Source organism: Methanolobus vulcani, from assembly GCF_006546655.1.
Lineage (GTDB): Archaea > Halobacteriota > Methanosarcinia > Methanosarcinales > Methanosarcinaceae > Methanolobus > Methanolobus vulcani_A.
Genome location: NZ_VIAQ01000007.1, coordinates 1 through 55562 on the forward strand (window position 1 = coordinate 1; position 55562 = coordinate 55562).

The 55562-nt window shown below is 36.2% G+C and carries 53 protein-coding genes, 1 tRNA gene and 2 pseudogenes; 35 read left to right on the forward strand and 21 right to left on the reverse strand.

Annotated features, from left to right (window positions below; all coding sequences use genetic code 11):
• Positions 1-708: RNA-guided endonuclease TnpB family protein (locus FKV42_RS02240; protein WP_154808624.1), on the forward strand; the 708-nt coding region annotated here is incomplete at its 5' end.
• Positions 709-799: 91 nt separating this feature from the next.
• Here FKV42_RS02240 and pncB read toward each other — a convergent pair.
• Complete coding sequence (gene pncB / locus FKV42_RS02245) at positions 800-2008, reverse strand: nicotinate phosphoribosyltransferase (RefSeq protein WP_154808625.1); 1209 nt, start codon at positions 2006-2008, stop codon at positions 800-802.
• 192 nt (positions 2009-2200) lie between these two features.
• Here pncB and FKV42_RS02250 point away from each other — a divergent pair, with 192 nt between their 5' ends.
• The gene (locus FKV42_RS02250) at positions 2201-2998 is read left to right on the forward strand and encodes a winged helix-turn-helix domain-containing protein (protein WP_154808626.1); all 798 of its coding nucleotides are present in this window, start codon (positions 2201-2203) and stop codon (positions 2996-2998) included.
• Positions 2999-3079: 81 nt separating this feature from the next.
• Here FKV42_RS02250 and FKV42_RS02255 read toward each other — a convergent pair whose 3' ends face one another.
• The 3 genes from FKV42_RS02255 to FKV42_RS02265 are packed head-to-tail and all read right to left on the reverse strand — an operon-like array spanning position 3080 to position 7485.
• Positions 3080-3421 carry a hypothetical protein gene (locus FKV42_RS02255; RefSeq protein ID WP_154808627.1) on the reverse strand — a complete coding sequence of 114 codons (342 nt, stop codon included), beginning with the start codon at positions 3419-3421 and terminating at the stop codon, positions 3080-3082.
• 42 nt (positions 3422-3463) lie between these two features.
• Positions 3464-5917: a U32 family peptidase gene (locus FKV42_RS02260; RefSeq protein ID WP_230375415.1), complete on the reverse strand. Its 2454-nt coding sequence runs from the start codon at positions 5915-5917 to the stop codon at positions 3464-3466.
• A 41-nt stretch (positions 5918-5958) separates the two neighbouring features.
• Positions 5959-7485 (reverse strand): small ribosomal subunit Rsm22 family protein, encoded by a 1527-nt coding sequence (locus FKV42_RS02265; protein WP_230375417.1) that lies wholly within the window; start codon positions 7483-7485, stop codon positions 5959-5961.
• A 251-nt stretch (positions 7486-7736) separates the two neighbouring features.
• Between FKV42_RS02265 and FKV42_RS02270 the strand changes: the two genes are divergently transcribed.
• From FKV42_RS02270 to FKV42_RS02310, 9 genes are all read left to right on the forward strand, one after another.
• Positions 7737-8054, forward strand: coding sequence for a cobalamin B12-binding domain-containing protein (locus tag FKV42_RS02270; RefSeq protein WP_196214016.1), 318 nt, complete (start codon positions 7737-7739; stop codon positions 8052-8054).
• Positions 8055-8127: 73 nt separating this feature from the next.
• Positions 8128-8529, forward strand: a complete 402-nt coding sequence (locus FKV42_RS02275) for a tetratricopeptide repeat protein (protein ID WP_154808630.1) — start codon at positions 8128-8130, stop codon at positions 8527-8529.
• Positions 8530-8573: 44 nt separating this feature from the next.
• Entirely contained in the window at positions 8574-9668 is a 1095-nt protein-coding gene (locus FKV42_RS02280) for a DUF7544 domain-containing protein (protein ID WP_154808631.1), read from the forward strand.
• An 85-nt stretch (positions 9669-9753) separates the two neighbouring features.
• A complete protein-coding gene (locus tag FKV42_RS02285) occupies positions 9754-10356 on the forward strand; it encodes a Maf family nucleotide pyrophosphatase (protein ID WP_154808632.1) in 603 nt (200 codons plus the stop codon).
• A gap of 98 nt (positions 10357-10454) precedes the next feature.
• Positions 10455-11483: a methylcobamide:CoM methyltransferase MtaA gene (gene mtaA / locus FKV42_RS02290; RefSeq protein ID WP_154808633.1), complete on the forward strand. Its 1029-nt coding sequence runs from the start codon at positions 10455-10457 to the stop codon at positions 11481-11483.
• Positions 11484-11618: 135 nt separating this feature from the next.
• Complete coding sequence (locus FKV42_RS02295; protein WP_154808634.1) at positions 11619-12530, forward strand: ATP-grasp domain-containing protein; 912 nt, start codon at positions 11619-11621, stop codon at positions 12528-12530.
• Positions 12531-12880: 350 nt separating this feature from the next.
• The gene (locus FKV42_RS02300) at positions 12881-14935 is read left to right on the forward strand and encodes a methyl-accepting chemotaxis protein (RefSeq protein WP_154808635.1); all 2055 of its coding nucleotides are present in this window, start codon (positions 12881-12883) and stop codon (positions 14933-14935) included.
• A 288-nt stretch (positions 14936-15223) separates the two neighbouring features.
• Complete coding sequence (locus tag FKV42_RS02305; RefSeq protein ID WP_154808636.1) at positions 15224-17287, forward strand: methyl-accepting chemotaxis protein; 2064 nt, start codon at positions 15224-15226, stop codon at positions 17285-17287.
• A 309-nt stretch (positions 17288-17596) separates the two neighbouring features.
• The gene (locus FKV42_RS02310; RefSeq protein ID WP_154808637.1) at positions 17597-18139 is read left to right on the forward strand and encodes a DJ-1/PfpI/YhbO family deglycase/protease; all 543 of its coding nucleotides are present in this window, start codon (positions 17597-17599) and stop codon (positions 18137-18139) included.
• 46 nt (positions 18140-18185) lie between these two features.
• On the opposite strand, the pseudogene tnpA reads toward FKV42_RS02310, so the two are convergent.
• Positions 18186-18578 (reverse strand): annotated as a pseudogene (tnpA, locus tag FKV42_RS02315) (IS200/IS605 family transposase).
• A gap of 55 nt (positions 18579-18633) precedes the next feature.
• Here tnpA and tnpB point away from each other — a divergent pair.
• Positions 18634-19755 (forward strand): IS200/IS605 family element RNA-guided endonuclease TnpB, encoded by a 1122-nt coding sequence (gene tnpB / locus FKV42_RS02320; RefSeq protein ID WP_154808638.1) that lies wholly within the window; start codon positions 18634-18636, stop codon positions 19753-19755.
• A 171-nt stretch (positions 19756-19926) separates the two neighbouring features.
• Here tnpB and FKV42_RS02325 read toward each other — a convergent pair whose 3' ends face one another.
• On the reverse strand, positions 19927-20694 hold the full coding sequence (locus tag FKV42_RS02325) for an MBL fold metallo-hydrolase (protein ID WP_154808639.1): 768 nt from the start codon (positions 20692-20694) through the stop codon (positions 19927-19929).
• A gap of 86 nt (positions 20695-20780) precedes the next feature.
• On the opposite strand from FKV42_RS02325, the gene FKV42_RS02330 reads away from it, so the two are divergent.
• Together FKV42_RS02330 and FKV42_RS02335 are read left to right on the forward strand one after the other, a co-directional pair.
• A tRNA-Leu gene (locus FKV42_RS02330) sits at positions 20781-20864 on the forward strand.
• A gap of 140 nt (positions 20865-21004) precedes the next feature.
• Complete coding sequence (locus FKV42_RS02335) at positions 21005-24628, forward strand: PIN domain-containing protein (protein ID WP_154808640.1); 3624 nt, start codon at positions 21005-21007, stop codon at positions 24626-24628.
• Between the two features lie 80 nt (positions 24629-24708).
• On the opposite strand, the gene FKV42_RS02340 is transcribed toward FKV42_RS02335, so the two are convergent.
• Genes FKV42_RS02340 through FKV42_RS13965 form a run of 4 tightly spaced genes read right to left on the reverse strand, consistent with a single transcriptional unit; the run spans position 24709 to position 28458 of the window.
• The gene (locus FKV42_RS02340) at positions 24709-27342 is read right to left on the reverse strand and encodes a DNA polymerase (protein WP_154808641.1); all 2634 of its coding nucleotides are present in this window, start codon (positions 27340-27342) and stop codon (positions 24709-24711) included.
• A complete protein-coding gene (locus tag FKV42_RS02345) occupies positions 27335-27667 on the reverse strand; it encodes an HNH endonuclease signature motif containing protein (protein ID WP_154808642.1) in 333 nt (110 codons plus the stop codon). The genes FKV42_RS02340 and FKV42_RS02345 overlap by 8 nt, the downstream gene beginning before the upstream one ends.
• A gap of 12 nt (positions 27668-27679) precedes the next feature.
• Positions 27680-28321 (reverse strand): hypothetical protein, encoded by a 642-nt coding sequence (locus FKV42_RS02350; protein WP_154808643.1) that lies wholly within the window; start codon positions 28319-28321, stop codon positions 27680-27682.
• Complete coding sequence (locus FKV42_RS13965) at positions 28318-28458, reverse strand: hypothetical protein (protein WP_196214017.1); 141 nt, start codon at positions 28456-28458, stop codon at positions 28318-28320. The genes FKV42_RS02350 and FKV42_RS13965 overlap by 4 nt, the downstream gene beginning before the upstream one ends.
• A gap of 94 nt (positions 28459-28552) precedes the next feature.
• Here FKV42_RS13965 and FKV42_RS02355 point away from each other — a divergent pair, with 94 nt between their 5' ends.
• The 4 genes from FKV42_RS02355 (at position 28553) to FKV42_RS02370 (ending at position 31165) form a co-directional block, all read left to right on the forward strand.
• On the forward strand, positions 28553-28801 hold the full coding sequence (locus FKV42_RS02355) for a hypothetical protein (protein WP_154808644.1): 249 nt from the start codon (positions 28553-28555) through the stop codon (positions 28799-28801).
• Positions 28802-28913: 112 nt separating this feature from the next.
• Positions 28914-29450 (forward strand): hypothetical protein, encoded by a 537-nt coding sequence (locus FKV42_RS02360; RefSeq protein ID WP_196214018.1) that lies wholly within the window; start codon positions 28914-28916, stop codon positions 29448-29450.
• On the forward strand, positions 29447-30649 hold the full coding sequence (gene cas1 / locus FKV42_RS02365; RefSeq protein ID WP_154808646.1) for a CRISPR-associated endonuclease Cas1: 1203 nt from the start codon (positions 29447-29449) through the stop codon (positions 30647-30649). The genes FKV42_RS02360 and cas1 (FKV42_RS02365) overlap by 4 nt, the downstream gene beginning before the upstream one ends.
• A gap of 24 nt (positions 30650-30673) precedes the next feature.
• Positions 30674-31165 carry a BglII/BstYI family type II restriction endonuclease gene (locus FKV42_RS02370; RefSeq protein ID WP_196214019.1) on the forward strand — a complete coding sequence of 164 codons (492 nt, stop codon included), beginning with the start codon at positions 30674-30676 and terminating at the stop codon, positions 31163-31165.
• A 220-nt stretch (positions 31166-31385) separates the two neighbouring features.
• Here FKV42_RS02370 and FKV42_RS02380 read toward each other — a convergent pair whose 3' ends face one another.
• Complete coding sequence (locus FKV42_RS02380) at positions 31386-31850, reverse strand: hypothetical protein (protein ID WP_154808648.1); 465 nt, start codon at positions 31848-31850, stop codon at positions 31386-31388.
• Positions 31851-32013: 163 nt separating this feature from the next.
• A complete protein-coding gene (locus FKV42_RS02385; RefSeq protein ID WP_154808649.1) occupies positions 32014-33279 on the reverse strand; it encodes a hypothetical protein in 1266 nt (421 codons plus the stop codon).
• A 339-nt stretch (positions 33280-33618) separates the two neighbouring features.
• Between FKV42_RS02385 and FKV42_RS02390 the strand changes: the two genes are divergently transcribed.
• Complete coding sequence (locus FKV42_RS02390; RefSeq protein ID WP_154808650.1) at positions 33619-34629, forward strand: competence protein CoiA; 1011 nt, start codon at positions 33619-33621, stop codon at positions 34627-34629.
• 5 nt (positions 34630-34634) lie between these two features.
• On the opposite strand, the gene FKV42_RS02395 is transcribed toward FKV42_RS02390, so the two are convergent.
• From FKV42_RS02395 to cas1 (FKV42_RS02405), 3 genes are all read right to left on the reverse strand, one after another.
• Positions 34635-34904, reverse strand: a complete 270-nt coding sequence (locus FKV42_RS02395) for a hypothetical protein (RefSeq protein WP_154808651.1) — start codon at positions 34902-34904, stop codon at positions 34635-34637.
• Between the two features lie 34 nt (positions 34905-34938).
• The gene (locus tag FKV42_RS02400; RefSeq protein WP_154808652.1) at positions 34939-35805 is read right to left on the reverse strand and encodes a hypothetical protein; all 867 of its coding nucleotides are present in this window, start codon (positions 35803-35805) and stop codon (positions 34939-34941) included.
• A 103-nt stretch (positions 35806-35908) separates the two neighbouring features.
• On the reverse strand, positions 35909-36814 hold the full coding sequence (cas1, locus tag FKV42_RS02405) for a CRISPR-associated endonuclease Cas1 (RefSeq protein ID WP_196214021.1): 906 nt from the start codon (positions 36812-36814) through the stop codon (positions 35909-35911).
• A gap of 312 nt (positions 36815-37126) precedes the next feature.
• Here cas1 (FKV42_RS02405) and FKV42_RS02410 point away from each other — a divergent pair, with 312 nt between their 5' ends.
• The 11 genes and pseudogenes from FKV42_RS02410 (at position 37127) to FKV42_RS02450 (ending at position 45204) form a co-directional block, all read left to right on the forward strand.
• Positions 37127-37318, forward strand: a complete 192-nt coding sequence (locus FKV42_RS02410) for a TRAM domain-containing protein (protein WP_154808654.1) — start codon at positions 37127-37129, stop codon at positions 37316-37318.
• 1286 nt (positions 37319-38604) lie between these two features.
• Complete coding sequence (locus FKV42_RS02415; RefSeq protein ID WP_154808655.1) at positions 38605-38919, forward strand: EthD family reductase; 315 nt, start codon at positions 38605-38607, stop codon at positions 38917-38919.
• Positions 38920-39005: 86 nt separating this feature from the next.
• Positions 39006-39131 carry a hypothetical protein gene (locus FKV42_RS14185; protein ID WP_268865961.1) on the forward strand — a complete coding sequence of 42 codons (126 nt, stop codon included), beginning with the start codon at positions 39006-39008 and terminating at the stop codon, positions 39129-39131.
• Complete coding sequence (locus FKV42_RS02420; protein WP_154808656.1) at positions 39092-39631, forward strand: cysteine hydrolase family protein; 540 nt, start codon at positions 39092-39094, stop codon at positions 39629-39631. The genes FKV42_RS14185 and FKV42_RS02420 overlap by 40 nt, the downstream gene beginning before the upstream one ends.
• Before the next feature lie 265 nt (positions 39632-39896).
• Positions 39897-40820: a hypothetical protein gene (locus tag FKV42_RS02425; protein WP_154808657.1), complete on the forward strand. Its 924-nt coding sequence runs from the start codon at positions 39897-39899 to the stop codon at positions 40818-40820.
• Between the two features lie 38 nt (positions 40821-40858).
• Entirely contained in the window at positions 40859-41314 is a 456-nt protein-coding gene (locus FKV42_RS02430) for a hypothetical protein (RefSeq protein ID WP_154808658.1), read from the forward strand.
• A gap of 121 nt (positions 41315-41435) precedes the next feature.
• A complete protein-coding gene (locus tag FKV42_RS02435) occupies positions 41436-41969 on the forward strand; it encodes an FKBP-type peptidyl-prolyl cis-trans isomerase (RefSeq protein ID WP_154808659.1) in 534 nt (177 codons plus the stop codon).
• A 427-nt stretch (positions 41970-42396) separates the two neighbouring features.
• A complete protein-coding gene (locus FKV42_RS02440) occupies positions 42397-42867 on the forward strand; it encodes a DUF2798 domain-containing protein (protein ID WP_154808660.1) in 471 nt (156 codons plus the stop codon).
• Positions 42868-42956: 89 nt separating this feature from the next.
• Positions 42957-43049 (forward strand): annotated as a pseudogene (locus FKV42_RS14325) (IS1 family transposase); the annotation flags it as partial.
• A gap of 267 nt (positions 43050-43316) precedes the next feature.
• Positions 43317-44048 carry a hypothetical protein gene (locus FKV42_RS02445; RefSeq protein ID WP_154808661.1) on the forward strand — a complete coding sequence of 244 codons (732 nt, stop codon included), beginning with the start codon at positions 43317-43319 and terminating at the stop codon, positions 44046-44048.
• A 547-nt stretch (positions 44049-44595) separates the two neighbouring features.
• Positions 44596-45204, forward strand: a complete 609-nt coding sequence (locus FKV42_RS02450; RefSeq protein WP_154808662.1) for a YkgJ family cysteine cluster protein — start codon at positions 44596-44598, stop codon at positions 45202-45204.
• Positions 45205-45663: 459 nt separating this feature from the next.
• On the opposite strand, the gene FKV42_RS02455 is transcribed toward FKV42_RS02450, so the two are convergent.
• Entirely contained in the window at positions 45664-45945 is a 282-nt protein-coding gene (locus FKV42_RS02455) for a hypothetical protein (protein WP_230375424.1), read from the reverse strand.
• A 200-nt stretch (positions 45946-46145) separates the two neighbouring features.
• On the opposite strand from FKV42_RS02455, the gene FKV42_RS02460 reads away from it, so the two are divergent.
• Positions 46146-46454: a (2Fe-2S) ferredoxin domain-containing protein gene (locus FKV42_RS02460; protein ID WP_154808663.1), complete on the forward strand. Its 309-nt coding sequence runs from the start codon at positions 46146-46148 to the stop codon at positions 46452-46454.
• 344 nt (positions 46455-46798) lie between these two features.
• Entirely contained in the window at positions 46799-48247 is a 1449-nt protein-coding gene (locus tag FKV42_RS02465) for a saccharopine dehydrogenase C-terminal domain-containing protein (RefSeq protein WP_154808664.1), read from the forward strand.
• A 147-nt stretch (positions 48248-48394) separates the two neighbouring features.
• Here the strand turns inward: FKV42_RS02465 and FKV42_RS02470 are convergent, their stop codons facing one another.
• On the reverse strand, positions 48395-48589 hold the full coding sequence (locus FKV42_RS02470; protein WP_154808665.1) for a hypothetical protein: 195 nt from the start codon (positions 48587-48589) through the stop codon (positions 48395-48397).
• A 208-nt stretch (positions 48590-48797) separates the two neighbouring features.
• Between FKV42_RS02470 and FKV42_RS02475 the strand changes: the two genes are divergently transcribed.
• A complete protein-coding gene (locus FKV42_RS02475; RefSeq protein ID WP_154808666.1) occupies positions 48798-49559 on the forward strand; it encodes a formylglycine-generating enzyme family protein in 762 nt (253 codons plus the stop codon).
• 569 nt (positions 49560-50128) lie between these two features.
• Here FKV42_RS02475 and FKV42_RS02480 read toward each other — a convergent pair.
• Entirely contained in the window at positions 50129-50659 is a 531-nt protein-coding gene (locus FKV42_RS02480) for a hypothetical protein (RefSeq protein ID WP_154808667.1), read from the reverse strand.
• A gap of 314 nt (positions 50660-50973) precedes the next feature.
• On the opposite strand from FKV42_RS02480, the gene FKV42_RS02485 reads away from it, so the two are divergent.
• Positions 50974-51579 (forward strand): hypothetical protein, encoded by a 606-nt coding sequence (locus FKV42_RS02485; protein WP_154808668.1) that lies wholly within the window; start codon positions 50974-50976, stop codon positions 51577-51579.
• Between the two features lie 78 nt (positions 51580-51657).
• On the opposite strand, the gene FKV42_RS02490 is transcribed toward FKV42_RS02485, so the two are convergent.
• Genes FKV42_RS02490 through FKV42_RS02500 form a run of 3 tightly spaced genes read right to left on the reverse strand, consistent with a single transcriptional unit; the run spans position 51658 to position 54396 of the window.
• A complete protein-coding gene (locus FKV42_RS02490) occupies positions 51658-52437 on the reverse strand; it encodes an alpha/beta fold hydrolase (protein ID WP_154808669.1) in 780 nt (259 codons plus the stop codon).
• Complete coding sequence (locus FKV42_RS02495; RefSeq protein WP_230375428.1) at positions 52415-53686, reverse strand: radical SAM/SPASM domain-containing protein; 1272 nt, start codon at positions 53684-53686, stop codon at positions 52415-52417. The genes FKV42_RS02490 and FKV42_RS02495 overlap by 23 nt, the downstream gene beginning before the upstream one ends.
• A 26-nt stretch (positions 53687-53712) precedes the next feature.
• Entirely contained in the window at positions 53713-54396 is a 684-nt protein-coding gene (locus FKV42_RS02500; RefSeq protein WP_230375426.1) for a hypothetical protein, read from the reverse strand.
• Between the two features lie 274 nt (positions 54397-54670).
• Here FKV42_RS02500 and FKV42_RS02505 point away from each other — a divergent pair, with 274 nt between their 5' ends.
• Complete coding sequence (locus FKV42_RS02505; protein WP_154808671.1) at positions 54671-55276, forward strand: methyltransferase family protein; 606 nt, start codon at positions 54671-54673, stop codon at positions 55274-55276.
• Positions 55277-55562 lie beyond the last annotated feature (286 nt).

The window sequence follows — 55562 nt, forward strand, 5'->3', positions numbered from 1 at the left end:
TTACATAGGAAGTTTGAAGGGAAACTTAAAACTGCAACTGTTTCTAAAACTGCAACTGGAAAATTCTATATCAGTATCCTTGTCGATGATGGAAAAGAAAAACCCGATACACAATATTTCGATGATAATTCTACAATCGGAATAGATGTAGGTATCAAAGATTTTGCCATCACTTCCGATGGTGAAAAAATAGACAATCCTAAATATCTAAGAAACAGTATGCAACGCCTTAAAGTTCTTCAAAAAAGATTATCAAAGAAACAAAAAGGTTCTAAGAACAGGGTAAAGGCACGATTAGCCGTTTCAAAACTTCATGAAAAAATAAGCAACCAAAGAGCAGATTTTTTGCACAAAACATCTTCTAAAATCATTAGCGAGAACCAAGCCATAGCAGTAGAATCTCTCAATGTTTCAGGTATGCTTAAAAATCATTGTCTAGCTCAATCTATAAGTGATGTTTCATGGAGTATGTTCTTCAATCAAATCGAATATAAAGCCGATTGGAACGGAAAAACAATTCTCCGCATCGGAAGATTCGAGCCAAGTACGAAAATTTGTAATGTTTGTGGTTTTCATAATAAAGAAATCACTCTTAAAGATCGAGAATGGCAATGTCCTTCATGCAAAACCCATCATGATAGAGACATAAACGCCGCTATCAACATTAAGAAATTCGCATTACAAAATCAAAATTTGATAATCACATAGACACCTTCGGAATGAGGGGAAGAGCCTGTGGACTTGTTTCCGATAGGAAGGAGAATGAAGCAGGAAGCTCCATGCGTAAGCGTGGAGTAGTTCACTCATCAAGTCCTTTGCGGCCAAAGATATAGTTTGCAACCCTTAAGGCATCCTTATCTCCGGTTTCTTTTCGTTCATCGTCACTTAGTTTAACCACAGGTATATTGTCTACACTGTGTAGTTTGATTACCATATTCAAAGGCGGACTTGATCTGAAAAAATCATAATTGTTTGTAAGGCTGGTACCAATTCCGAAAGTGCAGTTTATACGCCCGTCACATTTCTTTTTGATTTCAATAGCATCGGCAGCTGAAAGAGAATCACTGAACACCACTACCTTTGATAGAGGATCAATTCCCATCATCTTATAGTGATCTATAACCCTGTCCGCAAAGGCAAGAGGGTCTCCACTATCATGGCGCACACCATCGTAAAGTTTGGACAATTTCAGGTTGAAATTCCTGAAGAACGGTTCCGAGCCAAAAGTATCAGAAAGAGCGATGCCTAGATTTCCCTTGTAAACACTTATCCAGTTCTCTAATGCAAAAAGATTAGCGTTTCTCATTCCTATAAGTGCAGAATTGCCCATTATCCATTCATGACCTATTGTACCTATGGGTGTTACGTCATATTTTTTTGCAAGATATACGTTGCTTGTACCTGAAAATGTTTTATATTTATGCAATACTTTTACAGCAATGTCCTGTATCTTAAAACTTCGTCTTCTGCGGGTTCCAAACTCTGAAAAACCGCAGTTGTTTTGTTTAAGTTCTCTGCCGATGTTCTCCATAAGTTTTGCGTAATCCTGCAAAAGTTCATCATAATCTCTGCCGGTATCTGAGTCGGTATTTTTCCAGTCCGTTTCTACCATATCAAAATACAGTTCGGAAATTGTTGCCATCAGAACAATCTCCCAGAGAATACTGCTATGCCAGGGTCCTTTTACCACAAGATCAAGGTTGTTATTTTCAGTCAGGGACACAGATACTTCTGAAGGATCAAAACGGTAGTTTCTGAGATATTCAACATAACTGGGTTTAAAATAAGGACATTCAGCTTTCAGCCATTTGTATTCATCATCTGTCAGGCGGAATAATGGTATTTCTTCCCTGATAAGTCTTTTAAGCTCTTCCACAAATTCTGCTGTGAAGCGCTGTTCTCCCCTGTTGGTGAAACGATATTCTGCAGACGCCTGTGGGAACAGCTCAAGAACTGCCATCTGCATGGTTAGTTTGTAAAGATCGTTGTCCAGTATTGAGCAAATCAAATTGATTCATCCCTTCTAATCTGTAATAAATACTTGCTGTAAAGCTTCTTACATGCCTACACTCTTCATCTATATATCATGTTTGATTGTGTTACTTTTGAATCTGCAATTTTTTTCCATGGATTTTAAATTGGTATACATTAATATAGTTTTGTAACATCATAATGTACTACTAATGAGGGAAGGATTATTTTGAGTAGCAATGCAAACGCTGATGATAATGTATCAAATAGCATGACGGAGAATCTTTATCTTGAAGAATTCAGGAACCTCAGGTCTGAGATAAAGTCTCTGAAGAAAGATGTCAATAAGGCACTGGAGATTTCCGGTCACAGACATTCGGATGCCCTGCTCATGGAAATGAAAGGAGGTCTTTCCAGACCGGTTATCCAATACATGCTGGCAGACACAAAAGCGAATCTTGCGACTGGATTTGATGCTAACTGTAAACATGTTTCCTCCTGTAATTCTGCATTTTCCGGTCTGCTTCAGGAAATGGCATTACTTTTGCTTGAAGACAGGGTAAATGAAACATCTCTAACCGAATTCCGACAGAGATTCGAAAAACTCAAAGAAATGGCGGTTTTTGAGAATTGTGATAATTGTCTGGAAATAACTTCCAGAATATTTGAAAAACAGATGGAACTCATCAGGTCATTCAATATGTCTCCAGATGAAGACCAGTCTTCAATGGTTTCCATGAATATCGAAGAGATCTCAGATGAGATTGTAAGCCAGATATGTGAACCACTTGCCAACAAGCAAAGGCTTTGTATTCTCCGCCTTCTGAATTCCTCTGCCAGAAGCTTTTCTGATATATCCAAAAGCACGGGCCTTAGGGGTGGTAATCTTCTGTTCCATATACAGAAGCTTCTTGATACTGGCATGATACTTCAGAGAAGCGAGCGTGGTGATTATATGATCACAAGAAAAGGTCATATGACATTAAAAGGAATGGCCGAGCTTTTTGAAAAGCTCAGCAAAGTATGATTTTTCCCATATGTATGTTAATTTTTATAATGGGATATACAATGTTTACAATAAAAAAGAAAAACGACCGTGATATTTCAATCAGCACTCGTTCCACATTGAATATATGTTCATGACTTCCTGTGCTTTTTCTTTTCCCATTTTTTCGGCTATTATTTCAAGAAAAATGGTCATATAATGTGGCTGCACACATCCAAGACTCTCTTCACCCGTTTTAATGAGTGAAAGGAGATATTCAAGATCATCAGTATCAAGAGCTGATATCCTGTTTTTGAAATCGTCCTCATTTTTTGCATAGTGATTTGAAAGGGGAGGGAGTATTGATTTGTATGGTGCTTTTGAGCCTGCACATTCAAGTCCTTCACATTCAGGAGCTAGCTTTTTCAATACTGCAATGTCTCTGGGGGAAAGTTCTCTAGCCATGGTAATACCTACTATATTATTAGATTATCATGTGATAATAACTTAAAGAACACCTTTGAAGTAATGACCTTCATCATATTCTTCATCCCTTGTGTTCTTGAGTTTGATCTGTTTTCCATCAAGTGCTTTCCTGAAATTACGAGTGATGTCCTTTACGTCATCCCTATCGTAAAGTGAGAGGTCAAGTCTCAATACATCCGCACCGGTTCCAGATAATTCATCCAGTTTTTCCAGCATATTAAGGACAGTGGAATTATAGATTAATGTTCGTTCATCCTTTCTCATTACAGGGAACGAACCCTTGGTGCTGTCTATCAATAAGACCTCGCTATTTTCATTAATTGTTCCATCCTGAATAAGGGGTTTAAGTAAATCGTTCTTCGTAACAAGCAAAAGTTCACGTCCGTAAGCCAGAACTTCTACCTGAACATCAGGATTTGTTTTCCTGCAGACAGCCTTTATTTCTTCAAGGTTCAGTTCGGTTGAAATGGTAATACGATATGCTCCGGAACTTCTAAATGCATTGGCTGTCCAGGCATTAAAGGGATTGAACTCTTTCTGCGCTACAAATTTAGCTCCAAGTTCATTTGCAAGCTGAACTGTTCCATAGTTGGAACATGCAAGTTTAAATCCGGCATCAATGACCTGTTGCATGACTTGTTTCAGTTCAGGCATTTCTTCTTCAAAAGAGATAGCAGGTGTAATGAGGACCAGTTCAACGTTCTTTTCTTTCAGTCCTGTTGTCCTGAGGATATTTTCCTCATTCATCATTTCACTGAAAAGAGAGATTGGTGCATAGATTATGTCAGCTCCTGATTTTGATGCAACTATTACAGAGTCAATATCAGAAACCTCGACACTCAGTAGTGGTCCAGTATTCTTTTTACTTTTTTGCTTCCGATTAAACCCTGTAGAAACATCAGGGCAAGGACGGTTGCGTCCATGTATATCAAAGCGTGATTCAAAAAGCTTGTCTACTGCTTCCCTTCTTGTGCCGGATAATGCTCCAAGTGGAATGAATATGTTATCGTCAACATCCAGAATTATATCTTCTGCATGGAATGTAGTATCTCCAAGTTTCCCAAGTGCATTTATTATCTGCTCCTTGCTTGTTGGAGCTTTCTTTGCTTCTTCTACAACATAATCTCCAATAGCTTCAGTTTCTAGATTGCGGCTTTTGACTTTGATCTTCAGTTTTTCCCCTTTGCGTGCATGAATGGTTATGGTCAGAGGTGTTGTCATTAAATCCATATTCTGCAACCTTTCAAGCATCTGCGGGTCCATGGACACATATACTTCATCATGTTTCCTGACCGACTTGCTAGTTTTAGGACTTATCAGCAGGGTTGCAGTTTCGCCTTTGTGCGCAATCTCAACAGGTTTATCGTCAACCAGAATGCCATCAATACGACAGCCAATTATCCTTATTTTTGTGTTAATGCTGATGCCATCATTGACCTTGATGTCTTGTTCAGGTACAATAGTCAGCTTTCCTTCTTTCTCTGACTTGGCAATGTTTGCAACTTTTCCAAGGTAAGCACCGTAGTTTGCACTATACTTGCGCTGGGTTACGTCTTCCTCACCAAGCACAAATCCCCTTGTAAAACCACGGTAGAATAATTTCGCAAGCTCTGTTTCCATCTCTTCGAGTTCTTCATTTGTGAAGTTCTCTCCGGTTTTGCAAACCTTCTCTGCAACTGCCTTGTAGGTTCTTGCACTGGCTGTTACGTATTCAGGTTTCTTCATCCTGCCTTCGATCTTAAGACTTTTAACACCTGTCTTTATTATATCTGCAAGCCCGGGGAAGGTACAGAGTTCAGCACAGCTTATTGGATAATCGCCCACAATATTGCTGTCAATTATCTTTCCATCAGCAGACATCTTGTATTGTCGCCTGCATGGCTGGAAACATGCTCCACGGTTTGCACTTCTGTCTGTAATTGCAGTACTGAAAAGGCATCTTCCTGAAAATGAGTAACAAAGAGCACCGTGGACAAAAAGTTCGATCTCAATCTTCGTTTTGTCAATGATGCTTTTGACCTGTTCGGTTGTCAGTTCCCTTGAAAGAATAACCCTTGAAGCTCCTGCATTGCCAATAAACTCAACACCCTGTGGGTTATGGATGGTCATCTGGGTGCTTGCATGTAACGGAAGATCAGGGAAGTGCTCTTTTAGCAGGAAGAAAAGACCGAGGTCTTCAAGAATTATGGCATCGATCTTGTAAGAATAAGCTTTATGCACAACATTGATGGCTTCCTGCATCTCATGTTGTTTAAGCGGGATATTAAGGGCTAGGAAAACTTTGACACCGTAGGAATGTGCAAGGTCGATATTATCTCTTAAATCTTCAATTGCAAAGTTCTTTGCACCCTGGCGTGCATTGAATTCTCCCACTCCAAGATAAACGGCATCTGCTCCTCCTTTTATGGCCGCTCTTAAAGCTTCAGGGTCACCGGCAGGAGCCAGTACTTCAGGTGGGGTGCAGACTGAATTCATTGAATTATAATTAGTATGCATGCAAATCAGTTAAATCAGTTTTAATCGTCAGTTTCGTTCTCGTCAACGTATTGTGATTCTATAACAGTACCTTTTCCAACAAGCAGGTTATATGAATCATTTGCTTCATTGTATTTGACAAGAACATTGAATATTTTGATGATGCTGCCATATGGCACTTTTGTAAGAACTTCGTTATCTTCAGAAAGGTTATGGGAAGGAATTACAGCATAAACAGCCTTTTTTGAAGTACCGTCACATATGCGGAAAAGTCTGTATTTCTCATCCCCGAGGTCTCCTGACATAACAGAACAGACAACATTGATACGCTTTTTGTTGTGTTTCTCGATTTGTGACAGGCGGGCAAACTTTGATTTTGCAGATAGATCAATGAAGTGTTTTGCAAGTTTGTCCTTTCTGAGTATTGCATAAGAGTATTTAATATCAGTATTGATGTAGCGATAAGGTTCATCACACTCAGCAAGCTTTTCCATAAGTCTTGTGGTTTTGATATCCTTTTTCTGCTCAAAGCTCCAGCAATTTTCAAGGCTGCATTCTCCTGACCACAGGAATGTGCAGGGACTGTATATCCTAACACCAAGTTTCTTTAGCATAATAGTAAGCCTGCGAAGTTCGGTTGAATTCGTCTTGTCAGCAGGTTCGATGATTATGATATTTCCATCCTGTGAGAGCTTTTCTGCCATACTCTTAACAAGATCAGCTTTTTCTTCCAGACTCATATCCTTCATTTCATTCAGAACATTGGAAAATATCATCAGATCAATATTATCAGGTAGTTTTTCGACATCAAGTTTTGATACATCTGTCCTGATGGGGTCTTTGACTGCGACATTTGACTTGATGGCCGCGTATTGTGGCACCAGGAAATTGTAAGCTTCTACATTCTCATCGAAAAGTTCAACGGAATAGATCTCAGCCTTGTGGTCATCCAGACGATTGTACATATCAACAACGGCTAATGAAATTGTTCCGGGTCCGCTTCCGACATCAAGTATTTTCATACGGGTCTTTAATAGTCCGTCCTTTGCCATTTCATAGAGCAGGTACTGGAATTGTATGAAATAAACCGGAAACTGGTATGCCAGATAGCCAAGTACACTGTAGCCTTTTTCATAGCTTATGTTCCTTGAGCTGCTTTCATTCCAGTAGCTTGCTTTCTGCATGCGTATGGCTTTTCTGATCTTCTCCAGCATCTGCGGATCATCCCAGCTTTTGCCTGTCTTTTTCTCGATGTACTGTTCAATAAGACGCTCAAGCTTTCTGGAAACAGCAGCAGATCCAAAGAATTGGTCATTCTTTTTTATTTCGTCTTCGTTGAGTTTTATCTGCTTAACGGGGGATGCACGGACAATGCGAAAATTATCATTTTCAGGGATAATATCTACACCAAGATCAAAAAGAAGGGGCTTAAGTACCTCGTGTATTTGTTGAAGGGATGAGTCTTCTTTCAGATAATCCCTTAATTCTGATAACATAAATTCCGGTTTCATACGTGAAACATATTTGAAAGTGGATATGATCTCCCTGTCTGACATTAATGGATTCATAGCTTGTTCCCAGTGATAAATATGGTGATGGAAATGTAAGAGATACCGTTGATTTTATCAATATGTTATCTTGTTTACTATTATACATTAGGGCAAAGCGAGACATTTATATAGGATATGGTTGTACACAAATTTGGTTGTCTTAAAACAAGTAAATTGGATATATTCCAAAAATCATGGCAACAAGTACCAACTAAATGCATATATCTTCCCTTTGGACGAGGGATAAATCATTTAAAAGGACTATAAACATGGAATCTGAAAAACCATTGTTCCAGAAAATACTACATAAAGCACGGGACTCCATTCTTAATTTCGACAGCAATGAAGCCGAATCTGCTGTAAGGGAAGCAGTAGATGCAGGCATGGACCCTGTCGATCTTATTGAACTTGGATTCATTGAGGGAATGAAAGAAATAGGAGATAGATATGAGAAGGGCGATGTGCCTCTTTTGCATATATTCGCTGCCTCCAGAATTATGGAAAAAGGCCTGGCTCTTCTCAAATCTTGTGCAAACGAGAACAAACTTGATCTCAAAATGTTCGGTAATATTGCCATGAATGCATAAAGCAGAATCTATACTGCTTTATGCCTTTTTTTAACTGTAATCTTTATTAGTGATAAGTTCCCAATTTTTAATTATGGGAAGTCTTTCCATTGATGAAAACGTCCTGATGCGACGATCAGACATACTTATCGCAGATGGAAACTATGAGGATGCCATATCCTGCCTTGATATGATCCTTGAAGAAAAACCGGATGATGAAGAAGCCCTTTCCATGAAAGGACTTGCTTATTGTCTCAAAGGTGAGATTGAAAAGGGAATTGATATTCTGGAAGAAGCCCTTTCAATAGACCCTTTTTCAAAAAAAGTCCTTATTACTTTTGCAGATGCCTGTCTTCATTCTTCGATGCCAGAGAAATCCCTGGAAATACTTGACAGGGCAATAAGCTACTATCCTGATGACGATGGGTTCCTTATGCTCAAAGCCATCATAATCGGTACTTTGGGAAATAATGCAAGGAATTCTTATCTTAATTAATTCATATCATTAACTATTTGTGCAAATATTTTATATTTATTTATATGAGCTGGTATGTGATAGATGTAATTGACAAGGCTGTGGAAAGGACACGTATCTTCCTTTTTGAGCCATTTGACATTACAAAATGGTTTAAACTTGCATTAATAGTCTTTTTCATCGGTGGTTCAGGAGGCTTCAATAACGGTGGAAATGCGGGATCATATGATACTTCCGCAGGTGAACCAGATATTTCCTGGATTCCCGATAGCTTTACTGATTTTATAAGTAGTTTATCTCATCATATATCGACATTTTCTGAAACAACAATGTTAATAGCAGTGGTTTTGTTTTTGTTGCTGATTTTTTTAGTAGTTATTATTTTCGGGTATATAGGCAGCACAATGGAATTCGTGCTAGTGGAATCACTTGTAAGTAATGATGTCAGGGCACGTGAGTATTTTAAGAAGTATATGGGTAAAGGTCTCTCACTCTATATTCTGCGTATGATATTGTTGTTGGTGTTTATTCTAATTATAGCTATAATGTCACTACCTTTTATATTCCTGATATCTGAAAGTAATTCAGGTCCTTCAGGAATATTAGAAATTATCGGACTGTTCTTTGTTAGTATTGGTATAATTATGGTACTAGCTATTGTTTTCGGAATTATCGGTTCATTTATAAATATGGCCATTCCCATTTCCATGTATCAGGATTCAGGTCTGTTATCTGCAATAGGGAGTGTATTCAGCCAATTCAAAGCTGATTGGAAACAAATAATAATTTACTGGATAGGACGCGTTATTCTGGGAATTACTGTTGCCATTATGGCAGGTATTATAGGTCTGATAATACTCGTAATTCTGTTATTGATCTTAGGATTTATCGATCTGGCATTATACTTTATTCTCAATATGATATTATCTGCAACGGTATTGTGGTCACTGCTAATATCAATAGTGATTGTAGAGTTGTTGGTTCTGAGTTTCGTATCGGCTATAATCAGGATGCCATTTTCGGTATTCATGAAATATCACATGCTGAGTTTCCTGGAATTATGGTACCAGATCAGGATACCAATGTTTGATGAGCATTACCCTATTTCAGTCAGCGGTTCAAATCAGTCGATTGAAGAAGCTATGGTTCCTGAAGAATAAGTTGCAATTATGGTAACTCTGTTTACCACCTTTTTCCTTATTCTCTACCGGATAACTGATATTCTCTGCCTGCTTTAATCCTGATATGAAAAAAGTGATACTTGCCTCTTCTTCTCCAAGAAGGAGCGAACTGCTTTCCACTCTTATTGGTCAGGATTTTGAAGTTATTGTCAGTTCTTATGATGAGAAAGCAGTTGAAGGTCTGTCTCCAGTTGATCTGGTAATGCATCATTCAAGAGAAAAAGCATTTGCTGTTGCAGAAAAACTGGCCGAAGGAATCATTATCTCTGCTGACACTGTTGTTGTATGTGATGGAGAAATTCTGGGCAAACCTGATAATTCAGATGACGCTGAAAGGATGCTTAAGAAAATGAGTGGTACAAAGATACAGGTAATCTCAGGAATAACTGTAATGGATGTGGTTTCCGGTTCAGAGTTCACAGAACATGAAATTACAGATGTGTGGATGCGTCAGATGTCAGAATCCATTATCAGGAAATATGTCAACACTGGGGAAGCCGAAGGGAAAGCAGGTGCATTTGCAATTCAGGGAAAGGGTGCGATACTTGTTGAAAGGATCGAGGGTGATTTTTTCAATGTGGTCGGACTTCCGCTTTATAGGCTGTCTCAGGTCCTTGAAAAGTCTGGAATTGATGTTTTTGGTAAAGTTCCGGAAAACGAAAACTAATAGTATAATTTGAGTAATAAAACAATAGTAATAATACAATATTACTTTCTTATGCACTCCATAATATTTATGTAAACAGCAACAAAGAGAGATTATATATGTCCGGTTACACTGCAAAAGAACGGTTCATTCGGTCCCTTGAAGGAAAAGATGTGGATAAGGTCCCTGTTTGTTCTGTTACACAAACAGGAATTGTAGAGCTAATGGAACTTACAGGCGCAAAGTGGCCGCAGGCTCACTATGATCCTGAAATGATGGCAACCCTTTCAATAGCCGGTCATGAGGTCATCGGACTTGAGGCTGTAAGATTTCCTTTTTGCAATACGGTGATAGCTGAGACTCTTGGTTGCATTTTCAATGAAGGCTCAATTGACACACAGCCTTATCAGCTTGATTTCCCATGCAAAAACAAAGAAGATGTTGAGAATATCTCAATTCCTGCTGACCTGGCTGAAAGCAGAAGGGTCAAAATAATGCTTCAGGCTGCAGAAGTTATTAAAAACAGGATTTCAGATGACATTCCACTCATAGCCGGAATGATAGGGCCGGCTGCAATCGCATTTTATCTATCAGGTGCAAATAATTACTTGCGCTGGTGTATCACTGAACCGGAAATTTTGAAACGTCTTATGAAAATGGGAACTGAGTTCTGTATAGAATATTCAAATTTGCTCTTTGAAAAAGGAGTAGATGCAGTAGTAATAATAGATTCAGAGGCAGGACCTGATCTTTTCCCACCACCACTGTTCACTGAACTTGTACTTCCAGAATATCATTTGCTGACTGCTGGAATGAAAGGGCACAAAATTCTGCATATATGTGGTGATGCCACAGATATTCTGGATGGTATGGCGGATTCAGGATTTGAAGGTCTAAGTATTGAGGAAAGGACTGACCTTTCATATGCAAAGAGCATTGTTGGGGATAAGGCCTGTTTAATTGGTAATGTGTCACCGGCAGCTACTCTTTTATCGAAGTCAACAGAAATGATAAAAAAGGAAGCAAAACAATGCATAGAGGATGGAGTTGGCATACTTGCACCTGGTTGTGGTATAGCTCCTCGTACGCCTGTTGCGAACATTAAGGCTTTTGTAGCTGCCAGGGATGAATATTATCAGGAACAGTAATATAGTCTGAATATGCCTATTTTGCTTTTTCTTAAAATCATTTTTTCCCCAATTTTTTTAATTTTGGATTTCTGATCAGGATACCATTTTATTTTATTATTGCATATTATATGCAGTTTTCAGAGGTTTTATTGATTGAAAGGATGGATACTGTACAAAACAACTCAGAATTCCCTGAGCCCGGAAGCATATGAAATTCATCGTTTAATAGAAACTGCCGGCAAAAAAGGCATTGATATTGAGGTTGTATCACCTGACCAGTTCGATCTTCTTGTAACAAGGGAAGACCGCAAAAGCATATTGCTTAATGGTGAAGTAGTGCCGCTACCGGATTTCCTTTTACCGCGCATGGGTGCCGGGACTTCTTATTTTGGAATGGCCGTTATACGTCATCTGGAAAAACTTGGTGTTTATATTGTAAACTCTGCACAGTCTATTGAAACTGTAAAGGACAAACTTTATTCCCAGCAGATACTTGCAGGTAATAATATTCCCGTGCCGCGTACAATGCTTGGTAAATATCCAATTGATGATGCCCTTGTGGAAAAATACCTGAAATTTCCTCTTGTTGTAAAGACAATTTCAGGCTCTATGGGGAAAGGAATTTTTCTCTGCGACAATAAATCACAGTTCAATGATCTGATGGGACTTATACACGTGACTAATCCCAAACTGAACATAATCCTTCAGGAATTCATCAAAAGCAGTCATGGAAAGGATCTCAGGGTCTTTGTTGTCGGTGGAAGACCTATTGCCTGCATTGAACGGACTTCAAGTGACAATAATTTTAAGGCCAATTATTCCAGGGGAGGACAGGTTGCCAGATTCACAATGACTCCTGAAGTAAAGTGGCTTGCAACAGAGACTGCAAGATTGTTCGGACTTGATATAGCAGGTATTGACCTTCTTTTTGATGGAAAACATTTCAGGGTTTGTGAGGCAAATTCATCTCCGGGTTTTAAAGGCATAGAGAGTTGTTGTGATATCGATATTGCCGATGAGATATATAGTTTCATAAAGATCAGGTTAGGAAAATATGATGATTAATCAGGAACGACCAAGTCTTCTGTAATATATGATATACAAATATGCCCTGTGTATGTACAACATGAAAGTTATGAATCAGAGTAATTTATAACGTTTATATTTATGGTCGTTTTTTTATAAATTTTAACAATGTAAACATATACATTAATTTTAGCAGTATAAATTGGATATTATCTCTCAGACTGATGTTTTATAATTCTTATTGTCAACCAGGACAACACATTTATATATTTAAATTATCTATATAATTCTGTAGTATATGTGCAACAACTACACACATACACAGATGATTTCATTCACGATTGTTATTATAAATTTATAGTGTATATACATCAACAGGAAGTGGACATTTGAAACTGAATTTGAAAAACATTACAATAAGTAAAAAGATCATTGCACTTGCTTTGATCCTTACTATTTTGCCCGTGACTGCAGTCGGAATATTTGCTTACGAGCAGACTTCTACTGCTATCAGGGAACAACTTCATGAAAGACTTGATGAGCAGGTGTTCATGGAAGAAAAATACGTAGCAACTGTATTTGAGGTTGCAGATGAAACACTTGAATCTAATATAGGTGTTGCAAGGATCAATTTATACAATTATGGAACCCCTTCAATATCAGATAATAATCTTGTCTTTGGGGACACTGTTGTTAATGGAAATAATGAACTTGCAGATCTTATAAAAGAAGAGACAGGTTCTGATTCAACAATTTTCCAGGTATCTGGTAGTTCAGCAGTCCGCATTGCTACAACCATATTAGATGAAAGTGGAAACCGTGCTCTTGGAACAGCTGTTTCTCAGGAAGTTTATCAAACAGTTGTACAGAGAGGGCAGGCCTATATGGGTCAGGCAACTGTGCTTGGTGAACCTTTCCTTACAAGATACGAACCTATCCAGGATAGTTCAGGAAAGACCATAGGTATTATTTCTGTAGCAATTCCTCAAGAACACTATCGTCAGATAATCAAGGAACAGATGGAATCCATCACCTTTGGTGAAACAGGTTACATGTATGTAATAGACACCGATGGTGACGTTATTATTCACCCAACCAGTGAAGGTGAAAACCTTCTTTCAAACGATTTCGTTAAGACAATGGTTTCAGAAAAGGAAGGAAGGCTCAATTATGACTGGGAAGGTCGTGAAAAGGCTATTAGTTTTGCATACTATCCAGAGAATGACTGGATTATTGCATCCGGTACATACGTTGATGAGTTTGAGGCTCCAGTAAGGGCTATCAGGAATGGTCTTATTGCTGCTATCCTTGTATTCATCGTGCTTGGTTCCGCAGCAGGAATTTTCATAAGCAGAACAATCTCAAAGAGCGTTGAAGGAATCGTCACAGACTTCAAGAAAATATCTGATGATGCAATGGAAGGCAGGATTAATTCCAGAGCAGAAACCGATGTAGATATTGACTTTACAGCAATTCCGCTGGGTCTTAATGATATTCTTCAAACTTTAACTGGTGTCATTGATGTTGTAAGTAAGAGTGCAGATAATGTTGCTTCAACCTCACAGGAAATGTCTGCAGCAATAGAGGAAACAACAGCTGCAACTACTCAGGTTGCTGATACTGTAAATGAGATTGCAAGAGGTTCACAGGAGCAATCCGCAAGATCAGAAGATGTTGCAAGAACAATGAATGACATGACTGTTGGTGTGCAGGACATTGCAAGCAATGCGCAACTGGCAGCAGAAGCAGCAAACGCTTCAAGAGACTTCATCACGGAAGTCGGCAATCAGTCAAGAGATATGCTTGTTCAGATGGATGCTATTCAGAACGCTACAAACGACTCTGCAAATGTTATCAGAGATCTTGAGGGCAAATCAAACCAGATAGGCGAAATCGTACAGCTTATTACAAGTATAGCTGACCAGACAAACCTGCTTGCTCTTAATGCTGCTATTGAAGCTGCAAGAGCAGGAGAACATGGACGTGGATTTGCTGTTGTAGCAGACGAAGTAAGAAAACTTGCTGAAGATTCTGGAGCTGCAGCTTCACAGATTTCTGAGCTTATTGCAGAGATTCAGGACGGAACACATGCAGCAGTCGATTCAATGGACTCCGGTACTAAAACAGTGACAGAAGGTGTGACCGCACTTTCAGGTACTGTAGAAGCTGTCCAGAAGATCGTAGAGGAAAGTAACAGGGTTGCTCAGATGGCAGAGAATATTGCTGCTGCTGCTGAAGAGCAATCTGCTTCCATCGAAGAAGTCACTGCAACTGTTGATGAAGTCGCTTCTATCTCACAGCAAGCAGCAGCCGGTACGGAGGAAACTTCCGCAGCAGTTGAGCAGCAGAATGCATCCATGCATGAGCTTGCAAAGAGTTCACAGGAACTTGCTCAAATGGCTGCTGAGATGCAGGAATTTGTTGCAAAATACCAAACAGAGTAATCTCAAGAAGGGTTTTTCCTTCTTCACTCTTTTTTTAGTTAACCTATTTTCTTTTTAATATTATTTTCTTCTCTATTTTTTGTGTTTATTATATAAAAAGATATTAAGTTAGTACTAAATTTTTATTTGCATTGCGTTACAGCATAGCGAAAAACTGCAATTTCCCTCACTAGTTTTATATATTTGAGCTGTAGTATATATCACTGTTCAACTAATACACAAAAACGAATTAAGGACATTTTACATCTGTTCATAATTCTTTTTAAAATTATAACATGGTGATTTAAATTGAAAAAATCTTCCTTCAATCTGAAAAATATATCTATTAACAAAAAGATCATTGCTCTTGCATTGATACTTAGTATTTTACCGGTAACTGCTCTTGGAATATTCGCTTATGAAAAGGCTTCAACTGCCATAGAAGAACAGTTATATGAAAGACTTGATGAACAAGTATGGATGGAAGAACAGTATATAGAAGCTGTTTTTTCAGTCGGCCAGGAAAGTCTGGATTCAAATTTGGGTGTGGCACGCAATAGTTTCTATTCATTAGGTAACCCTATGATATCAGATGGGAATCTATTATTTGGTGATTATGTTGTCAATAGTAACTATGATGTCATTGACGAAATAAAAACAGAGACTGGTGGAGATCTTACTATATTCCAGGTAAAGGATGGTTCAGCTGTTCGTGTCTCAACTACTATCAAGAGTAGTAGTGGAAATCGTGTAGTAGGTACCAGTGTATCCAATGCTGTCTATCAGACAGTTGTGCAGGGAAGCCAGACCTATTCAGGAAGAGCTGATGTGCTTGGTGAATGGTACATGGGTACCTATGAACCTATAAAGGACACCTCAGGAAAGATAATTGGTATTCTCTTTGTTGGTCTTCCTGAAGAGCATTATACACAGGAAATCAGAGAACAGATGTTAGATATCACAGTTGGTGAAACTGGATATATGTATGCGATGGATTCCGAGGGTAACCTTTTGATTCACCCTACCGACGAAGGCGAGAATATGTATCAGGACGCTTTCATACAGGAAATGATTGCAAATAAAGAAGGTAGGATTAGTTATGTTCTGGATGGTCGCCAGAAAGTAATGAGTTATACCTACTATGATGATAAGGACTGGATTGTTGCAACCGGTACATATGTCGATGAGTTCGAAGCTCCTGTAAGAGCTATCAGGAACGGTATTATAGCAGCTGTACTTGTGTTTGCTATTCTTGGCTCTGTAGCAGGTGTTCTTATCAGCCGATCAATATCCAAAGGTGTAGAGGGAATCGTCTCAGACTTCAAGAAAATCTCCGATGATGCAATAGAAGGTAAGATCAATTCCAGAGCAGAAACCGATGTAGATATTGACTTTGTAGATATACCACACGGTCTTAATGAGATTCTTGCTACACTGACAAATGTAATTGGTGTAGTTAGCAAGAGTGCAGAGGGTCTTGCTTCAACATCACAGGAAATGTCTGCAGCAATAGAGGAAACAACAGCTGCAACTACTCAGGTCGCTGACACTGTAAATGAGATTGCAAGAGGTTCACAGGAGCAGTCTGCAAGATCAGAAGATGTTTCAAGAACAATGAATGACATGACTGTTGGTGTGCAGGACATTGCAAGCAATGCGCAACTGGCAGCAGAAGCAGCAAATGCTTCAAGAGACTTCATTACGGAAGTCGGCAATCAGTCAAGAGATATGCTTGTGCAGATGGATGCTATACAACATGCTACCAACGATTCTGCAAATGTAATCAGAGAGCTTGAGGGTAAATCAAACCAGATCGGTGAGATCGTACAACTTATTACCAGTATTGCGGACCAGACAAACCTGCTTGCTCTTAACGCTGCTATTGAAGCTGCAAGGGCAGGAGAGCATGGACGTGGTTTTGCTGTTGTAGCAGATGAGGTAAGAAAACTTGCTGAAGACTCTGGAACTGCAGCATCACAGATTTCCGGACTTATCGCAGAGATACAGGATGGAACTCATGCAGCTGTAGACTCAATGGAAGCTGGTACCAGAACAGTAACACAAGGTGTAAGTGAACTTACAGGTACTGTAGAAGCTGTCCAGAAAATCGTAGAGGAAAGTAACAGGGTTGCTCAGATGGCAGGTAATATTGCTGCTGCTGCTGAAGAGCAATCTGCTTCCATCGAAGAAGTCACTGCAACTGTTGATGAAGTCGCTTCTATCTCACAGCAAGCAGCAGCTGGTACGGAGGAAACTTCCGCAGCAGTTGAGCAGCAGAATGCATCCATGCATGAGCTTGCAAAGAGTTCACAGGAACTTGCCCAGATGGCTGCTGAGATGCAGGAATTTGTTGCAAAATACCAAACAGAGTAAGCAAATAGAGTAAGGAGTGAGTTTTCACTCCTAACTTTTATTTTTTTATTCTTTTTGTTTCATCTTTAACTGATATTGACTATTGTTTGTCATATTTTCTAATTTAAAGCTTTGATTTTACGGGCAGTTGCCAATGTTTTTATATCATAGTTCTATTTCTTCGTAACTGCGTTTAAAATGCGTCAGATATAAGTATTTGAAATGAAAAATATCTCATTATCTGTATAAAAAAGAAGGGTCCTGTGGGATCTGAATTATAAGCCCGAAAGTTGAAAAAAGATATGGGGAAGTTGATAATAAAGTGATAATATGCCAGGATCAGATCTAGATAGCAAAAAAGTTTTAATGGTTGTCGCACAGGAAGGTTTCAGGGATGAGGAGTTCTTTGAGCCAAGAGAAGTTTTTGAGGATGCAGGTGTAACTATTACCATTGCAAGTAAAACTACAAATGAGGCTTCCGGTGTTCTGGGAAGGTCTGTAAAACCTGATGTTGCAATTGCTAACGTAAACATTGCAGAGTACGATGCCATAGTCATATCCGGAGGTCCGGGTTCCAGGAAGTATCTGTGGCCAGATAAAGACCTCAGAGAACTGGTTGCAGATGCATTTGAGCAGGAGAAGATTGTTGCTGCTATTTGCATTTCTCCTGTGGTCCTTGCAAGGGCAGGTGTCCTTGAGGATAGAAAAGCTACTGTGTTTAAGGACCCTGAATCTATAAAGGAGCTTAAGAAGGGTGGTGCTATCTATGAAGACGAAGGCGTGATCATTACAGATAATGTTGTCACCGGAAGAGACCCCGCCAGTGCAGAGGCTTTTGGTGAGGCTGTTCTTGAAGCTCTGGAGAATTTATAAATGGGGCGTAAAACCCCCATGTCTTTAGCATAGGGAATGTAAGCGTCTAATACCCTTGATTCCGTATTATTCTATTACCGCTTCCTTGCAATGTTTGCAATGGTGCTACAAAAATACCCATCGTTCCATAAAGTGTGTTCTTCCCAATAATATTGTTTTAAATGTAACTCATTTTGTTCTCATAAACGATATGTCGATTCCTGTTTTAAACGCCTAATGATAGAATCCTATATTTCGGCTCACTCTTGACGAGTAAATGAATATGGTCTTTGTCTGTCTTCATTTCCACAATTTCAAAATTAGATTTTGTAGCAATCTTTGACAATGAATTTTTTAACTCATTTTCACTACCAATCGAAACATTCTGTCTATATTTACAGACAAAAATAACATGGTACAATAACAAAAACTTACTATGGTTTTTCCTTTTATACTCCACAATATCATCTCATTAACATAAAGTATAAATAACGTTAACTCTAGTATATGTTTGTATGTTAAGAGCTTACAAGTATAGGATGTATCCTACAAAAGAGCAAGAAGAGATGTTCTTTCAACATTTCGGAGCATGTAGATACATCTATAATTGGGCTTTAGAACAGAAAATTAAGACATACGAACAGAACGGTAAATCAATATCAAGATTTGACCTGAATAAAGGAATATCAATGTTAAAAAGAGATGGAGAACACGAATGGCTCAAAGATGTTAATTCGCAGTCATTACAGGGTGCTACTCTTAATCTCGATAATGCTTTTACAAGATTTTTCCGTGAAAAGAAGGGATTCCCGAAATTTAAATCTCGAAAAAATCCAGTACAGGCGTTCAATGTTCCTCAAAATTATAAGGCTGATATTGAAAATAACAGGATATATCTCCCGAAAATAGATTACATCAAAACTATTTTTCATCGACCTTTAGGAGATGGAGACTTAAGAACCGCTACAGTAACACGTACACCCACTGGAAAATATTACATTAGTATTCTTGTAGATGATGGTGCGGAAATTCCGAAAAAACCGAAATTTTCCGTAAACGATACTGTGGGAATAGATGTAGGTATCAAGGATTTCGCTATCACTTCAAATGCTGATAAAATCAACAATCCAAGACACCTTAAAAACTCCATGAAGAGACTTAAAGTTCTATCAAAACGCCTATCTAAAAAACAGAAATGCTCAAAGAACAGAAATAAAGCTCGTCAACAAGTAGCTAAGCTCCACGGAAAAATAAGCAATCAGAGACACGATTTCCAACATAAAGTTTCAACAAAGCTTGTTAGCGAGAACCAAGCAATAGCAGTAGAAACCCTTAATGTGTCTGGTATGCTTAAAAATCACTGTCTAGCTCAACACATAGCTGACGCATCGTGGACTTCCTTCATAACAAAACTCGAATATAAAGCCGAATGGTACGGAAAGACAATTCTCCGTATTGGAAGATTCGAGCCGAGTACAAAAATCTGTAATGTCTGTGGCTACTACAACAGTTCCATAACATTAGCAGATAGAGAATGGGAATGCCCGGATTGTAATACTCATCACGATAGAGACATAAATGCCGCTATCAACATTAAGAAATTTGCTCTCCAAGAGCAGAACTTGATAGGAATATAATTGTCACCGTAGGAACTACGGGAAGAGCCTGTGGACTTGCTTCCGTTGGGAAGGGGAATGAAGCAGGAAGCCACGAAGTCTTTAGCTTCGGGGTAGTTCACAAGCTATAAGCCGGATTCCCAGCTTATTTCTCAAATCTGTTCTATCTAAAACTGATTTTACTTATTATATTCAAACTTCAACTACCATGAGGTCTTTTGCGATTATGACCTCGCCTTTGTAGTATTTTTTTATGTGGTCTGTTGCTTCGCCATAATGTCCCTGCATATGTGGATAAAGGTGTGTAAGATAGAGTTTTTTTGCGGTTAAAGGATATTTTTCCATCATGAGAGTAAGCATGTCAGGTGTGGTGTGGTTGGTCATGGGGAATTCCAGCGGGAAGGAGCATTCGTGTATGAGTACATCCACGTCCTCTGCCAGTTCCATGACATCGTTGCAGGGTTCAGTATCTCCAGTGTAGACCACAGTACTGCTGTTGCTCTTGATACGATAGGCAAGGGAATTGTCGGTGTGTACCGTCTTAGCACATCTGATGGTACAGTTGCAATCCCCGTTAGTGCTCTGTGGTGTGAATTCATCCCCTGGCGAGAGTTCTGTGATCTCTACTGTGAATTTGTCCTTGAGATAGTCATAGACGTTAAGGGTCTTCTCAAACCATTCACGTGTTCCCTTTGGCCCGTATAACCGCATGTCTGTCCTTCCTACAAGCCAGTTGGCCTTGATGAGTGCCAGTACATCTCCTACGTGGTCAAGGTGCAGATGTGTGAGTATTATGGCATCAATGTCTTTATGATCATGCCCGCTCTCGTAAATTCTTCCAAGAACACCGCAGCCGCAGTCAAAAAGCAGGAGATTCTTCTCTGTATCCAGCAGTATTCCGGATTGCACCCTTCCATCCTGTGGTATGCCAGTACCTGTGCCAAGAAACGTTATTTCCATACCTGCTATAATAAGACTTAAGTAACTTAATTGTTATTATCTGGTGTTCAAAACCACATGACCGGCATTCCACTACTATTCTAACTGCGAGGGTTGCCCAGCTGGTCAAAGGCGCCGGACTTAAGATCCGGTATCGAAGGATTTCGAGGGTTCAAATCCCTCCCCTCGCATCGCTTCTAAGGGATATAGGTAACTCAGAAAAATGCAACTTTTAAAAATAAATTGGTGCTAAGTGACTATCTGTGCGAAGTATAAGAATTCTTTAACAAAAGAAAAATTATATCAGCTTTGAAGAAAGTATAGCTGTTTGATGGCAGATAACGATGAGTTTAATGTTTCTACCGATAACGAGGATAGAGCACAATTTGTAACAACTGCATTAAGTTCAGTGCCTTTTGTTGGTGGATTGATATCTGCTTCTGCAAACTACGTAATAAAAAAAAGACAAGACAAAAGATTGTCTGAAGCTTTAAACAAATTTATTACCAATAACATAGAAAAAAAGGTTGAAGATTCAGATTCTAAATACTTATCTCTTCATAATGACTATTTATCTCTTCAGGATGATTTTAGATCCTTTGAGGATAATTTTGATGAACTCAAAGCTGGCATTAAATCGATTGAATCACAAAACTTCGAAAGTGAGTATCAATATCTATTGGAATCACTTCGAGAAAACGTTAAGGAAAATAATCCTACAGAAGCTTTGAAGCGCCTTGGAAATCTAAAAAGTAAAATTTGGGATAAATCACCATCTAACATAAGATATGCTTTGTTATCTATTGAAGCATCAGCAAACTTAAAGTTAAATAGATATCAAGATGCAGGGAAGCTTTTGATAGAAGCTTTTCAATATAGTAGTATTGAAAAGGCTATGGTCAATGCTGCATACGGATATTTTTTATTGAATGATTATTTAAATTCAAAAAAATTAGTTGAAGAAGTATTGGAAAATAATCCCACTAATGCTCGCGCATTCTCGATTCTGATACAAATGTTTACAACTGAAGAAGAATTAGATGCTATTCCCGACTACTTAAAAGAAACACAAGATGTAGCTTATGCTATTGGAAACTTTTTTTTGAAGATAAACAAATTTGAAGAAGCAATAAAGTGGTTAGAAATAGCTATCGTTAATGAAAAAGAAACTATTATAGAAATGCGGCCTCTCTTAGCAAGCATTTTACTTGATATGATTTTGTCCGATTCAGAAAAAATTCAAGAATTTCAATTAAATGAAAAAGATAAGAATACACTTAAAAAAGTGATCGATCTGATTACAACCTCATGGAATTCCATTTCAGATCCAAATCTTCAGAAAATACATGTTGATTGGATAGTTAACAGATGTATTGCCAAACACCTTTTAGGTAATCAGGACGGTTTTAAAGATGATATAAATGATGCTTTTAAGTTCGATCCATCTGATTCAAGGATTATTTATTTTAAAGCTTTAATGGTACTAGAGCACAATGAAATCGAAAAAGCTATTTCTTTACTAAAAGATATTGATTTTGACAAAACCATACCTGAAGTACCATTATTATATTTTGACCTATTAAGAAAACAAGGCAAATTTGCTGACGCAATTACTGAAATTAATGATTTTTTGGAACAAAATGAAGATTTCCAAAAAATAGATTTCCTCTATAGAATTCTTATTTATACATACCTCGACTCTGATGTTGAATCTGAAAATTGTGTTGAAAAAGCAATAGATCTAGCTGATAGTAGAGTAAAAGCCGATCCAACAAACATTGAAAACATAATAGATTTGTCACAATGTCTGGCTAAATCCGGACAGATTGATTCGTCAAAGTCCCATCTAATCAATGCTAAAAATATTATTTCTGATTTTACCCCAACTATTCATTTAATGGAATTAGCAGATGTTTTTTTCAGATTAAATTTATTTGATGATGCATCTGAAATTTATCAAAAATTTGTTGACTCAACTCAAGTTACAGATTTAACTCACAAACTTGTAGAATCATATTACCGATGTGGGGATATTGGAAAAGCCCTTGAAATATCTAAATCATTAAGGGAAGAGTTCGGTATTATTGATCATATTACAAATATTGAAATTGCAATATATCATGATATAGATGATCTTTCTGAGGCTAAAAAAGTTCTAACTGAATATATTTCCAAATATCCAGATGATATGGATATGAAATTGAATCTAGCTTATTTAAATCTTAGATGTAATAACTTAGGTGATGTCGAGAACTTTTTAAATACATCATTTGATATTAAGTCGTTATCTATCGAAAATGGCATACGTTTAGCTCTTTTATTCAATGAAAGAGGATATTTCAAAGAAGCAATTGATATCCTATATGAAATACGGAGATACAATTTTGAGAATGAGAATGTTCATGTCGCTTACATTAAATTAATTCTTTTTAATGAAAAAGAAGAGCGTGAAAATTGGTTATCCCCAGAAAAAGTAGATGCAAATACTGTTGTAATACTTGAAGAAGATGCAGGAAAACAAGTAACCTACATCTTAGATGATCGAAGTGATGTAGATTTCCAAAAAGGAGAGATTGGACTAGAATCCCCCTTAGCTAAACTTATTTTCGGAAAAACAAAAGGTGACAAGATTACGCATAAAACTTCTTTATCTCAAGAAATACTTGAAGTAAAGGATATTAAAAGCAAATATATCCATGCATTCCAAGAGAGTTTAGATAAATTTAATTACCTATTTCCTGACACACAAGCGTTAACAAAAATCTCCTTCCCAAAAATTGAGGAGGAGGGAATCCCTCAAGACTTCCTAAAAACTATTACTGATGTTGTAGTCTTAAGAACGGAAAATAATTCAAAAGCTATAGAATTATATCTTGATAAAAAACTGCCTATTGGAACTCTTGCAACCATAATCGGCCAAACAATTTTTGATGTCTGGTTTGAATTTACAAAAAATGAAGATTTAGGAATTTATTGCTCAATTGGAAACAGTCAAGAAATCAATGAAGCTTTAAACAATCTTGAAAATAGTTCTAAAATTGTAGTCGATCCACTTTCTCTCATCACTGTTTTTACATTAAATATTGGAGATTTAATTGTAGATAGTTTCGGCAAGTTAGGTATTGCCCAATCAACAATTGACTTACTTCATGAAACACTTATAGAACAAAAAAAGATTTATTCAAGAGTACATGGTTTTTTAGTAAATGATGATAAGAACCTCATTTTCAAAGAGACTGATTCAAAAGATGTTGAAGAAAAAATAAATGTATATGAACAAATGTTAAATTGGATTCCTAAAATTTGTGAAATTATACCATGCAAAGAAGCTCTTTCTCTTAAAAAAGATAAAAAGAAAGAATATGATGATTTACTTGGAAGAGCATTTGTTGATACTATTCTTATTGCAACCGAAAATGAGAATATTTTATGTACTGAAGATAAAGTGCTTCGTTCAATTGCTAAACAAGAATTTAATGTTGATGGGATCTGGACTCAACCTTTACTCTTACATTTTCTAAATAATGATATCATTGATCGTAACCAATATAACGAATTGACAATTAAATTGGTAAATTTGCATTATTACCACACCACTATCAATTCAGAAGTTTTAGTAGAAGCAGCAAGAAAAACAAATTGGAAAATTGAAGATTCTCTTAAGAATTTTTTGAATATTCTTCGCGGAAAAAACTGTGATGAAGACTCTGCATTAGCTGTGAGTACGCATTTTCTTTCTGCAATTTGGAATGAAAAAATACCTAGAGAAGATTTGTATGTTCTAACTTTGAATTTACTAAGTGTTATTGTTCAAGAAAGATTTGCACCATTTATTATCGATAAAATAAAAAATAGAGTTAATATAAACATCCATTTATTTTCTTCAGAAGATCGAGAGGAGATCCTTGAATTAATTAGCTTATGGGAAGCTATTTACTATAAATCCATTTTGTAATATTACTCATATATATTTAGAACTTAAATCATTGAATTAACTTGCTAAAATAAAAGCGATCTCTTCCTTTAAAAATATTTTTAAGTAATTATTGATGCAATTCTTTTAATAGCTGGTGTATTAAGATTGATATCCTTATTCACCAGAATCCTATCCTTTATCCTCTTGAAAGTACCTCGATCTACTCCCCATTCTTCAACTTGTGATTGAGACAATTCAAGTATCTTTCTCATAATACATCCCTTGTAAATGAATACCTGTGAACGCTTAACATCTAGGGCCTGTTCATCAATGTTGTTGGCTTCCTTGCCAATGTAAACAACTCCATCAGCGTGAACATGCTTTCTCTCAAGAACCCCAGTATTTCCATCGAACTTATGCTCAAGGTGTTCAGCATATTGCATTATTGTCTTGCTCAATGGCTTGAAATAACGAGATCCTTCTTTGATTTCCCCTGTCTCATAATCAATGAATGGCTCATACACAGTCTTCTGAGAATCTGTAGAAAAAGGCATCAAAGGTTTTACTGCCTTCCCGTTTTCTTCAAGTGCCTGGAATCCTACAAGATAGAAATTGAAAGGCTTGATCTGGTCATTCCATTCCTTACCTGCATTGAATCCCTTGAACCTTCTCAGAACATTTGGAGTTGAAACAGTTAGTCTTGAGATTGCATACAAACCTGAATATTTCTCTTCAATATCAATTCCTGAGATTATTCCATAATTCAATTTGAGAAGATCTTCCCATATCTCAGCCTGCCAATCATCAACAGTTTTTGGGAATGGATTTGTTAAATGCCCAAGTCCATGTAACTTGAAAGACCTCTCACCTTCCATAAACTTGATTGTACCATTCTCATAAGTATAAAGGGCATATCGCTTAGAGGAAATGCCATAGAACCACATGTCTTCTTTTTCAGCCTTCAACAGATCAATATCAAGGTTGTATGGGTTAAGAGGCTGGAAATAGTTTATGATCTCCTGGGCATGTTCAGGAGGAACAAAGATGGAATCAGTATCCATATATGCATGAACTGAACCCAACTCTTTTACTTTGGCTTCTGCCATTGCTAAGAATAACTTTGACCCTGCTGTAATCATGACAGCAAGCAAAGGATGGAAGTAATTGCCTGCTTTCTCAAACCTGTTCTCAGAGGTATTGAAGTCATCCAAACCATAAACCTGAATATCGCTTTTCTTATCCTCTGGATTAAGTTCAATGAAAATACCATAGCTTGTGGCATTAACAAGTATTTTGATAGCCTGTGCTCTGCTTTTCTCTTGTTGTTTGATTTTTTGCCTTTCCTGAACAAGTACCTGAACCAGATTGTCCTTTGAAGGATCAATATCAATTCCAAGTATCTGACTAGTCCTTAATCCCTTCTGAACACCCTTTGGAATATACTTGATAGCTTCAACGATCTTTGGAACTTTGCCTGTAAGAATAACTGAAGCTATAACATCAGGAAGAGCATACCACAATTCAGAATCAGAACTTAGATAATTAACCCCAACGTTATAGCCTGCTCCAGAGCCTTTGTAATCCATCCTTACAGGCAATATGTCATTGTCAGGTACAATCTTAACCATTACAACAAAATCTTTCCAGTTATCTTTATTTTGAAGATAATCAAGATCCACTTTTGAGAGCATGTCCTTAATCTCATTAGTAACAACCTTCATCTCAAGGGATTCAGCAATCATGAACTTCCAGAGATCCATCATCATTGTAACGGTTGGATACATGCTTGTAAAATCAAGAACTGTGACCTTTGTTGGTTGTTTTCTAATCTTACATTCACACCTTCCACCATAATAAGAGGTCATGATGTTTCCGATCATCTCTGAAGGAAATTCAGGATTTAGATCTAAAAACGATTGAATGCCCAGTTGTTTTAGAGCATGTTTTCCTATTGAAGCAGAACTGAAGATTCTGGTTGGTGGGATGTTTATTTGATAACGATCCAACTCATCAATGAGCTTTTCATAGACATGATATGTTGTTTCAACATCTTGAATTAGATAATCAATATATCTCTTGGTTACTTTACCATGTTCAATTCCCTTCATCTTTTTGATGGGAGTATTGAGCTTCTCACCTGCTTTTTCAAGTGAGATATGTTTTGATTGAAGAAGCACCTCAGCCAGCTTTTGAGCATCAAGATAATATCCTGAAAAATACTCTTCACCTTTGTTCTCTTTGGTTGTTGTCAACTTGAAAGTATAGGCATCTCCCATCTTTTTAACAATGATAGGAGGATTTAATTTGTTCTCTGAAAGAGTAAAAGTAAAACCACCTTTGTTTCTTCCTCTTGATTCTCCAACTCTTTTCGAGATCTTACTGGTGTCAAAAGGCAGATTGAAACCAATACAAAGAGCATGCCTCCTAAATATTTCTGTGTAAAAAACATTATCTATAAACTCATCCAAAAGGTAAAGGGGAATTTCATTCATTCTTGCATAAGCTGAAAAAGCATTTTTCTCATTTTCAGTTAGCATTGAAGGATCATAGAACAATCCTTCATGCTGAATGTAGCCTTCCTTGTATATCTGAAAGAAGCCAATCTTGAAATTCTGATATTGATCTATTGTTGTTTCTGTATCAAATACCAAAACCCTATCATGCCTTAATGGGTCTTCTCTTGGTCTAAAGAAAGGATTGCCTGAAGATACCTTGACCTTCAGAGTATATCCCCTTACTGCAATGTTAGACATTTGTAGGCATCTCCATTACAATATCATCTAATCGATCTACAAGTTCTCTCAGTAGGGCTAAGAGTGAAATTGCATTAACCACCTTTTTATTTTCTTCAGATGCATCTTTGGATCTTACTTTAGGACTAAGCCTGTTCTGTTTTGCTGTAACCTTTGAATGACAGTTCATACAGAGTGGCTTGACCACATCTGAATTATTTCTGCCATCTACATGATGCATCTCAATAACTTTCTCATCGTCTTCTCCACATACAGCACATGCCATAGGTGGCTTCTTTCCTTTCTTATATCTGTTAATACTCTTACTGTAAGCTTCTTTATCCATAGTATCCACTCCTCAACTTTGATAAATATCCAAATATTCGGGTTCTTCCTGAGCCTCATTTATTTCATAAAGGCGTTCAAGATCTGTTACAAAGAAATGTTTTGTACCATTTACATCGGTGATATGTATATCAATAAATCTTTTCAATAAACTTGAATCGCCGGTCTTTAAAGCTCTGTTAATTGCATTGAAATATAAACCAATTAGAGTTCTATCCTTTGAATTTGTGGTTACGATTGAAATTTGACCTGCATCTTTCTCATAGATGAGCATTTCAACTTCAATTCTATCTGTTGTGGTTACTTTCCATTTTCCTTTGGATTTATAGAGATATTTTCCAAGATTTCTGATTATGTCTTTCTTGTTAATTCCAGTCTTTTCAACAGCTTTGGAATATGGTACCCCTTTCCTCATAAGCCTGAGAATTTGAAGGCTTAGTTTTCTATCCCGCTTTTGTTGTGAACTTAAACCGTTCCAAGAGCTTGTGCTTAAGTCATGATCCTTAAGCCTGGTATTTCTCAGTTCGTTCAAGCTTAGGGTTGGAAATCTTTCATGGAATCGGATTATCCTTCTAGCATACTCAGAGCTTCTTGGTTCAGCCTTGAGCCATTCTCCATAAGTCTTGTATTCCTTTGAGAAGCGCTTGAGTGTCATTTCTCAGCCTCCATGAGCCTGATGAATGCAATTCTCAACACTTCAGCCTGAGAACATCCGTATTCTTTCGCTTTCTGTACCAACTTACCCTTTAGATAAGGGGAAAGTGTAACCAATATTCTGGTATTCGACTTCATACAATAATCAACATCATAGGAAAGAATATATACAGATTTGAAGTATAGTTTAATGTATAATTTGATATATTTGCCTAATAAGATTGGTGTATTAATGATTAAGAATGAAGTAGATTTTAAGGTAAATACTGAAAATTACTTACACGAAAGTGGGCCTGTTAGGCGGGAGACTTTGATAAATCATCTAATAGAATCCAATGGCTATAGCAGATCTAGTATTGAAAGAAAGTTAACTAATCTAAAAAAGCAAGGGATTATTGTAACCTTGAAGACAACTGAAGATTTTGCTAGATTTGGTATAAAAGAAGAAGATAAGAGATCTGCATATAATCACAAGAGATAGTTTTGAAAGAAAAAGGCATATTGACAAGGTTTTTGAATACCTAGAAAATGGAGATGACATAGACATAGAAACTGCGTTAACAGAAATCAGAAGATATGAAGAACGCTATGTGATGGATTCAAAACAACTTGACAATTTAGTTACTATACTTTATGATAAATCCAATGTTAGAATTATAGATAATATTTTGAGTATTCTCTACAAACATATTATTGTAAAAGAAATACTCCCTTCTGATAAAGATAATTTACTGAAAGTTCTGAAAAAACTCCTATACAAATTCCCAGAAGCTCATCCAAATTATTCAATGATTAGGAGGCATATTCTTCGACTTCTTGGATATTATGAGGATTATGCTGTCGTTGAGCAATTAATCAAAGATACTGAAAATGGTAGATTACCACAATTCAAAAACGATTATTTGACTAATTTTACAACAAATATTATTGAAGTAGGCAGAATTGAACTATTCGAACTTGAAGTAAAGGTGAGAAAATCAGGTGATGAAAAGACAGCTGAAAGTTTGAATGAGATCAGGAATTACGCTATAGAAAATTTAAATGAATCTGGAATAAAAAACCCATTAGAAGCTATTAAGGGTGGAAATCTAAATATTCAATTTAGTGGAATCAAGGGGATCAAAAAATGAAATTCCTTCTTCTAAACGGTCATGGAATCGACATGCGAGTAAATGGGGCTAAACTACACATTAAGGATGGAAGATTCTCAACAACTGATGAACCAGAGGAATATGTATTCTCTCCAAAGAGGATGGATGTTGATAGCATCATTATCTATGGTAAAAATGGAAATCTTACACTTGATGCCATCCGATGGCTCATTAAACATAATGTACAGATATCAATTCTCAATTGGGATGGAAAGTTATTGACAACAATGCTCCCTCCTGATAGCACTAATGTAAAAACGAAATTTGCACAATACCATGCATATGAGACTCAAGAGAATAGAATAAAGATAGCAAGGGCCCTAGTTGAGGCTAAAGTTGATAAATCAACTGTTGTGCTTGAGTACCTAAATCAACGTTATTCTACTGTTGATTTTGATTTATCAACGGATGTTGATAAGCTAAAGAAGGTCAACTCAATAGTTGAAATAATGGGTGTTGAAGGCGGTATTGCTTACAAATACTGGCATGAGTTCTCAAAGGTCATTCCTGAGAAGTATGATTTTGAATCTAGAATCGATTCGAGTCGGAGGGCCACAGGGGCAGGGGATATGGTAAATGCTATGCTAAACTATGGTTATGCTTTGCTAGAAGCGGAATGTCTTAGGGCTATCAATGCTGTTGGCTTAGATCCTCATGTTGGTTTTTTACATGAAATGAATACTGGAAAGAACAGCTTGGCTTACGACCTGCAAGAACCATTTAGATTCCTTGTTGATCTAGCGGTTATCAACCTTGTTGAGTCTGAGAGAATGGAAAAGAAGGATTTCATCAGGACAGAGAATTATTCGCTCAAACTTAGACCTAGTGGAGCTAAGAAGCTAACTAAAGAGCTCAATCTATGGTTCAACAAGAGAGTTAGTTACAAAGGAAATATGACTATGTGGAGTTATGTTCTGTTCCTGAAAACTAGAGAATTGGCTCAGTATTTAGTTGGTAAACGTCAGAATGTTGATTTCATAAAACCACGATATGAGGCTAAACGACAGGACTCAAACGACATACGACAGAAGATATTGAGTATTTCTTATTCCGATTGGAAAAAGCTAGGTTTCTCTAAAGGTACGTTGCATTATATGAAGAAAAATGCTAAGGCAGATAAGCCTTTTACTTTGAATGCTCATGTTAGGGAAAGGTTGGAATTATGGGAAGGATGTTAATATTAAAAAATAATACTAATGTATATGAGATTCAAAGAAGAATATTTCTTTTGTAGTCCTAAGTTGCTTAGAAACATCCCAGAAGTAAATGAAATCTTTGAATGCATAAAAGCTGTTAAATGGCAACCCGAGTTTAAGCTGGAAGACAAAAATCACCAATCTGCTTATAACAAAGCTTTTGAACAGGAATTTTCTAATTATCTTTGGTCTAATAAACCATTACTTAATGACAATCCAAAATTGATTGGAGACTTTCAGAAAAACGATGTTTTTGTTGAAATTCAGTTTGGAAATAGTGCTACTATTTATCGTGATTACTATAAATTCCATTATGGGCTAGCAAATAAACTACTATCTTTAGCAGTATTGATTGTTCCAACAAACCCAAAAAAGTTTTTTCCAACTCGAAAATCAAGTGTCAGTAACATGGCAGAATTTGATTTTGCTTACAAATACTTCAATTTACTTCCAATTCCTGTTCCTATATTATTGATAGGATTACTGCCTGAAAATTGATAACATTCTCCAAATGTCACAAAAAGAAGCGGAAGCTCTAGGAGTTTCAAGGAGCAGGTTTCAGGGAATCAAGCAAAGAATAAGGGAAAATAGAGATATCAACTTGAATACTCCGGCAGTGAGGAGGTTGGTAGAGTATATTTATCCATTAATTGAAGTGGGGTTTAATTGCGTTAATTTGTAGGTATAAAAAAGGAAATAGAAACAATATATACTTTCTTTAGGAATCTTTAAATTCTATTTTCGTACTTGGGATAACATCATAGTTATTAGTGTCTGTTGTAATATCGGTTATTTCTACGTTATCTGACCCTTCAACAATTAATGTAATCGAAGTTTTCTCTTCTGGATTAAGATTCTTAATGAATACTTCCGCATAATTTCCATTTCCACCTAGTATTGTTACATCAGCACTTCCGTATTCTGAAACATTGGTAATGTACCCATTCGTATGTATTTCAAAATAGACATGTTGCGCAATTCCATCGCCTTTATTCTTCAAATAAACAGTAATGTCATATGTGTCTGGGGATATCTCTTGTGTTGAAGATGTAAATAATAAATCTGGGTGAGGAGCAAAAAAACCTGCAATAGCCTTTGCTATAAAGATGACAGAAACCCCTATGATAATACCAATTATTAATGTCTTTGTTGTAGATTCACAGTTTTTCTGATTAGACTCCATTGCTATACAGTAGGACACTTAATATATATATTTATCTTGTGAAATGATAACATGAGGGAGTCGATTTCGGAAAATTAGCAAATGATAGAGAGAATTGAAAAAAATCCGAATTTGCATACTTCAGCAGTTAACGAAATAGTTAATCGTGCTAATTAAAAATAGTTTAATCATTCAGTGAATGTTTATTTTTGAAATCATATATTGAAACCAAATGATTGGGGCTGACAGACTTAGCAATCTTCTCATTGACTGTATTATTTTGCATATCTATTATTGTATCAGAAAGTTTTAAACCTAGACTCGCCAAGAGTCCAGAACCTAATACACCTTCAGCAACCCCTCCTATCAAGCCTAAACTTAATGAAATTCCAAATTTAATTCCATCAGCTCTCCTAGTTATTTTCCTGGAGTCATTCCAAACATTCTCAAGTATCTCTGACATATCTCCACTTTTTTCCTCAATGATATCTGTTTTATTTCTTTTTACTCCTTCATTGAGGGAATTTACTATTTTGTATAAATCTTGATCATCATATTCTTGAATCACTTTTGTGCATCCGCTTATTGTCTCGGGATATAAAGTTATTTTATTCAAAAGAAATTTTCCAATCTCAGGAGGAACAGAAGAAGTATTAGGCTCACAATCAAATTGTTTTTCTAAATCATTTACATAACCCATGAATTTTTCTCCATAATGACATATAGGCTTCAATAAACATTTTTGAGGGTTTGATATTAAAAAACCGTATACTGTAAGGTATAAATGAGCTTTTTCAGGATCTATAATCATTAAAGTTCCAATTTCATCAGCCAGTTCCTCGTAACCGCTGGCTTTAAGGATACTATAACGACTAGCATAATCTTCTAATTTTGCTAAAGTATATGATATATTACTATTTCCAAATGCACCTGTTGCGTCCATTACAAACTTATTAAAACCATGCTCAGCTAGGGTTTCAAATTCAATTTTGTTTTTTTTGTCCAATTCGTGACCAGTAACGGATAATGAATCATATTGAACAATTGGTGGTTTGAGTTCAGTAAGTAATGGCTCAAGAAAATCCAGATTTTTATAATAGGTAGGAGGCATCATGAGAACAAATTGTATTCGTCCTGTTTCTTTTTGAAAATCTATCATTTCATCAATTTTATGGGAATTAAAACCCATTGTAAATTCGTGAGTTTTATCAAAAGCTTCTTTGTTGTCTTTAGGGATTAACTTCGCTAATGTTGAACCATAAAATGGAACAACACCCCATATATTAGTATAAGGGTCTGCAATTGGTTCTTTCAACTTAATGAACCTATTTTTAGGTGGATATCTTTCATTTAGTCCTACTTTTCCCTCATCTAGTCTTGTGATAAAACGAATGGTTTCTTCCTTTTCATGAGCCTCATAATCTTGAAGGAACTCTTCAAAAGTATTCATATTAGGTAAATAGAGTTTATTGCATAAAAATCTTGTATGGGTAATAATTATTATTTCGATTTTCAAACGAAACAATTAAAATTTAAAATATAAGTTCCGTTTTTTTGTGTTAACTATATCCCTAATCTAAAATACTAAGGGTACAATTCGAACCTTTTAAAATACAATTCTTAAAAGAGTTGCATTTTTCTGAGTTACCTATATCCCCGCATCGCTTCTAAGGGATATAGGTAACTCTGATTTTTTGTACGCTAGTCCATTTTGGACTTTAATGAAAATACATACGGTATATAATTTGATGAGGTAAATTTTAAATTTTTAAAAGCATTCATTAATGTGATGTTATATGCCAATACTAAAGATGGGGAGAAAATAAGAGCCGCTAAAAAAAATAAGAGTGAAGAAATAAAGGCATATTGCCCTCTTTGTGATTGGCCAAAATGTGAAAAGCCTTTAGTTTACAAGACTGGTGAAGTTAATATCCATCATTTTGCTCACCCAGAAGGCACAGAATGTTCAGATAAGTGGAGCAGGGGTAAAGAATCAGAATGGCATTTGGGTTGGAAAAATTTAGTCAACAAGAAATATTGTGAAGTTCCAATTGTAAAAGGCTGGAAAAAACATCGAGCCGATATACAAAATAAAAACGGGTTAGTTATAGAATTACAAAACTCTCCCATATCAGTTTCTGAAATTCATGAACGTGAAGACTTCTACAACAATATGATTTGGTTAATTAACGGACAGGAAAAAAGAATTATTGTACATTCACCTGATTCTTATTGTGGTAGCGGTTATTGGCCAGATGACTGTAATATGATAATATGGAAGTACTCAAAAAAGGCAATACTTGAAGCTAAAAAAAGAATATTTATTGATATAGGTAATGAAGAAATATTATATATAGTCAAAAATGTCAATGGGTCATATTACTCTGAAACTAACGAAGGAAATAGGTTTGGTGGCTATTTAATCAGTAAAACTGATTTTGTTGATTATTTTTTAAAGGCTAAAAACAACTCTGTTTTTGATAATATTCAGAAGAGTATGCTAGAAGGCAATGGTTGGTATTTAGAACATCTTAAATTATTCGAAAAGTATTTTCATTGGTTACTAAAAACAAAAACTCATTCTAGCTTGCGATATAGGGTAAATGAAGAAGAAATGTTTGACGACTATTTTATTGTTGATGACTATAAATCACCTCGATTTTTGATTGATTTGACTTATTTCATTGTAGAGCACCCTGAATATAATGACAAACGGTATTTATTATTCAAAACTATAAAAACTGGTATAGAGTTGGGCTGGCACGATGCTATGAGAGATGGTACATTAAAGTATGCATAATCAATTTATTTTATTTCACCAACCCATTTCAAAAAAAATACAAAGCCAATAAGCAAATAAGCTCCCACTTCTCCTTTATTTGACAACCATTCAATAATACCCAACCACCATGGAATTTGACTTTGGGCTGCTAATTCAACGCTTGTTTCTATATTTTCTTGACTGGGTTCATTAATAGCCTTCAATGAAAATATCCCAATCTTTAATAACAGAGGTAATACAAACACTGCAAATATAATAATTTGAATTGTTTCCTTGTTCAAAAAATCTGGCATTTATTTCTCCACAAAAAGCTAAAATTCTTTAGTATTATGAAAATTTGACAGTTGCAGTCTTTGTTTTATTCCTTTTTTTACGGAGATTTCCTTCAAGCACTAACAATGAAACACCAAAAGAGTTCAAATCTTGTTCAAACTGGTTGTAAAATTCAGAATTAATTTTTCCTATATCAAGGACAACTAGTGAAATATTAGGATAGTGTTTGGCATAAGTATGTAATTGACCTAAAGAATTTCGAATATGTGTCTTGCTATTACCAATCTTCAGTTCTAATGCTACTGTATTTATATGATTTTCAAGTACAATATCTATTTTATCATTAAACTGTCCACATTCAACTTGTCGATGGATGTTCCATCCATTCTTACCATATGTGAAGTTCAAAAGAGAAGAAAGATGACTTTCAAACTCATATTCGTCAATAACTTTTAAGGAATTATCAAACTCTTGTGATATTGTGCAAAGCACCGAATATAATATTTCTTCATCTGAAGAAAGTTCGGTTGAGATTTCCGTTTGAGGTCTATTATTTTGGGAGACATTAGATACAATAGCTTTATTATTTTGGTTTGATTCACTTATTAAATCTGAAACATTAACTTTTCGTTTTTTGAGATAATTTATTATTTCCTCATAACTTAAGTTAGATCTTATGGAAATTATATAATCATCTATGGTTAACTTGGGAACTTGTTCATCATCAAATACAAATTCATGAGATGTAACTTTAATTCCATAATTTTTTGCCATATATTGAAGCTGCCTCAATGTGAGTCGACGCAATGCTTTTGTTTTATTTCTTTTTAGCTCTTCACGTCTTTGTATTTCATCGGTTACTTTACCAGCACCCTCTGCCATTTTTTGTGCACCCTTTTTTACAGCATCCCATAAAGCCACAATATCACTTCTATAAAAAGTTCGTTAAATATAAATCGTTATTACAAATTGATTATATCTTACTTAAATTTTTATATTTATTCTACGTGTCTATATCAGAAGTTTACATAGATTCTTCCCACATCTCCAACCTTTCCCTCACATGAGCGTTCATAGTAAACGGTTTATCCGCTTCAGCATTTTTCTTCATGTAGTGTAATGTACCCTTAGAGAATCCCATCTTCTTCCAGTCTGAATATGAGATACTGAGTATCTTCTGCCTAATATCGTCTGAATCCTGTCTCTTAACAACATAAGCAGGTTTACTAAAATCAAGTGTTTTTCTTTTACCAACAAGATACTGAGCAAGCTCCCTAGTTTTCAATAACAAAGCATAACTCCACATAACAGACTGCTTCTTGTATGGAACTTTCTTGTTCATCCAGTCATTAAACTCTTCAGTCACTTTCTTAGCTCCTGAAGGTTTAAGCCTGAGTGAATAGCTCTCAGTCCTGATAAAGTCTGTATTATCCATCTTCTTGGACTCAATAAGGCTGATTACAGCCATATCAACAATGAATCTAAAAGGCTCTTGCAGATCATAGGCAAGACTGTTCTTGCTAGGATTCATCTCATGTAAAAATCCTACATGAGCATCAAGACCGGCCGTATTAATGGCTCTCAAGCATTCAGCTTCAAGAAGAGCATAACCATAATTAAGCATAACATTAACTTTGTCTCCTGCTCCTGTTGCTCTCCTGTATTGGTCTATCCTAGAACAAAAATCATATTCATCAGGAATAGCTTTATTGAACTCGTTCCAGTACTTCCAAGCAACTCCGCCTTCGATACCCATGATTTCCTTGATAGAATTAGCAGACTTCAGTTTTTCAATATCCTCTGTGAAATCATAATCTATTACAGGATATCTTTGTTTCAGATAATCAAGCACTACAAGAGATTTGTCAAACTTAGCCTCGATGAAGTTCTTTGCTATCTTGACCCTGAGGAGGTTGACCTGAAATGAGATTCTCTAAGGGTACTCTGCATTACATGAAGAAAAACGCAAAGAGCTATAAACCGTTTACATTGAATATACATGTTAAAAAAAGGTTGGATATGTGGAGTAAGTTGCTTTGACACATTATTCGGGCACATACGAACATCTTTATATAGTATCCGAACATAGTACGTCTGCTTTTAGAGGCTGAAACTACTTTGATAATTATAGGTCTAGATGGTATTACCTTAACTGTATTTACTGTTTTTTCGTATCTTTAACCAAATGGTTGTATTCTTTTTGAGCTAATACTTAAAGGACGTGAAATATTTGTTTAATAACATGCAGTCAAATGCTCCAGTAGAAGCTGGCAAAACATATGAAGTGACAATCGAAGACATTGCAAGAGAAGGCGACGGAATCGCAAGAGTAAGCGGATTTGTTGTTTTTGTACCAGATACAAAAGTCGACGATGAAGTTACAATTAAAGTTACTAAAGTAATGAGCAAGTTCGCATTTGGCGAATTAGCTTAATTTTTGTACTTAAAATTCATTTAATTATACAGTAGAAAACCAAGAAATTGGTTTCTACTTCACTTTTTTTATCATTTTACTTATATGTTATACCTTACAAAGCGTACACTCTTTACCAGAATATTAAATGCTGTTGTGTACACTACGTGCAAAACACCGTGCACTTTTTTCGCCTTGTATATATTCCCGCACCTGAGCGTCGGGATATAGTTATCTCCAAAAAACCGAACTTCTTGAAATATATCATTTATATTTTATTTATTTGTATATGCACATGAATTTATAATGAAACACAGTGTTAAAAATAAATGGTCTGAAAAAGCTTAGTAATGATGTTAAATCTATCAAAAGAATAATATTTAATATGTAATATAGACTTGACATGGATTCAATTGATGAAATAGTAGACCCAGATATACAATCTTTAGTGAACAAGAAAGACACTAAAGGGATACTCAACACATTGAGTCATAGTAACCCAAAAATAAGAAGTCAAGCAGAAAAGACTTTTTTCAAGTAGTAAGTTTTAATGACACTGAAATTCTTATTGAAGGTTTAAATTCTGAAGTTTAGGCAACACAAAATGAAGTAAAATGAATATGGAACGGTGAAAGTTTTGGTGGATAACTTCACTCTCAATATTTAAACAAAGGAATGATTAATGGTGTGAATTTAAATAAAATGTTTACTCTAAAACACCAGCATTAAAGCCGATGTTCCTGATTTTTGTTTCTAATTCTCATTTAATGAAACATTGTTTCTTATTCACTTTTATCTGTTAAGAAGGATACTTACTTATGTGGATTACTAAGTGGAGTGGGAATCTACATAAGATACTGGAGCGAGATTATCGGGTATCAACCTTCTATTAATAGTGGGGGTACGGTATTAGAAAGTTGATACCTTTACTACATTTGGGTGACGTACACCATATATAGATGATTTGCCTGATAGCGGTCATCACCCAATATAACATCCAACCAACAATAAAATTGGCTCTATCAGGCAACCTTTTCTAATAATCAATTGAATTTTTCCTGTTTAGCTGCATCCCTGGTTTGCGATGCGGGGTATATCTACTCAGATTATAACGCCTCTTTTGTAAGCATTATACAGCACCCCGTTTCTATTCCTACTTGTAATTTCTGCGCCTCACATTATTAAAAGAGATAACAGTGTTAACCTATTCAGTAATAATGTTTCATAAACGATATAAAATATCAAACATTATATTATAATGTGTAAATTTTTGCATAGCGCTAATGATATTTTATGGAGGAGTGGGAATGTCAGATACTGTAGGTTTTGTAGTAGTATACAATAAACCAGATGATACTGAGAAATTTGATACACGATATCAGGAACATTTGAGTTTATTTAATCGAACATTTGGGGATATCGTAGAAAATACGAGGATTTTAAAGTTAGACGATGAAACATTTTATCAATTCAGTATAGTAGAATTCAAACCTGGTACAGACTTCGATGCTGTGATGAATTCTTCTGAAATGAAAGCTGTGATCGGAGATGTACTAACGTTTGTTCCTGAAGATAAAGTTAAACTTCTGCCAATAACAGAAACTATCCCTTGCTCACAATAGTGAATAAGGTTTGATTATGCGTTTTTACTGTGTTAAATAGCTATGTAAAGTCAATATCAACTTTAAGGCATATTGGGGGTATACAAATGGTAAAAGTAAAAAGAGATAGCACTGCATTCATTATTGTGGATGCACAGAACTTTGTCCTTCATGAAAAAGGAGCTAATGCAGAATGGGAGCCTGGAAATTCGCTCAGGAAAAGGGTATTGTAAAAAGTACGGTCAAAGCCATTGAAAAAATCCGGGCAGAAGATATACCCATAATATTCGTTATTATGGAGCTACGACCTCAAATATCACAGGCTTTAAACGCAAACTTACCTGAGACAGATTTCTGGAAAACAATAAAGGAACTGGATTTTTCAAAAATAACCCGCGAAGAAGGGGAATTCCAGATGAAGGTCATCGAAGAGTTCACACCTCGGCCTGAAGATCTCATCGTCACAAAACACCATACTATGAATAGTTTTCACGGCACAGACCTTGACAGGATACTCAGGTCCCTGCACTGTGATAACCTGCTCTTTGGAGGTGCCATTACAAACCTCTGTGTTGAAAGTACTGTAAGGGGAGCTTTTGACAGAGGGTATAATTGTATTGTCCTGAACGATTGCGTTGCTTCAGTTAGTGACGAGGCACAGAATTTTGCCATGGAGTTTGTATTTCCAAAATTTGGGAGGGTATGCAACTCAGAGGAGCTTAAGATTTTGTAAAGGAGACAGTCAAATAAATAAAAATACAGTTTTCATTCGTGCCATTGGGGATTTTAGGAGGAAGAAATGGGAGATAAAAAGAGTACACAAGTATCAGTACTAATAATTATTTAATTTAATGTATTAAATAATAATGTTGGGGAAGAGGTTGGATATTTTGTTAAGTACTTTCAGTCCAGTATTATTTGAAAATAATAGCAGACTGTTTTTTAAGATACTTCACCAATCTTACCCATGATATAAGAATCAGTGGAGAGGGTTGAATATGAAATCTAAGAGCACACAATTGGCCATAGTGATTGCTGCAATGATATTGTTTAGCGTTATTTTTGTACCAACGGCGAGCGCTACTCCAGAGGAATCTAAGGAGAAATGGACGAAAGACCATACTATAAAGAACGTTAAATTGACAAAGATTTACAAGTATGAAGAAGGGTACCTGAAAATAAATAAGATATATTCTGGTGAGGAGCTTAAGAAGAAGACAGGATTCAGTAAATTAAATGAGGAGATGGAAATTCCTCTGGAGACTGGAACTGTAATGATAAACAGTAAGGATGACAAATTGGTCGTGACTGAAAATGAATTGCTATTAACGAGCAAAAAGTCTGGAACTATCAAGTTGGAAAAAGGAAAAGAGAAAGAGTATACGACCAAAACATCGATGGTAATTACATATAAGAACGATCCATACCAATGGTGGAATGATGACTATAAATATCCTCAATGGACATGGTCAAAGTTCTTCAGCTGGTATGTACGGGAAGACCCAATAAATCTGGCATGGGATAATTCCTGCTTAACTGAAGTTAAAAGCGAGATACCAGAATCTTGGACTGATAACCCATCTGAGTACACACATTATGTCTATGATCCTAAACTCGGCTGGAAGAAGGGCGATGGTGTGGCTACAAGTGTATATAGAATATCTGGTGGATACCATGCACGTTTATGGACAATTTCAAATGGTGCTGTGGTAGCTAATGCTCATGAGGATGATGGGGTTTTCGAATGGCCACTCGGACATCAGGCCATTGATTACGAAGGCGCAGAAGGGATAGTTGCCGCATTTTATGATGGATGGGATTTCTTTGCTTATCCCCTTGGTTATCCTCTTGGCAATGAATATACAAACGAATATAATGCATACAATAATGGGAATGCTACCGTGATAACTGCAGTTAAATAAGGTGGTTCCAGCCACCTTTCTTATCTTTTAGGAGTTTAATGGACAAAAATAAATCAATTCTCTCAGCAGCAATTGTGGTTTTGCTTCCATTATTGCCTGCATTGATAGATGTAGGATACAAACTGTATTTACCCATCATGGAAGATGTTATATTGCATATACTTATGACTATCATAGTCTTTGGTGTGCCGGAAGCAGTCATAATATATTACGGATACACCACAGGAGATAATATCACCTCCACACTATCAGGTGTCTTTTTAATTCCCCTTTACATCTTCTATTCAGAGATTCTTCTGGAACTGTCAGACCCAGATTTCATAATGGCAGGTTTAGGTCACTGGCTACGAATTATCACCATTATTGATCTCGTAATTCCAGCTCTAATCTGTGGAGTAATGGGTTATTGTGCATCAAAAAGGACAAGAGCATCTCTTTTAGTATCAATCTTTTCCGGAACATTCCTTATTCTCATATTTGTTCTCATTAATTGATTGATGTAGTAAATATTTAGGTTACACTGCTTCTTTTATAATTGGTGTTTCAGACTGGATTCAGTATTCTTATATACCTTAAAGTTCCACGTTTTATAGATGGAAATATTGGGGTGGTCGTATGAAGAAAATCCTATTCATGATATTGGTTTGTTCTTTGCTTATCAGTGGGTGCACTGAGTCTGACAATGTCCAAAAAGTAGAGGCTGGAGACTTTGTTTCTGTGAATTATACAGGAACTCTAAATGATGGGACCGTATTTGACACTTCCATAAAGGAAGTTGCAATAGAAGAAGGTATTTACAATTCTGCCAGGAACTATGAACCTCTGTCTTTTATAGCCGGAACTGGACAAAGGATTAAAGGTTTTGATGATGCAGTTATTGATATGGAAGTTGGTGATGTTAAAACGGTTGTTATCCCTCCGGAGGATGCATATGGTGCATATTGTCCAGAGCTTCTGATATCTGTGCCTGTTGAGGAATTCCAATCAGCAAACATTACTCCAATCATTGGCCAGAAAGTAACATCACAAAATCAAGTGGGTGTTATTGTGAACATCACTGAACAAAATGTAACCATTGATTGTAATACCAGGCTGGCAGGTGAGACACTGACATTTACAATAGAAATGGTATCAATAGAGAAAGCCTGATGATATGGCTTTAGGTGGATATGGCGCATTATATGAAATAAAATGAAGCGTGCTTATCAAACCGGATTTTCCAGCCAATCTTCCCGCTATTGCCTGCATTCCTGCCTTCAGCATATGCTTCCTAAAAGACTGTAGCTATCATTGCAGCACATATCCATGCAAATATCAGATTAAAAACATTCACAGTAGTAATCATTTTTTATTGCACATATTTGATTTGGCAGAGAAAACGGCAATCAATTATCATGATGATTAAAAAACCATAGGTTGAAACAATCCAAGTTTTAACAATTATTCAGGCGTTAAATTTATTATTAATCTGGACAACTAGCAATCGTTATAAGAAGATGTCAATTTTTTGATACACATAAACACTCCTTGTGTTAAACTTTCTTATTAATTCATTTCACATGCACAAGGTGAGAATTTGATACAAAATAAAAAAGAGAATCTAATCCATACATTCATGTATGTTTGTTTTATGGCCTTTGTAATGACAGGATACAACATAACAGTCCATCAGGGATTTTCTGCAGATATAATAAAAGTGACCTGGTTGAGTTTTCCTCCTACTTTTATAGTGGCATTTACACTTGAATATTTTATTGTAGGAAAGCATGGAATGAAATTGGTATTTAGGTTACACAAACACCATCACACCCCTTTTCAGAAAAGAGCTATAACGGCATTGGTTTTTGTTGCTGGAATGGCAACTTTAATGTCATTATGTTTTTCAATATCGGCAGTTGGATTTTCAAAAGAATTACCGTTAACATGGTGTTCTAATCTTGCTATAAATGCTGTATTTGCATATCCTTTGATAGTATTTGTGGCAGGCCCACTTGTAGGCTTTGTATTTAGGAAAATCTTCCCGGAAGGTTCTATTGTTGATCTGTGAGATGCCGGTAATAAAAGTCTTCTGAAGATTTAAACAAGTCATGTTGTTGTATATGTACAAACATCCGATGTACAATATTTACATTCCCCATCAGATGCAAAAGATCCAGCCATAAGACGAATGGTAAAATCGCAAGCAAACAACGCTATAAATATCATGATTGCGGGTACAATTATTCAGTGAATTTTCCTGAATTTTTATAGTAATTTTAGATAGAAAAACGTTTTCATTAGGCTGAATTTCCATCAATCGAAGTAAAATACACTATGTTAGGGGAATAATGGTTTAATCGTCTTTTTCAATTGAATACATATTTTAGAATTAGTTTGCGTATAATATAAATATGTTCCAACTGATATGCATTGTATAAAATATATCATCTTAAAAAGTCTATTGCCATTTTATTGAAAATATTGTTAATTATAAAATAGTAAAATTCACCATACGGTATGAAAAATAATGTATTGCAGGGGGTTGAGAGGATACTTTTCACGGTCAGCGAATTTGAAGCTTATGAGATTTCTAAAAAAATATATCATTATATATGCGAGTATTTTATTGATAAAGATATTAGAGTGTTTTTCAAAAAATATAGAAAAGAAAATCTATTGTTTCTTATTCCACCTGAAGACATTGATCCAAAAAGAAGTGGAACAACTAATAAGGATTTCCAGGGGCTGTTGACATTTCAATCTTTTTGCCACAAGTATAAAATTGATACCGAAAAAGCAATGGCAAATTATGTTTCAGAAACAGATTGTGAAAAAAATATACTATCATTAGCAGGTCCTATACCAAATGAGAAGAGTCGTTTTTTCTTTGAATTTGATGAAATTAAATATTGTTTTGGAGGGGAAAGAGGTTATTCAATAATATCTAAAAATGATAATGAAGAATTGTATACAAGTGAAATAATAAACGATGAAATCAAAGTGGATTATGGAATTATCACAAGAATGAAAAATCCATATTGCAAAGAAAACGATGTAATTATAGTAGCTGGTTGTTTAGGACCTGGAACACAAGCAGCAATTGAATCGTTAACTAAAATTAATAAAGTAAAGGTTTTGAACGAACAAAAGGAATATTACTTTCAAGTAATTGTAAAATGTAAGGTCGATTCAAGTTTGCGTATAAGCGAATCCGAAATAATGACGGATACTTTTACAAAACTATATTGATTCATAATAAACATATTCTGAAATGATTGCATTTGTAAGGATGTTACATCTGTATTGATGGTGTGGATGTGTGTGTTGAAGATGCTTAAATTTTCACGCAAGAAGCCCATGATACATATCTAGTTTTCAAAGAAGATAGTGCTGCCACGTTCTGAAATTAAAGACTTTGCAGTAAAAGCTAAACGTAAGGAACCATCTAGTATGGCATTATCTAGATTTCTTTTTACTTTTATTTCATAAAGGTTATTTAATTAAAATCACAAATTAGATTCATTCTTTTTATTATTTGCTGGTTAAAACAAGTTTTTTTTATTTAAAAACCTCTATTTTTCAGCTTTATTTTGATAAATGTTAAATTTAATGATTTTATTTGCATAAATCAATTAATAATACTTCTATCTTTAATTAATCAGTTTTTATCATTTAAATATTCAAAAAATCAATTTATATCATTTTATTCAAGGCAAAAACATTATATTGTAGATGTTTGTTTATGTGCATAGTTTTTATTTGCCTAAATAGGCTTAAAGCTGGTGAAAAAAGGTTTATGGAAATAAGCACGGCTGTAAAAAAAGTAATTCACTATAACGTGGTTCAGAACATTTTAAAACATTATCAATGCCCGGAAACATGCGGAGCACATTGCTGCAGTACAGGACAGATTCACTTTTTTGAGGACGAAGTTAAAGTCCTGACAGTTTTGAATAAAGAAAAGGCAAAAAATATTACAAGCGAAGGTTTGTATGCCGGACTTTACCAGATGAATACACCCTGTTCTTTTCTCAATACAAGCGGCAGATGTGAAGTATACGACAGCAGACCAACAGTTTGCGGTATGTATCCATTCAAGGTCAACACGTCCGGTACATCCCTTGGGCTACAGCCCTGTCCAATCGGATTTCTGATAATCAGAGATTTTGCAGAATGGATAGTTGATACCTTTTCAAGGTCTGGAGTTACGGATGAGGAAATAGTCAGGATTAAAGAAGAATGGCAAAAAAATGTAGAATCATATGAAGCTGAGCTTACAGAATTTCATTTCAAACCACTCCTTAAAGAGATGCAGATACCTTTTGATGAACTTGAGATGCTTTCAATGTTCCTGTCTTCAAAGAAATATGCAGTGCACAATATCGAAAGCAAAAAATCCGCATAAGAATCAAAATCACGATTTGTGGTTCTTGCACTTATATCAAAATAAACTGCATCAGAAGTCATATTTAAAAATCATATACATAATGTTGAGTTTCTAATCTACCTTGCAAAATAATTCACAGTAATATAACCGTCAGCCGTATATATCAAAAACAACATATTGTAATTTGGTTACGAGGAAGTAAGCTGTAAAATGAAGTAATTTTCAGGATGGAAGTAAAACTCTGTCCACATAAACTTCATTAACACGTAATTAAATGAAGAAAATTCAAGAAGGGATAAAACCCTATCCTGCAATAAACTTCACTTGCGTGTAGCCAAAAATGAAGGGGAATTCAGGACGGAATGAAACCCGATCCAGTATCAAACTTCATTACCTTGTAACCACCCTTACTAATTCTCCAGTTTTTCTTTGTTAATTCTCAAGACTGGCAAGTTTGTAGTGTTAAAAACTAGTGGATCATGGTTCTGATTTCAGGGAAACCCGAAAATCCCAGTTCAACTTATTTTTATTCACTGGTGCGAAATTACATCTGACCATTGCTTCCTTGAACTGCTTATTAGTAACAAAGAAACCAACAGGCGATTCTTCAAACAAGGTTTTAAGCGCAAAGCTTGCATAAGTCTTCTTTGATCCTTTTTGCGGGAGGATGTTTTCAATTATCCAGTCATCAATGGTTTTAATTTCAATATCACTTAATTCATAATCACCCATTTTACTTGCTCCTGCTTTTCTAACCATACGCAGATGAGGATTTTCTATATGATTTCATACTTTTTTTAATCTTTGTTTTTTTACCTTCTCATTATTTGATGAAAGAAAAGCGGTAAACCCAATGGTATAAAAAGAGTTAAATAATATACAGTCAGTAAATGCATTCCGAGTACTCGTAAAAAGATACGGCTCAAAACACAATTTGAAATTGATAGAGGAAGATTATCATGCAAAAACCAGAAACTCATATATTTGTTTGCGCAAGCACAAGACTAAACGGAATGGTAAAGGGCGCATGCGAGAACAAGAAATCACATAACCTTGTAGGAATGTTTGCCGAAGAAGTAATGGACAGAGACCTGGAAGGTCAAGTGATGGTTACTGCAACCGGATGTGTAGGTCTTTGCGAGAAAGGACCAATTGTCATGATCTACCCACAGCAGATCTGGTATGGTGAGGTTACAGCAGGTGACGTCGAGGATATACTTGATGCAATAGAAGAAGGCGAAGTAGTAGACAGACTGCTTATTTCATAATACTGAAAACAAAAACGTAAAAACAGAAAGCGATTTATTCAATCAAACTGAATAAGTCGCTTTTATTAATCCTATTCTGATTATTTCTTTTTTTTACTCGATTTAAGCATTTTAGACTAATTTTAGATTATAGAAGCGTCTTGTTACCAATTAACACTATAATTCCTGCCTCAAATCATATCGATTCCTAATAACTATCTTTTAATCAATTAACATTCAAAACTGAGCAGTCTGAATAAATATTTTAATGGTTACCCCATTTTATACTCATAACTTTTGATTTCCTCTGCTTAAATAGGCCTAAAAGACAAAAAGTTATATGTTAGAGGGACTGTACCAAAGGTATGAAACCAAAATTCTCAAATAAGGTTCTCATCATCGGTTATGGTTCAGTTTCACAGTGCACCTTACCACTTTTACTGGACAAACTCGATGTTCCGTTAGAAAACATTACGTTAATAGATTTTGAAGACAAATCAAAAGCCCTGAAGAAATACACCAATCAGGGATTAACATTTGTCCGTGAAAAGATCACTCCTGAAAACCTGAGTCAGGTATTATCCAGACACATGGATAATGATGGCCTGATCATAGACCTTTCATGGAATATTGATGCCATAGACATTATTACCTGGTGTCATGAGCATAATGTATTATACGTTAACACATCGGTAGAAGTATGGGACCCCACTGAGGACTTCATGAACAGAAGCCTGCTGGAAAAATCCCTTTATTTACGTCAGATGAAATTGAATGAGCTTTCCCGTGATTGGAAGGACGCACCTACTGCTGTTGTTGACCACGGTGCAAACCCGGGTCTTATTACTCATTTTGTAAAGCAGGGTCTGCTGGATATTGCAGAACGCACCTGTGCTGACAAGAAAGTCTCTCCTGAAGACGAAGAAGAAATTAAGCAACTTGCTGAGAAAAGAGACTTTGCTCATCTGGCTCAGAAACTTGGTGTAAGAGTTATTCACTGCAGCGAACGCGACACACAGGTTGCTAATCGCGCAAAGGAAGTTGATGAATTTGTAGGTACATGGAGCATAGAAGGGCTTAGGGAAGAAGGTACAGCTCCTGTAGAAATTGCATGGGGTACACATGAGAATAAGATGCCTCCCCTAGCTCAGGTTCCGGACTACGGTCCGCAAAATGTTATTTTCATGCCTCAAATGGGTATGAACACCTGGGTAAGGTCATGGATACCTGATGAAGAGATTGTTGGTATGGTTATCCGTCATGGGGAATCATACGGTCTTTCCAAACTACTGACAGTGTGGGATGAAGAGAAAGCAGTATTCAGACCAACTATTCATTACGCTTACATGCCATGTCATGATACACTCTCATCTCTATTTGAGTTGCGTGGACGCAATTATGAGCTTCAGTCAAAGCTCAGAATAATGACAAACGAGATTGTTTCCGGTGCAGATATATTGGGTGCACTTCTGATGGGTCATTCTTACGATTCATGGTGGACTGGAAGTGCATTGAGTATCGAAGATACAAGATCTCTTGCTCCAGGTCAGAACGCAACAACTCTTCAGGTAGCGGCTGGTGTAGTAGCTGCTGTACTCTGGATGCTTGAGAATCCAAAAGAAGGAATCAGGACACCTGAAGATCTTCCACATGATTTTGTCCTGAATATTGCCCTGCCATATCTTGGTGATTTCATATCCACTCCATCAGACTGGACACCACTTAAGAATCGCAAGGTGTTCTTTAAGGAGAATCCGGCAGTGGAACATGATCCGGATACATGGCAATTTGAGAATTTCCAGTTTATTGGATAGTTCATAGGATAAAGAAGAACACCACTTGAAAACAAGATGAGCTAAACTGGAATAGGATAAATCCTGTTCCAATAACTCATTTTTGTATTTTCAGTGTATTTAAAAGACTACTTTTTGCTATTCTTGAAAAAATAAAGGTTAGGAAAGTCAGCGATCCTTAAATCTTGTCCTATCTCCTGTATCTGGAGCTTCTGACTGACCGGGGCCAGTATCTACTCCTACGCCTGGCTGTTCACCATCTTCTCCGTTGTAATTTTCATCACCTGAACCAGCTATGGCTGTACCACTGAATGAAGCAACAACCATGAGTAAAACCAATATCAATGCAAGTACTTTTTTCATATTGACTCACCTTCTGATGATTAAATATAATTCCATACTATACTATGCTTGCATCTGATATTAGAACATATGTTTACCATATTTTCATCATAAGAGTTCAAAATGTGAATGAGTGTTCTACAAAAATCATAAATTAGAAGTTAATCATAATCTAATTACGAAAGATATATGAAAACTCCTAAAAAATTACAGAAGATGGTTGGCAAAAATGAGTTATATCGATTTAACTTCCGGGAAGAATGAGTCTATCAAAAACATGTATGAAGAAGCTAAAGATAAAATACCTGCCAATTCTATAAAAAATTCAATTGGAATGGAATTTATGCTTATTCCTGCCGGAGAATTCTATCTGGATTCTTTAGAGTTCAGCTATGAGATTCCAATTAAAGTTTCTATACCAGAACCTTTCTACCTGGGAAAATATCAGGTAACTCAAAAACAGTGGACTATTGTAATGGGGGATGAACCTTCCTGTTTTGAGGGTGATAACAGACCTGTAGAATGCATTACCTGGAATAAAGTACAGGAATTCATAAAAAAACTGAATGAGCTTGAAAATACGGATAAATATCGTCTTCCTTCAGAAGTTGAGTGGGAATATGCATGCAAAGCTGGAACTGATACTATATACTTTTTTGGAAACTCTGGCCTGCAACTTGATGAGTATGCCTGGTATTATTTGAATTCAAGTCATGAGACACATTCTGTAGGTCAGAAAAAGCCAAATCCATGGGGACTACATGATATGTATGGAAATGTCTGGGAATGGTGTCAGGATAGGTATCACAGGATTTATGAGGAAGACCTTGCCGAAGGAACTGCATGGGAAATTGTAGGTAATACTGCAATTGCTCTGCGTGGTGGCGCATGGGTCAGTTATTCTAATAAATGTCATTCATCCTATCGCAGCAGCTTTGATTCTGATTATGGTTTGTATTCTGTCGGTTTCCGTCTTCTTATGAAATTATGATTTTGCAGTTAGCTTTTAAATATCCGGGAATCTCCCATTTCTAAACTCTGAAATCAAAACTAAAATCAGGATGGTTAATTTTTCTGGTTTTACGCACACTTCCATAAAACAGTTAATAGGGCTTGCCCATAAAGTCTACTTGACCACAAACTCAGCTATTTGACTACAAAGTAACCCTTTTGACCATAAAGTAAAATTAGCAATAGCTAGCAAGACGTGCTTTTTGCTACCTAATCAGATATATGCGATTTATTTCTAAAACAAAATATTTTATAAAAGGTTGCAAATTTGAAACGATGTTCCAAACTCCATTACTCGATTATATCTACAGGAAAAGCAACTCAAGAAAGCAAAAGTTGAAACTGTCAAGAAATACCTTCAGTTCTTAAAAGAGAAAGCTTCATTAAAGCAGAAATAGTTAGATTGTTTTTGAAGTACAGTGTGATGGAAATCATCTCATTTTTTTGAAATCACAAGCCCAATAGATTTTGGAAACATAACCTTATCCTTTACTCCTTTCACTTCAAAGAATCACTTGATGTATAAGATGTTGGATATATATGCATTATTTAGTCAAGATAACTGACAAATACCACAAATTGTAAAATTAACAATATTAATGCTATAGCCAAGTAAAAAGGTTTTCTGAATGTTACTAAAATACCTATCAACGCATGAATTAATGAAAAATTCCAAAAATCTTCAAAAAGACTGTACATATGTGATAGATTAAACGTGTGTACAAGCAACTGAAATTGAAAATTTACCATTTTTGTGATGACTTCTGCATAAAAAAATGCAAGTGGGAACAAGAGCAGTCCCATTATTGCAGAGGACAATTTATTTTCAGTGAAATATGCATAGCATGCCAGCACCATAACTGGACTAATAAGTGCAATGAACATTAGCATAATAGTTAACAGAAATCCAAAGTCTCCAAATGAAGTGGAATGAAGTATATACGAAAAAAGATTCCATGCTAATGCAAATATAAGAGGAGTAATAAGGATTACAAAGATGGAGTATTTTGGATTCTTGATGTTTTCTCCTAATTTATCTAAAACTCCTGAATCTTTTTCAGAGTATACATTTAATTTCATAATTAAATACTCAAGGGATTTATCCTTTTTAAATTATTATGCCAAAATGAAAGATGAAATAGGTTTTCTACAGAGTTTCAAATACACATCTTTATGAACTATCTGGAAATGATTTTCCGACATCCAATTTGACCATAAAGTAAGCTACTTGACTATAAAGTAGGCTATTTGACCACAAAATAAGGGACTTTATGGGCAAGCCCCAGTCAATAGTTAACTTTAAATAATATTAGCTAAGTAAAGCACTTCCGTATACACTCAGATGCACCATCAATTCGTTAACTAGCAATTAAAATCTGTTCGGAGTTACTATTATGAAAATGCCTACACAAATAAAACATGCTTTGATAGAAGCAATGATATCGCAATATACTGAAGATTTTCCTTCATGTAAAATAAACCAGGAACCGCTTACTTTCCAGGTTGCTGTAGGCAAAATACTTGAGGATGCGGAAGTTTTTGGGATTACAGAATCGGATATTAAAGAGACAATATCAGCAAACCCGAATTCTTTGTCATTAACAGACGATTCAGAATCTTTACAGTTCGTTCCCCCATTTACAAGAGAATGTGATTCTTACAACAAGCTTCTTGAGTATATGCAGGAAAGCACAAAAACCAACAGGAAATTCGCAGTAGAATATGATCCTGCAATAAAGGAATCCCTGATATACAATTTCTTTAGCGGAAATATTGCACTCTTGGTCCCTGAAGAGATGACAAGCCTTGAACAACTAAAATTTGCTCTTATGGTAGGTGGAAGCAAACTCCGTGCTATCCTTGATGATACAGGCGGATGGATCTATGTATTCCCTAAACATATTATGGAATATATGGAATGCGGCAAAATGCCATCAAGAGACACAAATGTCAATATGGTGATTGCAAGCTATCTTGCAGATGTTTTCCCTGATGATTAAAAGGGAAATATTCAGTTGAAAACAAAAATGAGTTCATGAATCCATGTTCTCATTTACTTATTTACTTCTGCTTCACTTTTATTTAACTGATTGCAGATAGTTAAATACAATTTTATTAAACCTGTCATATTGCTCGATAGAACAGACATGACCGCAATTTTCGATAATTTCCATTCTGGAATTTATCCTGTTTTCAGTGTGCATTTTGGCATCCTTTAAAAACAAGTGATCCTCACTTCCAGATACAAAAAGGACTTTAATATTATTGTCAAGTTCATCTAACCATTTTAAACTTGGTTTTGTCTGAGGTATAAGGTCTACCCACCGGCAGAACTCTTCATAACCAAGCTTTTTGGCTTCAGCTACAAAAATATATCTTGACCTGCGGTGATTTCTTCTTGGAAGTATGATATAGGCAAAGAACCTGTAGAGAATCATGTAATTGATCCCTCTTTTAAAGGTGATTGCCAGATAAAGCAGGAAATTTGTTCTCAGGTTGAATTTTACAATTCCACCTCCCATTATGAGAGATTCAGTCTTTTCAGGGTAGAGAACAGCAAATCGCAGGCATATCAGAGTGCTAAAGGAAAAACCCATAAAATAAGCTTTTTTAACTCCGTGATAGATCAATGTATTATTGATCAGTCTGCAAACCTTATAGATGTCAAGGTCTTTGAATTGCGGTTCCTTATGCATCTCAAGAACAAGCAGATTGTAATGTTTTGAAAAGAACTCAATCTGCTTTTTCCATGTCCGGGCACTACCGCCGAATCCATGCACGAATACAAACCACTGAGCAGAATCACTCTTAAAGTGAACTTCTGCACCAAAACATTCAAATTTTTCTTCGTCTGCCATCGGTTATTCCTTTCTTAAAGGCAAAGTACCTCAGGAATTTGGGAAAATTCTTCCGGTTATGCTCAGGCATTTTCAGGAACAGTTCATCAGCCAGCTCTTTCCATTCCCCGGCACATTCAAAACTCTTACTGGCAAGCTCTTCGGCAGATTCGGGGTTTGCCATGTGAGTTGACTTTGCACCGCCGGCCTTTACAACATCAATAATTGCCTGCGGATTATCGATCAAAGGACAGGGACGGAGTGGATTTTCTGAAAAAGGCTGTGCTTCCCTGAATGTTGTGAAAAAGTTAGACCTCAGTGCATCCGCAAGTGAAACATCATAGATGTTCGAATCAGAGTAATGGCAGAAGGCACATGGTTCCACATCACCTTTTGCATTGATATGTGCAAAACCAACACCTGCTCCTATACATCCAAAACAAAGATGACCGTTGTTCCAGAAATCAATAATTACATAGTCTTGCTTTTCACAATAATCTCTGATCTTTTCATGCACATAAGCCCGTTCTTCTGCTGTACACATAAGTGAAGTGTCCGCAGTGCTCCCAACAGGAATATACTGGAAAAGCCAGCCAAACCATGCTCCTTTTGTCCGCATCAGATCAAGGAACTCATCGCCGGCTATGGTCTTGTAATTCTTTGAATGATAGCACGCTGAAAAAGCAAAACCGATGTTCCTTTCTCTCAGGATGTCCATAGCTTTTATGGCTTTAGCGTAAACTCCTTCACCTCTTCTGAAATCTGTCTGCTCCTGAGTTCCTTCAATGCTTATGAAAACATTAAGATTTCCAAGTTCAGCCATTTGATCGGCAAACTCTTCATCGATCAGAGTTGCATTGGTAAAAGCACCAAATGTCATTTTGTTATGTTTTCTGCAGAGTTTAATGATATCATCTTTTCGAAGAAGTGGTTCTCCACCTGTCATCAGGCAATCCATGATCCCTAATTCTTCAGCCTGATTCAATATATCATCGAATTTCTCATAAGAAATATTGTGACCACTCTCATAATCTTGTGACCAGCAGCCTTTACACCTTAGATTACAGTCGCTTGTAGGGTCAATCAGGAGAACTCTTGGAATTGAGCATTTATGCTTGAACCCGTTGTATAATTCCTTCAATGTGATGAAATTACCCATTGTAAGATGACTTGCAATACTCTTTGCTGTGAAAAACTGTTTACTTCTGTACACGTAAGCTTTGTGATGTGGGAAAGGGGGAATTTCTTCTCCTTTCCCATTGATCATCATGTATTTCAACAGAAAACCCCGCAAACTCACTTTTTAGTCACGGAAACTTTCTGAGGAATGACACCATCGAATACAAATTCGCCTTCGGAGTTAGATGTCAGACTGTTTATTTCAAGTCCGGGAACTACTGTATAAATACGGGGGAAATACTCTTCCATTGTATTGACACTATCTTCTTCCAGGTATTTTTCTGAAAGAGGTATAGATCCAAGATAAAAACTCTCGGGATCACCACTGAGTTGGTTATTTGTAACACTGATCTTTCCTTTACTGTAAATGTTAAGGGTATCAGGAAGTGGGATAGGGACATCGTCTGCAACATCAGAATAAAGATCAGTCTTCAATCTTGCGATGTCCGCAGTGCTTGATCCTTCCATCGTTCCATCAGGCAAAACCTTTACCTGAAGGTTATCGAACCACCAGAATCCAGGTGCGATTTCATTCAAAAGTGCCGTGGATTCTTCCGCAGTAAGCGTGAATTGCTTTTCCTGATAATCAGAGAATTCAAAATTATAATCATTTATGGATTTCTTTTCTGCATTTTGCTTATAATCTTCCAGTTCTTCACCGGTCATGCCTTCAAATTCTATTTGCATTCCTGTCTTTTCAAGAGCACTTACGTAGTCCTCGTGGGTATATCTGACACCAAGATCTTTGGGTCCGAACAATGAAAAGCTTCCATATACCCAGAAAATGCTACCTAATACCACCAGACCAACTGCCAAAATGGCAAATTTCATATTTTTTTTATTATCGCTAATTGTATCACCAGCCAACATACAATTATAATTTACATTTCATTATAATGAATTATTCTTATATAATCCCGTGTCTTCCGGGTTTATATATAAGATCAACTTCGGATAATCAGTCCTATTTTTTCAAGCAAGAATATATTTTTTGCTATTTTATTCGACAAAAAAAAGTTGCATCATAAGCCCTAAATAGAACTTCCTATAGATATATCAATGAAGGTGGAAGGGTTTGTTATTATCAACATTGATTCTTATTCTCTGTCTTGTGGGATTTGCATTAATTCATAGTTTACTTGCCAGCCTGCCGGTCAAACGGTTTATAAGGCGCTCATTAGGATCAAAAGCAGACAAACTGTATATGCCGGTCTATAATCTCATTGCAGTTATGACATTAATCCCTCTTGTCTATGTTCTTTACAAAAATCCGGGTGAATTCCTTTATGTCATACCTTCTCCATGGCGCTGGTTCATGGTAGCTGGTCAGGTAATTGCTTTAATAGTTGGTCCGAGAGCTTTGAGAGATGCACCACACAGGTTCCAGTTGCGAGCGCAGTTATCAACACCAAATTCACCAGATTCGATCCATCTTAACATACATGGCATTTACAGGTGGATAAGAGATCCATTCCTTCTCTCAGGACTTGTCATTATGTGGTTAACTCCTTTTATGACAACTAACCTGCTCATGATCTACATCCTGACTACGATTTACCTTATTATGGGTTCAATTCATTGGGAAAGCAGGCTGGTAGCCCAGTTTGGAGATGAATACCGTGATTATCAGAAACACGTTCATAGGATTATTCCAGGACTTAAAGCGTATTATGATAAATAATCGGTTTGGCTTTTATTGAAACAGTCTTCCAAAAAATATATAGTAGAGGATTCCAAAATTAACCCTGTATTTTTTAAGTCATTAGATAATTCTGACCTAAATCATCACTACATCTTCTGGATATTGCTCTTTTTCACTTCATTTTCGTGATTATCTAGGATCCCATCAACAAATGCGTAGCTTTCTCCGACGATTTTGACGAACTCAGCCTCGCAGACTTGAACTGGTTCGTGAATACTCACAAGCACAAGATTCTCCATGCGTGTCATAACTGCAGTCCCACTTT

Excerpts from the sequence above, each read along its gene's own strand:
- FKV42_RS02345 (WP_154808642.1), bottom strand. The coding sequence starts at position 27,667 with ATGGATAAAGAAGCTTACAGTAAGAGTATTAACAGATATAAGAAAGGA.
- FKV42_RS02350 (WP_154808643.1), bottom strand. The coding sequence starts at position 28,321 with ATGACACTCAAGCGCTTCTCAAAGGAATACAAGACTTATGGAGAATGG.
- FKV42_RS02495 (WP_230375428.1), bottom strand. The coding sequence starts at position 53,686 with ATGATGATCAATGGGAAAGGAGAAGAAATTCCCCCTTTCCCACATCAC.
- FKV42_RS02335 (WP_154808640.1), top strand. The coding sequence starts at position 21,005 with ATGGCAGATAACGATGAGTTTAATGTTTCTACCGATAACGAGGATAGA.
- mtaA (WP_154808633.1), top strand. The coding sequence starts at position 10,455 with ATGTCCGGTTACACTGCAAAAGAACGGTTCATTCGGTCCCTTGAAGGA.
- FKV42_RS02260 (WP_230375415.1), bottom strand. The coding sequence starts at position 5,917 with ATGAATTCAGTCTGCACCCCACCTGAAGTACTGGCTCCTGCCGGTGAC.
- FKV42_RS02425 (WP_154808657.1), top strand. The coding sequence starts at position 39,897 with ATGAAATCTAAGAGCACACAATTGGCCATAGTGATTGCTGCAATGATA.
- FKV42_RS02325 (WP_154808639.1), bottom strand. The coding sequence starts at position 20,694 with ATGGAAATAACGTTTCTTGGCACAGGTACTGGCATACCACAGGATGGA.
- FKV42_RS02360 (WP_196214018.1), top strand. The coding sequence starts at position 28,914 with ATGGATTCAAAACAACTTGACAATTTAGTTACTATACTTTATGATAAA.
- FKV42_RS02450 (WP_154808662.1), top strand. The coding sequence starts at position 44,596 with ATGGAAATAAGCACGGCTGTAAAAAAAGTAATTCACTATAACGTGGTT.
- FKV42_RS02480 (WP_154808667.1), bottom strand. The coding sequence starts at position 50,659 with ATGAAATTAAATGTATACTCTGAAAAAGATTCAGGAGTTTTAGATAAA.
- FKV42_RS02390 (WP_154808650.1), top strand. The coding sequence starts at position 33,619 with ATGTTATATGCCAATACTAAAGATGGGGAGAAAATAAGAGCCGCTAAA.
- FKV42_RS02340 (WP_154808641.1), bottom strand. The coding sequence starts at position 27,342 with ATGTCTAACATTGCAGTAAGGGGATATACTCTGAAGGTCAAGGTATCT.
- FKV42_RS14185 (WP_268865961.1), top strand. The coding sequence starts at position 39,006 with ATGGTAAAAGTAAAAAGAGATAGCACTGCATTCATTATTGTGGATGCA.
- FKV42_RS02255 (WP_154808627.1), bottom strand. The coding sequence starts at position 3,421 with ATGGCTAGAGAACTTTCCCCCAGAGACATTGCAGTATTGAAAAAGCTA.
- FKV42_RS02395 (WP_154808651.1), bottom strand. The coding sequence starts at position 34,904 with ATGCCAGATTTTTTGAACAAGGAAACAATTCAAATTATTATATTTGCA.
- FKV42_RS02385 (WP_154808649.1), bottom strand. The coding sequence starts at position 33,279 with ATGAATACTTTTGAAGAGTTCCTTCAAGATTATGAGGCTCATGAAAAG.
- FKV42_RS02410 (WP_154808654.1), top strand. The coding sequence starts at position 37,127 with ATGCAGTCAAATGCTCCAGTAGAAGCTGGCAAAACATATGAAGTGACA.
- tnpB (WP_154808638.1), top strand. The coding sequence starts at position 18,634 with ATGTTAAGAGCTTACAAGTATAGGATGTATCCTACAAAAGAGCAAGAA.
- FKV42_RS02355 (WP_154808644.1), top strand. The coding sequence starts at position 28,553 with ATGATTAAGAATGAAGTAGATTTTAAGGTAAATACTGAAAATTACTTA.
- FKV42_RS02455 (WP_230375424.1), bottom strand. The coding sequence starts at position 45,945 with ATGGTTAGAAAAGCAGGAGCAAGTAAAATGGGTGATTATGAATTAAGT.
- FKV42_RS02380 (WP_154808648.1), bottom strand. The coding sequence starts at position 31,850 with ATGGAGTCTAATCAGAAAAACTGTGAATCTACAACAAAGACATTAATA.
- FKV42_RS02490 (WP_154808669.1), bottom strand. The coding sequence starts at position 52,437 with ATGGCAGACGAAGAAAAATTTGAATGTTTTGGTGCAGAAGTTCACTTT.
- FKV42_RS02280 (WP_154808631.1), top strand. The coding sequence starts at position 8,574 with ATGAGCTGGTATGTGATAGATGTAATTGACAAGGCTGTGGAAAGGACA.
- FKV42_RS02465 (WP_154808664.1), top strand. The coding sequence starts at position 46,799 with ATGAAACCAAAATTCTCAAATAAGGTTCTCATCATCGGTTATGGTTCA.
- FKV42_RS02370 (WP_196214019.1), top strand. The coding sequence starts at position 30,674 with ATGAGATTCAAAGAAGAATATTTCTTTTGTAGTCCTAAGTTGCTTAGA.
- FKV42_RS02460 (WP_154808663.1), top strand. The coding sequence starts at position 46,146 with ATGCAAAAACCAGAAACTCATATATTTGTTTGCGCAAGCACAAGACTA.
- FKV42_RS02270 (WP_196214016.1), top strand. The coding sequence starts at position 7,737 with ATGGAATCTGAAAAACCATTGTTCCAGAAAATACTACATAAAGCACGG.
- FKV42_RS02485 (WP_154808668.1), top strand. The coding sequence starts at position 50,974 with ATGAAAATGCCTACACAAATAAAACATGCTTTGATAGAAGCAATGATA.
- FKV42_RS13965 (WP_196214017.1), bottom strand. The coding sequence starts at position 28,458 with ATGAAGTCGAATACCAGAATATTGGTTACACTTTCCCCTTATCTAAAG.
- FKV42_RS02470 (WP_154808665.1), bottom strand. The coding sequence starts at position 48,589 with ATGAAAAAAGTACTTGCATTGATATTGGTTTTACTCATGGTTGTTGCT.
- FKV42_RS02415 (WP_154808655.1), top strand. The coding sequence starts at position 38,605 with ATGTCAGATACTGTAGGTTTTGTAGTAGTATACAATAAACCAGATGAT.
- FKV42_RS02475 (WP_154808666.1), top strand. The coding sequence starts at position 48,798 with ATGAGTTATATCGATTTAACTTCCGGGAAGAATGAGTCTATCAAAAAC.
- FKV42_RS02445 (WP_154808661.1), top strand. The coding sequence starts at position 43,317 with ATGAAAAATAATGTATTGCAGGGGGTTGAGAGGATACTTTTCACGGTC.
- cas1 (WP_154808646.1), top strand. The coding sequence starts at position 29,447 with ATGAAATTCCTTCTTCTAAACGGTCATGGAATCGACATGCGAGTAAAT.
- FKV42_RS02265 (WP_230375417.1), bottom strand. The coding sequence starts at position 7,485 with ATGAATCCATTAATGTCAGACAGGGAGATCATATCCACTTTCAAATAT.
- FKV42_RS02420 (WP_154808656.1), top strand. The coding sequence starts at position 39,092 with ATGGGAGCCTGGAAATTCGCTCAGGAAAAGGGTATTGTAAAAAGTACG.
- FKV42_RS02435 (WP_154808659.1), top strand. The coding sequence starts at position 41,436 with ATGAAGAAAATCCTATTCATGATATTGGTTTGTTCTTTGCTTATCAGT.
- FKV42_RS02310 (WP_154808637.1), top strand. The coding sequence starts at position 17,597 with ATGCCAGGATCAGATCTAGATAGCAAAAAAGTTTTAATGGTTGTCGCA.
- FKV42_RS02285 (WP_154808632.1), top strand. The coding sequence starts at position 9,754 with ATGAAAAAAGTGATACTTGCCTCTTCTTCTCCAAGAAGGAGCGAACTG.
- FKV42_RS02430 (WP_154808658.1), top strand. The coding sequence starts at position 40,859 with ATGGACAAAAATAAATCAATTCTCTCAGCAGCAATTGTGGTTTTGCTT.
- FKV42_RS02275 (WP_154808630.1), top strand. The coding sequence starts at position 8,128 with ATGGGAAGTCTTTCCATTGATGAAAACGTCCTGATGCGACGATCAGAC.